Origin of the sequence: Rhizobium sp. NFR07 (assembly GCF_900111905.1) — a bacterium.
Taxonomy (GTDB): Bacteria; Pseudomonadota; Alphaproteobacteria; order Rhizobiales; family Rhizobiaceae; genus Neorhizobium.
Genome location: NZ_FOKM01000025.1, coordinates 1 through 56460 on the forward strand (window position 1 = coordinate 1; position 56460 = coordinate 56460).

Annotated in this window: 58 protein-coding genes and 2 pseudogenes; 31 read left to right on the top strand and 29 right to left on the bottom strand. The window is 58.9% G+C overall.

Features of this window, described 5'->3' with window-relative positions:
- The 9 genes and pseudogenes from BM216_RS31460 to BM216_RS31490 form a co-directional block, all read left to right on the top strand.
- Positions 1–333: transposase (locus BM216_RS31460; RefSeq protein ID WP_143102934.1), on the top strand; the 333-nt coding region annotated here is incomplete at its 5' end.
- Between the two features lie 12 nt (positions 334–345).
- Positions 346–1416, top strand: a pseudogene (locus BM216_RS31465) (ATP-binding cassette domain-containing protein); the annotation flags it as partial.
- Positions 1417–1742: 326 nt separating this feature from the next.
- On the top strand, positions 1743–2435 hold the full coding sequence (locus tag BM216_RS31470; RefSeq protein WP_280141728.1) for a helix-turn-helix transcriptional regulator: 693 nt from the start codon (positions 1743–1745) through the stop codon (positions 2433–2435).
- A gap of 42 nt (positions 2436–2477) precedes the next feature.
- Complete coding sequence (locus BM216_RS31475) at positions 2478–2846, top strand: DUF1330 domain-containing protein (RefSeq protein ID WP_093004061.1); 369 nt, start codon at positions 2478–2480, stop codon at positions 2844–2846.
- Positions 2847–3200: 354 nt separating this feature from the next.
- A complete protein-coding gene (locus BM216_RS31480; protein ID WP_244530437.1) occupies positions 3201–4298 on the top strand; it encodes an amidohydrolase family protein in 1098 nt (365 codons plus the stop codon).
- Positions 4259–4753, top strand: a complete 495-nt coding sequence (locus BM216_RS34935; protein ID WP_244530438.1) for an amidohydrolase family protein — start codon at positions 4259–4261, stop codon at positions 4751–4753. The genes BM216_RS31480 and BM216_RS34935 overlap by 40 nt, the downstream gene beginning before the upstream one ends.
- A 167-nt stretch (positions 4754–4920) precedes the next feature.
- Positions 4921–5463, top strand: a complete 543-nt coding sequence (locus tag BM216_RS34940) for a quinone oxidoreductase family protein (RefSeq protein ID WP_244530439.1) — start codon at positions 4921–4923, stop codon at positions 5461–5463.
- A 62-nt stretch (positions 5464–5525) separates the two neighbouring features.
- Positions 5526–5930 carry a zinc-binding dehydrogenase gene (locus BM216_RS34945; RefSeq protein WP_244530440.1) on the top strand — a complete coding sequence of 135 codons (405 nt, stop codon included), beginning with the start codon at positions 5526–5528 and terminating at the stop codon, positions 5928–5930.
- Positions 5927–6946 carry an alpha/beta hydrolase gene (locus tag BM216_RS31490; protein ID WP_244530441.1) on the top strand — a complete coding sequence of 340 codons (1020 nt, stop codon included), beginning with the start codon at positions 5927–5929 and terminating at the stop codon, positions 6944–6946. Before BM216_RS34945 ends, BM216_RS31490 begins: the two co-directional genes overlap by 4 nt.
- Here BM216_RS31490 and BM216_RS31495 read toward each other — a convergent pair.
- Together BM216_RS31495 and BM216_RS31500 are read right to left on the bottom strand one after the other, a co-directional pair.
- Positions 6861–7736: a LysR family transcriptional regulator gene (locus BM216_RS31495; protein ID WP_093004063.1), complete on the bottom strand. Its 876-nt coding sequence runs from the start codon at positions 7734–7736 to the stop codon at positions 6861–6863. The genes BM216_RS31490 and BM216_RS31495 overlap by 86 nt on opposite strands.
- A gap of 439 nt (positions 7737–8175) precedes the next feature.
- Complete coding sequence (locus BM216_RS31500; protein ID WP_093004065.1) at positions 8176–8736, bottom strand: TetR/AcrR family transcriptional regulator; 561 nt, start codon at positions 8734–8736, stop codon at positions 8176–8178.
- Between the two features lie 72 nt (positions 8737–8808).
- On the opposite strand from BM216_RS31500, the gene BM216_RS31505 reads away from it, so the two are divergent.
- Together BM216_RS31505 and BM216_RS31510 are read left to right on the top strand one after the other, a co-directional pair.
- Positions 8809–9219, top strand: a complete 411-nt coding sequence (locus BM216_RS31505) for a hypothetical protein (protein WP_093004067.1) — start codon at positions 8809–8811, stop codon at positions 9217–9219.
- A gap of 95 nt (positions 9220–9314) precedes the next feature.
- On the top strand, positions 9315–10223 hold the full coding sequence (locus tag BM216_RS31510; protein ID WP_093004069.1) for a LysR family transcriptional regulator: 909 nt from the start codon (positions 9315–9317) through the stop codon (positions 10221–10223).
- 25 nt (positions 10224–10248) lie between these two features.
- On the opposite strand, the gene BM216_RS31515 is transcribed toward BM216_RS31510, so the two are convergent.
- The 5 genes and pseudogenes from BM216_RS31515 to BM216_RS31535 form a co-directional block, all read right to left on the bottom strand.
- A complete protein-coding gene (locus BM216_RS31515) occupies positions 10249–10662 on the bottom strand; it encodes a nuclear transport factor 2 family protein (protein ID WP_093004071.1) in 414 nt (137 codons plus the stop codon).
- Positions 10663–10706: 44 nt separating this feature from the next.
- Positions 10707–11455 (bottom strand): annotated as a pseudogene (locus BM216_RS31520) (SDR family oxidoreductase).
- Positions 11456–11508: 53 nt separating this feature from the next.
- Positions 11509–12570, bottom strand: a complete 1062-nt coding sequence (locus BM216_RS31525) for an aldo/keto reductase (protein WP_093004073.1) — start codon at positions 12568–12570, stop codon at positions 11509–11511.
- A gap of 103 nt (positions 12571–12673) precedes the next feature.
- Positions 12674–13084, bottom strand: coding sequence for a nuclear transport factor 2 family protein (locus tag BM216_RS31530; protein ID WP_093004075.1), 411 nt, complete (start codon positions 13082–13084; stop codon positions 12674–12676).
- A gap of 481 nt (positions 13085–13565) precedes the next feature.
- Positions 13566–14486 carry a LysR family transcriptional regulator gene (locus BM216_RS31535; protein WP_093004077.1) on the bottom strand — a complete coding sequence of 307 codons (921 nt, stop codon included), beginning with the start codon at positions 14484–14486 and terminating at the stop codon, positions 13566–13568.
- Between the two features lie 140 nt (positions 14487–14626).
- Between BM216_RS31535 and BM216_RS31540 the strand changes: the two genes are divergently transcribed.
- Positions 14627–14956 (top strand): nuclear transport factor 2 family protein, encoded by a 330-nt coding sequence (locus tag BM216_RS31540; RefSeq protein WP_093004168.1) that lies wholly within the window; start codon positions 14627–14629, stop codon positions 14954–14956.
- Positions 14953–15732, top strand: coding sequence for an SDR family oxidoreductase (locus tag BM216_RS31545; RefSeq protein WP_093004079.1), 780 nt, complete (start codon positions 14953–14955; stop codon positions 15730–15732). The genes BM216_RS31540 and BM216_RS31545 overlap by 4 nt, the downstream gene beginning before the upstream one ends.
- A gap of 30 nt (positions 15733–15762) precedes the next feature.
- On the opposite strand, the gene BM216_RS31550 is transcribed toward BM216_RS31545, so the two are convergent.
- Positions 15763–16230, bottom strand: a complete 468-nt coding sequence (locus BM216_RS31550) for a MarR family winged helix-turn-helix transcriptional regulator (RefSeq protein WP_093004081.1) — start codon at positions 16228–16230, stop codon at positions 15763–15765.
- Positions 16231–16374: 144 nt separating this feature from the next.
- Here BM216_RS31550 and BM216_RS31555 point away from each other — a divergent pair, with 144 nt between their 5' ends.
- From BM216_RS31555 to BM216_RS34950, 3 genes are all read left to right on the top strand, one after another.
- Positions 16375–17169: an alpha/beta fold hydrolase gene (locus BM216_RS31555; RefSeq protein ID WP_093004083.1), complete on the top strand. Its 795-nt coding sequence runs from the start codon at positions 16375–16377 to the stop codon at positions 17167–17169.
- Between the two features lie 204 nt (positions 17170–17373).
- Positions 17374–18993 carry a GMC family oxidoreductase gene (locus BM216_RS31560; RefSeq protein WP_244530450.1) on the top strand — a complete coding sequence of 540 codons (1620 nt, stop codon included), beginning with the start codon at positions 17374–17376 and terminating at the stop codon, positions 18991–18993.
- A 296-nt stretch (positions 18994–19289) separates the two neighbouring features.
- The gene (locus BM216_RS34950; protein WP_244530442.1) at positions 19290–19610 is read left to right on the top strand and encodes an ester cyclase; all 321 of its coding nucleotides are present in this window, start codon (positions 19290–19292) and stop codon (positions 19608–19610) included.
- A gap of 92 nt (positions 19611–19702) precedes the next feature.
- On the opposite strand, the gene BM216_RS35165 is transcribed toward BM216_RS34950, so the two are convergent.
- Together BM216_RS35165 and BM216_RS31575 are read right to left on the bottom strand one after the other, a co-directional pair.
- Positions 19703–20200: a MarR family transcriptional regulator gene (locus BM216_RS35165; RefSeq protein ID WP_143102935.1), complete on the bottom strand. Its 498-nt coding sequence runs from the start codon at positions 20198–20200 to the stop codon at positions 19703–19705.
- A gap of 72 nt (positions 20201–20272) precedes the next feature.
- Complete coding sequence (locus BM216_RS31575; protein ID WP_093004089.1) at positions 20273–20665, bottom strand: winged helix-turn-helix transcriptional regulator; 393 nt, start codon at positions 20663–20665, stop codon at positions 20273–20275.
- Between the two features lie 81 nt (positions 20666–20746).
- Here BM216_RS31575 and BM216_RS31580 point away from each other — a divergent pair, with 81 nt between their 5' ends.
- Positions 20747–21478 carry an SDR family NAD(P)-dependent oxidoreductase gene (locus tag BM216_RS31580; RefSeq protein ID WP_093004091.1) on the top strand — a complete coding sequence of 244 codons (732 nt, stop codon included), beginning with the start codon at positions 20747–20749 and terminating at the stop codon, positions 21476–21478.
- A 1421-nt stretch (positions 21479–22899) separates the two neighbouring features.
- Here BM216_RS31580 and BM216_RS31585 read toward each other — a convergent pair.
- On the bottom strand, positions 22900–23637 hold the full coding sequence (locus BM216_RS31585; RefSeq protein ID WP_093004093.1) for an SDR family oxidoreductase: 738 nt from the start codon (positions 23635–23637) through the stop codon (positions 22900–22902).
- A 64-nt stretch (positions 23638–23701) separates the two neighbouring features.
- On the opposite strand from BM216_RS31585, the gene BM216_RS31590 reads away from it, so the two are divergent.
- The gene (locus tag BM216_RS31590; RefSeq protein WP_093004170.1) at positions 23702–24637 is read left to right on the top strand and encodes an AraC family transcriptional regulator; all 936 of its coding nucleotides are present in this window, start codon (positions 23702–23704) and stop codon (positions 24635–24637) included.
- A 264-nt stretch (positions 24638–24901) separates the two neighbouring features.
- Here BM216_RS31590 and BM216_RS31595 read toward each other — a convergent pair whose 3' ends face one another.
- From BM216_RS31595 to BM216_RS31625, 6 genes are all read right to left on the bottom strand, one after another.
- A complete protein-coding gene (locus tag BM216_RS31595; RefSeq protein ID WP_244530444.1) occupies positions 24902–25225 on the bottom strand; it encodes a hypothetical protein in 324 nt (107 codons plus the stop codon).
- Positions 25226–26024: 799 nt separating this feature from the next.
- On the bottom strand, positions 26025–26615 hold the full coding sequence (locus BM216_RS31605) for a class I SAM-dependent methyltransferase (protein ID WP_093004097.1): 591 nt from the start codon (positions 26613–26615) through the stop codon (positions 26025–26027).
- Positions 26615–27250, bottom strand: coding sequence for a DedA family protein (locus BM216_RS31610; RefSeq protein WP_093004099.1), 636 nt, complete (start codon positions 27248–27250; stop codon positions 26615–26617). The genes BM216_RS31605 and BM216_RS31610 overlap by 1 nt, the downstream gene beginning before the upstream one ends.
- Before the next feature lie 9 nt (positions 27251–27259).
- Positions 27260–28237 carry an oxidoreductase gene (locus tag BM216_RS31615; RefSeq protein ID WP_093004101.1) on the bottom strand — a complete coding sequence of 326 codons (978 nt, stop codon included), beginning with the start codon at positions 28235–28237 and terminating at the stop codon, positions 27260–27262.
- A gap of 144 nt (positions 28238–28381) precedes the next feature.
- Positions 28382–29431, bottom strand: a complete 1050-nt coding sequence (locus tag BM216_RS31620) for an aldo/keto reductase (protein WP_093004103.1) — start codon at positions 29429–29431, stop codon at positions 28382–28384.
- A gap of 49 nt (positions 29432–29480) precedes the next feature.
- Complete coding sequence (locus tag BM216_RS31625) at positions 29481–30794, bottom strand: MFS transporter (RefSeq protein WP_093004105.1); 1314 nt, start codon at positions 30792–30794, stop codon at positions 29481–29483.
- 162 nt (positions 30795–30956) lie between these two features.
- Here BM216_RS31625 and BM216_RS31630 point away from each other — a divergent pair, with 162 nt between their 5' ends.
- Positions 30957–31880: an AraC family transcriptional regulator gene (locus BM216_RS31630; RefSeq protein ID WP_093004172.1), complete on the top strand. Its 924-nt coding sequence runs from the start codon at positions 30957–30959 to the stop codon at positions 31878–31880.
- Between the two features lie 89 nt (positions 31881–31969).
- Here the strand turns inward: BM216_RS31630 and BM216_RS31635 are convergent, their stop codons facing one another.
- From BM216_RS31635 to BM216_RS31650, 4 genes are all read right to left on the bottom strand, one after another.
- Positions 31970–32989, bottom strand: coding sequence for an SMP-30/gluconolactonase/LRE family protein (locus BM216_RS31635; protein ID WP_093004107.1), 1020 nt, complete (start codon positions 32987–32989; stop codon positions 31970–31972).
- A 39-nt stretch (positions 32990–33028) separates the two neighbouring features.
- Positions 33029–34411: a tripartite tricarboxylate transporter permease gene (locus tag BM216_RS31640; RefSeq protein WP_093004109.1), complete on the bottom strand. Its 1383-nt coding sequence runs from the start codon at positions 34409–34411 to the stop codon at positions 33029–33031.
- A gap of 1 nt (position 34412) precedes the next feature.
- Positions 34413–34874 (bottom strand): hypothetical protein, encoded by a 462-nt coding sequence (locus BM216_RS31645; RefSeq protein ID WP_093004111.1) that lies wholly within the window; start codon positions 34872–34874, stop codon positions 34413–34415.
- Positions 34875–34974: 100 nt separating this feature from the next.
- The gene (locus BM216_RS31650) at positions 34975–36267 is read right to left on the bottom strand and encodes a hydroxymethylglutaryl-CoA reductase, degradative (RefSeq protein ID WP_244530445.1); all 1293 of its coding nucleotides are present in this window, start codon (positions 36265–36267) and stop codon (positions 34975–34977) included.
- Positions 36268–36402: 135 nt separating this feature from the next.
- Between BM216_RS31650 and BM216_RS31655 the strand changes: the two genes are divergently transcribed.
- Positions 36403–37791: an aminotransferase-like domain-containing protein gene (locus BM216_RS31655; RefSeq protein ID WP_244530446.1), complete on the top strand. Its 1389-nt coding sequence runs from the start codon at positions 36403–36405 to the stop codon at positions 37789–37791.
- Positions 37784–38686 (top strand): hydroxymethylglutaryl-CoA lyase, encoded by a 903-nt coding sequence (locus BM216_RS31660; RefSeq protein ID WP_093004117.1) that lies wholly within the window; start codon positions 37784–37786, stop codon positions 38684–38686. Before BM216_RS31655 ends, BM216_RS31660 begins: the two co-directional genes overlap by 8 nt.
- Positions 38687–39075: 389 nt before the next feature.
- Here BM216_RS31660 and BM216_RS31665 read toward each other — a convergent pair whose 3' ends face one another.
- Positions 39076–39276 (bottom strand): winged helix-turn-helix transcriptional regulator, encoded by a 201-nt coding sequence (locus tag BM216_RS31665; protein WP_093004119.1) that lies wholly within the window; start codon positions 39274–39276, stop codon positions 39076–39078.
- A 238-nt stretch (positions 39277–39514) separates the two neighbouring features.
- On the opposite strand from BM216_RS31665, the gene BM216_RS31670 reads away from it, so the two are divergent.
- The 3 genes from BM216_RS31670 to BM216_RS31685 all read left to right on the top strand — a co-directional run bounded on the left by BM216_RS31670 (position 39515) and on the right by BM216_RS31685 (position 41249).
- Positions 39515–40108 carry an NADPH-dependent FMN reductase gene (locus BM216_RS31670; protein WP_093004174.1) on the top strand — a complete coding sequence of 198 codons (594 nt, stop codon included), beginning with the start codon at positions 39515–39517 and terminating at the stop codon, positions 40106–40108.
- A gap of 661 nt (positions 40109–40769) precedes the next feature.
- Positions 40770–41009 carry a hypothetical protein gene (locus BM216_RS34415; protein ID WP_093004121.1) on the top strand — a complete coding sequence of 80 codons (240 nt, stop codon included), beginning with the start codon at positions 40770–40772 and terminating at the stop codon, positions 41007–41009.
- Positions 41010–41087: 78 nt separating this feature from the next.
- Positions 41088–41249 (top strand): DUF2934 domain-containing protein, encoded by a 162-nt coding sequence (locus tag BM216_RS31685; protein ID WP_093004123.1) that lies wholly within the window; start codon positions 41088–41090, stop codon positions 41247–41249.
- Positions 41250–41609: 360 nt separating this feature from the next.
- On the opposite strand, the gene BM216_RS31690 is transcribed toward BM216_RS31685, so the two are convergent.
- On the bottom strand, positions 41610–41831 hold the full coding sequence (locus BM216_RS31690; protein ID WP_093004125.1) for a hypothetical protein: 222 nt from the start codon (positions 41829–41831) through the stop codon (positions 41610–41612).
- 193 nt (positions 41832–42024) lie between these two features.
- On the opposite strand from BM216_RS31690, the gene htpG reads away from it, so the two are divergent.
- The gene (htpG, locus tag BM216_RS31695) at positions 42025–43929 is read left to right on the top strand and encodes a molecular chaperone HtpG (protein ID WP_177231012.1); all 1905 of its coding nucleotides are present in this window, start codon (positions 42025–42027) and stop codon (positions 43927–43929) included.
- A 339-nt stretch (positions 43930–44268) separates the two neighbouring features.
- On the opposite strand, the gene BM216_RS31700 is transcribed toward htpG, so the two are convergent.
- From BM216_RS31700 to ugpC, 6 genes are all read right to left on the bottom strand, one after another.
- Entirely contained in the window at positions 44269–45006 is a 738-nt protein-coding gene (locus BM216_RS31700) for a GntR family transcriptional regulator (protein ID WP_244530447.1), read from the bottom strand.
- A gap of 80 nt (positions 45007–45086) precedes the next feature.
- Complete coding sequence (locus tag BM216_RS31705; protein ID WP_093004129.1) at positions 45087–45911, bottom strand: alpha/beta fold hydrolase; 825 nt, start codon at positions 45909–45911, stop codon at positions 45087–45089.
- Positions 45912–45913: 2 nt separating this feature from the next.
- A complete protein-coding gene (locus tag BM216_RS31710) occupies positions 45914–46759 on the bottom strand; it encodes a carbohydrate ABC transporter permease (protein ID WP_177231013.1) in 846 nt (281 codons plus the stop codon).
- 1 nt (position 46760) lies between these two features.
- A complete protein-coding gene (locus BM216_RS31715) occupies positions 46761–47708 on the bottom strand; it encodes a carbohydrate ABC transporter permease (protein WP_177231014.1) in 948 nt (315 codons plus the stop codon).
- A gap of 17 nt (positions 47709–47725) precedes the next feature.
- Positions 47726–49033, bottom strand: coding sequence for an ABC transporter substrate-binding protein (locus BM216_RS31720; protein ID WP_093004135.1), 1308 nt, complete (start codon positions 49031–49033; stop codon positions 47726–47728).
- 56 nt (positions 49034–49089) lie between these two features.
- A complete protein-coding gene (ugpC, locus tag BM216_RS31725) occupies positions 49090–50172 on the bottom strand; it encodes an ABC transporter ATP-binding protein (protein WP_093004137.1) in 1083 nt (360 codons plus the stop codon).
- Positions 50173–50477: 305 nt separating this feature from the next.
- Here ugpC and BM216_RS31730 point away from each other — a divergent pair, with 305 nt between their 5' ends.
- Genes BM216_RS31730 through BM216_RS31755 form a run of 6 tightly spaced genes read left to right on the top strand, consistent with a single transcriptional unit; the run spans position 50478 to position 56446 of the window.
- Positions 50478–51254, top strand: coding sequence for an SDR family oxidoreductase (locus BM216_RS31730; protein ID WP_093004139.1), 777 nt, complete (start codon positions 50478–50480; stop codon positions 51252–51254).
- A gap of 6 nt (positions 51255–51260) precedes the next feature.
- The gene (locus tag BM216_RS31735; protein ID WP_093004141.1) at positions 51261–52397 is read left to right on the top strand and encodes a pyridoxal phosphate-dependent aminotransferase; all 1137 of its coding nucleotides are present in this window, start codon (positions 51261–51263) and stop codon (positions 52395–52397) included.
- 44 nt (positions 52398–52441) lie between these two features.
- Positions 52442–53320, top strand: coding sequence for an alpha/beta fold hydrolase (locus tag BM216_RS31740; RefSeq protein WP_093004143.1), 879 nt, complete (start codon positions 52442–52444; stop codon positions 53318–53320).
- Between the two features lie 5 nt (positions 53321–53325).
- Positions 53326–54579 carry a hydantoinase/carbamoylase family amidase gene (locus BM216_RS31745; RefSeq protein ID WP_210217095.1) on the top strand — a complete coding sequence of 418 codons (1254 nt, stop codon included), beginning with the start codon at positions 53326–53328 and terminating at the stop codon, positions 54577–54579.
- Complete coding sequence (locus tag BM216_RS31750; protein WP_177231015.1) at positions 54579–55508, top strand: cupin domain-containing protein; 930 nt, start codon at positions 54579–54581, stop codon at positions 55506–55508. Before BM216_RS31745 ends, BM216_RS31750 begins: the two co-directional genes overlap by 1 nt.
- Complete coding sequence (locus BM216_RS31755) at positions 55508–56446, top strand: nucleoside hydrolase (RefSeq protein WP_093004148.1); 939 nt, start codon at positions 55508–55510, stop codon at positions 56444–56446. Before BM216_RS31750 ends, BM216_RS31755 begins: the two co-directional genes overlap by 1 nt.
- Positions 56447–56460 lie beyond the last annotated feature (14 nt).

Sequence of the window (56460 nt, forward strand, 5' to 3'; positions counted from 1 at the left end):
GCCTTTACCCTTCTCATCGAAATGCCGGAACTGGGGGAACTCGATGAAAAAGCAGCCGGCAAGCTTGCGGGCCTCGCGCCAAGCGACAGGCAGTCTGGACGATGGACCGGACGCGCCTTCATCGTTGGCGGCCGCGCCATCGTCCGGCAGGCGCTCTACATGCCGGCCCTTGTCGCCACTCGCTTCAACCCGGACCTCAAGACCAAATACGACACGCTCAGAAAAGCTGGGAAACCGCCTAAAGTCGCCATCACCGCTATCATGCGGAAGCTCGTTGTCCTCGCAAATGCACTCCTGCGAAAACAGCAAAAATGGACGCCAAAACCCGCTTGATCAAAACGGATACTTGTCTCTCACAGTTCCATGCTGATTGCTCCGGTCGTCCCGGTCCTCCTATGCGCCCCAAAATTTCTCGATGGCAGCATGTCGCTGGGTCAAGTTATGCAAGCGGCGTCAGCTTTCACGATCGTTCAGGGTGCATTTGGATGGTTGGTCGACAATTACCCACGCCTTGCTGACTGGAATGCATGCGCGCGGCGGGTCGCATCGTTGATGGTGTCGCTGGACGGCTTGGAACAGGCCGAAGAGAGCGAGACTGTCGGGAGGATCAAGCGCGGAGAGGCGCAAAGTGAAACGGTGCTCGAACTTGACGAGGTATCTGTGTCGCTCGGAGACGGTACTGCTGTCGTAAAGGAAACCCAAGTCAAAATAGAGCCCGGCGAACGCGTGCTTGTCGCTGGAGAGTCCGGATCCGGCAAGAGCACTCTTGTTCGAGCAATCGCAGGTCTATGGGCATGGGGAAGTGGGCGCGTTGATTTCCGTCCAGACATGCAATTGTTCATGCTGCCGCAAAAGCCATATATACCGTCGGGGACATTGCGCCGCGCAGTCGCCTACCCAAAGCCTGCAGATAGCTGGACGGCAGACGAAATACATTCTGCCTTGGAGAAGGTTGGTCTCGCCCACCTTAACGACAAGTTGGAGGAAGAAGCGCCTTGGGATCATACACTTTCGGGTGGGGAAAAGCAGAGGCTCGCATTCGCGCGTCTCCTTTTGAACGACCCTGATATCATCGTCCTCGACGAGGCCACGTCTGCATTGGATGACAAGACCCAGCATAAGATCATGCAGGTGATGATCGACGAGTTGCCCAACGCAACAATTCTGAGCGTCGCACATCGGGTCGAACTCGAAGAATTCCATAGCCGTAAAATAACGCTCGAGAAGCGAGATGGAGGTGCAAGACTGGTGAGTGATGTGGATCTGTCTCCATATGCGCGAAAGCGGCATGTCCTGTCGAACCCTTCTGGCGCGCCAGGGACGTATGCGGTGACGGTACCAGCGGTGAATGCTACCTTGACTCCGGCGTCGTTCTGCCGAGATTCTATATGCCCACCAACGGCTCGGCCACGATAATGGCCTGGCAACTTTGTGGAGCATTAGCTTCGTCGGCGGCAGCATAACGGTGGCCGGGTTAATCCCGTTCAGCAACCATTCGTCTGCGAACCGTCAGTCGATAGGGCTGCCGCGACGAGAGCTCGGTGAATAGCGGGCGGGCGACGCGGCAAACCTCTTCGAGGCAGCACAGTATGCCATTAGCTCACCTCTCGTCTTGGGGTGAAAATCTGGATTTGACGAGAAGCTGCCATTTGTTCCTTGGCTACCGCCTTGTCTGATCTTAGATATTGCCAAGCAAAAGATTGGAAGACTGCTGAATGTCGAGGACAGGCCGCCTTTTCGAAATGCTCGGTGTGTTACGCGCTCGGAGGCGACCGGTGACGGCCCTCGAACTGGCGCAAGAACTCGGTGTCTCAGAGAGAAGCGTATACCGGGACGTTGAGACGCTGCGTTTACTCGGAGCGCCAATCGACGGGCAGGCGGGCGTCGGGTTCGTTCTCAGGAGTGGCTTCTTCCTCCCGAACTTCGCCTTCTCGCCGGAAGAGATGGACGCTCTGATCCTCGGCTTGGAATGGGTGCAAGGGAGAGCAGATCCGGCCTTGGCCAAGAGCAGCGAAAGCGCATTGGCGAAAATAAATTCCAGCCGGACCGACCGCCCGCTAGCTGCCGACGACACGCCTGCTCTCCTGGCGGCCGCCTCGGTTTCCAAACGCGGGGATCCAGCGCAGGTTGCACCTTTGAGAGAGGCGATCCGCCAGCTGCGCAAAGTCGCGATCAGATATCAGGACACTGCCGGCTCTATCTCGGAGCGCGTCATCTGGCCCATCACCATCGTCTATTTCGACGACGTCCAAGTTTTGGCCGCCTGGTGCGAAAGCCGGTCAGCGTTTAGACATTTCCGCGTCGATCGCGTTCGAGCGGTAACGGTGCTTGAAGAGCGCTACCCAGAGAGGCGGCCGTCGCTCATGAGGCGGTGGCGGGAGCAGGATCGAGACTGGCGTTCATTCCTGACAGTTTCTGTCGGAGCAACAGGTTAGACTTCATGAAGGCGCCAAAGGCCCTAATGAAAGGATAATTATATGGTTGCGTTTTCACCCGACGTCTTCACGGACTTCCTGGCCGAAGAGGACGGTGCCCCCATCGTTATGTTGAACCTTATCCGGTTCCTGCCCGATGGCGGTCACGACCGACATCTCGAGTACTTGCGAATGGCGGAACCCATCCTTGCTCGCTTCGGTGCCCGGATCCTGTTCCGCGGCGATGGCCTCGATGTGCTGACGACCGGCGATGTAAAGGGATGGGATGCCGTCTTGCTGGTTCAATATCCGCGACGGACAGCCTTCAAAGAGATGGTGGAAGACCCGGAATATCAGGCCGCCTTGCAGGTCGGGAAGTCCGCGCTCGCCGATATCATTTTGCAGCCGCTTAAGATTTCAAAGGATCTATAAGCAGAGCAACGACGTCTGCGCAGAATATCGCGAAGCGCACGGCCTCAGGCCTGTTTGAGAAATTTCGCCCGCAGTCCGCAATGTAGGCACGCACCGCCGGATTGGTGCGCCGGCTCTCCGGTCAGCGTTTCTCGGAAGAACTGGTATGATGTCTCGCCTGGCAAATAGGGCGCCAACTGCCGCTGCGTTGCGCATCTTGCAACGCCGTGTGTCGTGATCGACGTCTTCTACGCTGGCGAGGGGTATGACAGGTTTCCGAGAAAGACTTGCAGACACCACGGGTCCTAACCGGGCGGAAGATCACATGATAAAGAAGATACTGATCACATCCTTTACAATCGCGTCGATCTCCGTTTGCCGAGCAGAAACCACTCAAGGTTCATCAGGCGCCGAACTCATTGTTTTAATGCGAAGATATTCACTGGCAACGCCGGGCAGCCGGAAGTGTCCGCGATAGCTGTCACGAAAGGACGGATCTATTCGGTCGGGTCGGATTCAGACGTTATGAGCCTTAAGAACTCCGCAACGAAACTGATCGACGCGGGAAGCCGACGCCTCATTCCAGGCATCACCGACGCCCACACGCATGTGCTCAACGACAGCGGCTTCAACTACAACATTCGATGGGACGGTGTTCCGACGCTCGGCAGGGCGCTAGCAATGTTGAGCGAGCAAGCTTCGCGCACTCCCGACGGACAGTGGGTCAAGGTGATAGGAGGCTGGTCGCCCTACCAGTTCAAGGAAAACCGCCTCCCCACGATTGAAGAACTTGAACAGGCCGTACCTAATAAGCCGTTGATCGTTCAATATGCTTATAATCAGGCATTCCTGAACAGGCAGGCGATGGAAACGCTTGGCGTTGGAACCGATCGGTTTCCGAAGCTGCCCAACACCGAATTCGAACGGGATGACGATGGCAAATACACCGGCGTCGTCTTCGGTAACACCTGGACGTTCGTTGCTCTCGAGACCATGGTGCCGCAACTCTCCTTCGACGAGGAGGTAAGCTCGCTGACCTCGAGCATCCACGGGTTGAACCGCTTCGGCGTCACCTCGATCATCGATGCCGGCAGCAGGTGGGGCTATCCGAAAGCGCAGGCGATGGTGGAGGTTCTCTCACGGGAAAAGCGCCTGAACGTGCGCATGCCGTTCAGCGTTCTGCAGCTCGGCGGCGGACCAGGCGTCAGTATGACGGACTTGCAGCTTGAGGCGATCACGAAGACGGCGCCAATCAGCCCAGGGCAGAATCTGGATCCGTCGCTCGCCCACGGGCACGAGTATCGAGGCGCAGGCGAAGTCCTCGAGGCACAGTTGCACGATCATGAGAACTTCGAGCGCCCAGCCATCGTCATTCCTCCCGAGCAGATGCTCGGCTGGTTGACCGCGAAATCAGGAAGCTCGTTCAGAAACGGATGCCGTTCCGCGAGCATATCAGCTATAACGAGAATATAACGCCGTTCCTCGACGCATTGGAAGCTCTCAACCAAGAGATTCCTTTCAACGGCCTGCGGTGGAGCCTCGAGCATGCCGAGACGATCAGCCCGGAAAACATCGAACGGGTGAAGAAGCTGGGCGGAGGCATCGCGCTGGACCACAAGATGGCACTTCACGGCGACGCTTTTATCAAGAGCCGTGGGCTGGATCAGGCCTTGCGGACGCCGCGTTTACGCCAGCTTGTCGATAGCGGCATTCCGCTTGCAATGAGCACCGATGCATTTCGTGCCGCGACGTTCAATCCTTGGGTCGGTCTGAGCTGGATGGTTACTGGCCGGTCGGTGTCGGGGTCCGAAGTGCTTGCTCGGGAAAACCGGCTCACCCGCGAAGAAGCGCTGAAACTCTTCACCAAGGGAGGCGCCTGGTTGTCGGGCGCATCCGAAGAGCCGCGGCTCTCCCGACTTCACGACTAGGGTGTCCGGCCTAAGTCGTGGCTCCAGCACAGCGGTTGAAGTGGCGGTGAATGCGACAGCTTGTTGCACGACGGGGAACAGCGACCGCTTTCCATCCCACCCGTTGCAAGTCGCGCAACACGGCATTCCCGACAGTGAGCCCTTTCTCACGACCGTGGACCACCTACATGTATTCTTGCGTTTCCTCTGAGAGTGGAGTGAAGATGAAGGCCGCCGTCTATGACAATCCGGAACCACCGTCAGTGCTGAAATACGTCGACGTGCCTGATCCGGTCTGCGGGCCGGACGAAGTCTCCATAAGGGTGGAAGCGATCTCCGTCGAAGGCGGAGATCTGATCAATCGCAGATCGACGCCCCAGGTACCCCGGTGGGTGGTAGGTTACGCAGCGGCTGGAACGGTCGTGAGCGTGGGCAAGGACGTAACCAGCCGTACCGTTGGCTATAAGGTCGCTGCCTTCCGTATGCACGGATCGCACGCTGAACTCTGGGCTGTCGCTGCTTCGCGAACGTGGTTGGTTCCCGCTGGTCTCGACATCGCGAAGGCTGCTGCGCTGCCCATCTCCTTCGGCTCCGCGTACCACAGCGTCGTCACCCGAGGCGACGTCCAATTGGGCGAAACGGTCCTCATCCACGCGGCGGCTGGAGGCGCGGGGCTCTCGGCGGTGCAGCTTGCCAGGGGCGACCGTTATCGCCGTCGCCAGTGGAGATGAAAGGCAAGCCCGTCTGACCGAACTGGGCCACCTTTGTCGTCGACCGCCTTCAGCAAGACATCGTGGAGGAAGCACGCCGACTGACCGACGGGACGGGCGTCGATCTGGTCATCGACCCAGTCGGCTCCACTTTGCAAGCTTCGCTTTGCGCACTCGCCCCGGAAGGGCGCCTGGTCTTCCTTGGCAATCCCGGCGGCGGGAAGCTTGATGTCGATCCATGGCAGCCGATGCAAAGCAACCAGACGCTGCACGGACTGTTCATGGGAACCATCTTCGAGCGGCCCTCGGTGCACGGCACTGTCGACGATCTCCTAGCCGCCGCCGCAGCCGGAAAGATCGACGTCGTGATCAACCGATCCTTTTGCGCTAGAAGACGCTGCGAAGGCGCATCATTACGCCGAGACCGCCAAGCCTCTCGGGCGGGTTGTGATGACCACATGAACAGAGAAAGAAGGGCCACCGTATGATCAAGCGGGTTTCGTTCAGGAACAGAGGTGTCGAGGTCGTCGGCAACATTCACCTGCCTTCGAAATTCGACGAGGGTGGCAGATTTCCCGCGATCGTCCTTTCGACGCCGGGCAGCAGCGTCAAGGAGCAGATCGGTGCCGTCTATGCCGAAAGGCTCTCCGCGTCAGGCTTCTTAGCGTTTACCTTCGACCCATCATACCAGGGCGAGAGCGGCGGCCAACCCCGCGATCTCGAAGATCCGGCCGTTTGTGTCGAAGACATACAATGTGCGGTCGATCATCTGACGACGCTACCTTATGTCGACGAGGCGCGGATCGGACTTCTTGGGATCTGCGCAGGCGGCGGCTACGCAATCAAGGCGGCCCTGACCGAACCGCGCTTCAAGGCGGTAGGCACATTCGTTGCCAACGACATCGGCGAAGCGATGCGTCGCCTGCTTCCCGACTTCCGTCAGACCCTCCAGGACGCCGCGGCAGAGCGCACCGCGCAGGCCCGCGGGGCCGAGCCCCGGAGAGATCCTTGGATTCCTGATAGCCTTGCCGAAGCCAAGGCCGCGGGAATAACCGATCCCGAGCTGCTGGAGGCAGTCACGTTCTATCGAGAGTCCGAGTATCGGCATCCGAATTCGACAAACCGCCTGCTGTTCGTTAGCTATGGCAACTTGTTGGGTTTTGATGCATTCAGCCTCGTGCCCGAATTGCTCACCCAGCCGCTGCAGGTGATCGTGGGCGGGCGCCGGGGTCCGACCGGACAATACGAAGCGGGGAGGCGTCTGTTCGACCTTTCTCCGTCGAACGCGAAGCACTTCCTCGAAGTCGAAGGGGCGGTCACTACGACATGTACTACAAGCCGGAATATGTCGGCCCGGCGGTCGCGAGGCTGTCCGAGTTGTTTTCAGAGCATCTTGCGCCGTAGAATTCGATTGGCTGCTAGGATGAGCCGGAGTCGTAGCACTCGATCAGCATTTCTGTCAGCACCCGAACCTTCTTGGCAGGATGCTGTCCAGGAGGCCTGACCACGAAAATGCCGGCGGTGGGAGGCGGATACTTCGGCATCACTTCAACGAGGGCGCCGGAGGCGATGTGCTGGTCAGTAAGACCGTTCGGAAGTCTCGAGATGCCTAGCCCTTCCAGGGCGGCAGCAAGCAATGCCACTGCGTTGTCGGCTTTAAAGCGGCCTTGCGGGCGAGTGTTAATCACCTCATCGCCATCAGTGACCGGCCAAGCTTCCGTTCCCACCATGAGCGCCTCATGCTTGATAAGTGCGTCCGGCGTTTCGGGCGAGCCATTCCGATTAACGTAGTCGGGGCTCGCGACGAACTTCGCGTATCGAGGTCCGACGCGCCTGGCCACGAGATTGGAATCCGGCAGGTATCCGATCCGGATCGGACAGTCGAAACCTTCCGTAATAAGATCGACGAAGCGGTCGGTGTAGCACGAGGTGACCTGGAGGTGCGGGTGCCGGCGCGCCATCTGAGACAGGACAGGGGCGAGGTGGGTCGGCCCGAACGACAGAGGGGCGGCGACCCTGATTCGCCCGCGAAGCTCGCCCGCAGGCAATATCGTTTCGCGGGCCGCATCGATCTCCGCGGAGACCCTGGCCGCATAATCTCGGAACGTCGCGCCTTCCTCGGTCAGTGCGGTGCCGCGCGTCGTTCGCGCGACGAGCTGAACGCCCAACTCAGCCTCGAGACGAGCGATGCGCCGGCTGACCATCGATTTGGAGACGCCAAGCCGTTGAGCGGCGGGTGTCACCCCTGCTGCGTCGGCGACTTCCACGAAGGTTCTCAGATCGTCGAATTCCAACGGCGTTCCCCTTTGCAACACAGCTCGCGTTTTCGAGGGCTAACGCATCGGTGTAGGCAGTGACAAGGTTGATGCAGCCGGATAGAGGCTTCCTGTTCTCGAGCGCCGAACGTACCGCTGCCAATGCCAGCGGCATATCCGGGCGTTTTGACGAGCCATAGCCGACGACTTCCTGTTGTAGGCGTCGAGAATGACGGCCAGATAGCAAATGCCGACGGCTATGCGGATGATTGTGAAGCCGGCCACCCAGAGCATGTCAGGCCGCGACGGTATCATATTTCGGATAGAGTTCGGGTAGATCGGTGAAACCGTCGTGCGAACATAGCGCTTGCAAGGCCTGACCCGGGGCTGGTGGCCCGCATGACGCGGTCGACAGAGCTGTGAAGAACGACGACCTTTCAGACACATGTCGTAGGGATTGGCAAGTCTCAGCCTTAGACTAAGCGCGTGCTGTCAATATCTTGCTATAGATCGCAACATGAATGCCGACGAGGCGCCGCATATCCTCCACATCCTGAGCGGCATACCGCAAACCTCGCATGCCATAAGTCAGCGTCAGGGCATAATCCTCGGGCGGAACAGGTATCGGCCAGCTTTCCAAGTTTTCTTTGAGGATCTCGACGACCAGAGCCTGGAAGCTTCGATAGACCTGGCGGACGGCGCGAAATTGCAGATCGAAAAGATCTGCTGCATCCGGAAAGGAGGCCGCGAGTTCGATCCCATGGATGCCCCAGCTTGTGCAGGCGTGAAGCAGCTTCTCATCGAGCGGCCTGATCTTTGCAATGGCCGTTCTTATCGAAGTTAAAGCCTGTGCGTCCATGTTTTCGATGACGCGTGTGAAGATTGCTTCTTTATCCCGAAACTGAAGGTAAAGAGCGGGGCGCGACATCCCTGCAGCCTTGGCAATATCGCCCATGGTTGTACGGGCGAAACCGTAGCGCACGAAAACTGCTTCAGCGGCATGGAGGATCTGATCTTTTTTTTCCGCTCGGGCATCCATGGCTCAACTTGACATTTTGACAGAAAATGTCAAACTCTGACAGATTGACAAAAAATGTCATAAGGATAGTCCATGCTGAACATCGAGTTGCCGGAGCATGTTTTGGACGAGGCGGTGGCGCGAGTTGGAGATGGCCCCGTGGTCATGGTGAACCTCCTGACTTTCAGGGAGAGCCCGCTTTACTCGAACGATTTTACCGATAGGAAGTCCTCTGCCCGTGCTGCTTATTATGAGGGCTACGCCGGAGCATTTGCCCAGATCGCCGCGCAGTTGCGGATAACCTATGAGCTCGTCCATGCTGGCCGTCAGCTGCTGACGCTGGTGCCGCGCGAACCGCAAAGCTGGGACGACATCGTCATCGTTCGCTACCAAAGCCTATCGGATCTGCGAAGGATCACCGAAACGGAGGATTATGCGCGCCAGGCCTTGCCTCATCGTCTCGCCGGCATTGCAGCCTGGCAGTTCATCGCGACCCGTCCTTAACGTGGGCTCATGCGCGAGCTTCCGCGCAATTGGTGTCTGCCAGCCCTCGGACGACATGAGATCCGGGACGAGGGGCACGAGATGAAAGGCTGCGCATGGATTGGAACGACATTCGCTATTTTCTGGCCGTTGCCCGCACAGCAAGTCTCACCCAGACCGCGTCGGACCTGAAGGTTAGTCAATCGACGGTCAGTCGGCGCATCGTCGAACTGGAGGGCGATCTCGGCGTTGCGCTGTTTCAGCGCCACCAGACCGGCTATTTCCTGACGGATGAGGGGCGGGAGGTGCTGCGCCATGCCGAGCAGGTCGAAGACAGCATTCTTGCCCTTGAGCGCGGCGCGGCTGGCCTCGACCAGGATCCGAGCGGCGTCGTCCGACTTGCGACATCGGAAAATCTGGCGACCGATCTGATCATTCCGGCACTCCCAGCCTTCCGCGAGCGCTATCCCGGCATCTCTCTCGAAATCATCACCAGCACGGTTGCCGCCGAACTCGGTCGGCGCGAGGCCGATATCGCGCTGCGCGTCGTTCGGCCAACACGGGGCAATCTGACGGTCAGGAGTGTCGGCCATATGACATATTCGGTCTATGGCAGCCGGGACTATCTCGACCGCCATCCATATATCGAGGGAGAGCCGCTGGGCGGCCGGCATTTTATCACCTGGGACGACAGCCATGCCTTCATGCCCGCCGCGGATTGGTTGAAGCGTGAGCATCCTGGCTGTAAGATCGCCCTCGTCACCAGCAGTCTGCCATGTCAAATCGTTGCCGTGCGAGCGGGTCTGGGTCTAGCTGTCATTCCTGACTTCCTTGCCATCGGGGACGATTTCGTTCCCGTCATTTCGTCCGACAAGATGTTCAGCAACAAGGTCTGGTTGGTCACCCATGCTGATCTCCTGGCCTCGGGGCGCGTGAGAGCGGTCAGCGATTTTCTCGCCGATCGGGTGATGCGCACCAATCTCGATCTCTCGAGGCGCGCCCCGCCGGCTGAGAGCCAGCCATAACGGCGGCGCGCCCGGGTTGCGTGTATCAGATCGGCTGGAAGGCTTTCCAGAGCCCGTAGGAATCCTCGATGAAGCTATAGGCGCTGACTTTCCCATCACGCACCGAGCAGATCGCCGCGAAGTCGCTTTCGAACGTCTTGAATGTGCTGAGGATGCGATGGCGGAAATGGCCCGTCACGACGGCCGTGTCGCCATTTTCAAAAATCCGCTCGACGCGAAAATCGAGAGGCTCGATATAGTCCGGAAAGAGCGCCATCCAGGACCGCACCGCATCCTTCCCATGGCGGATGCCGATGGTAGGGACGTCTGGCGCGCCCTGCACCTTCCAAACGACGTCGTCGGTCAGGCAGTCGAGCGTCTTGTCCACATCTTTGCGGAAGAACATATCAAGATAATGCTGAACGACCTGTCCGGCCGTCCTCTCCGTTAAGTCTGTCATCCCAAATCTCCAAGGCCGTAAGGCGGCGCCTTTAAGAACCGAAGTCAGCGATGGCCGCCGGCGAAGACGAAGAATTCGCCGGTCGTCCAGCTAGATTCGTCGGAGGCGAGGAAGATCGCGGCGGTGTCACGTCGTCGGTCGTCCCGAGCCGCTTGAGTGGTGTCCTGGCTGCCGCTGCCCGGCCGAAGTCAGTCTTGAGGAAGCCGCCGACCTGGACGCCCTCAGTGTCGACAACACCCGGCTTGATCGCATTGACTCGGATCTTGCGAGGCGCGAGCTCATTGGAAAGCGCCCGCGTCAATCCATCGATCGCGCCTTTGCTGGCCGTATAGACCGGGGCGTTTTCTAGTCCGAAGATCGTAACTGTCGAAGACATGTTCACGATGCCGCCGCCCTCCGGCATGTGTTTGACGGCTTCCTTCACCGCGAGCAGATAGCCAAAGACATTGAGCTCCATATGCCGACGGAAAAGCTCGATCGAAAGATTTTCGAGCGGCTGAAAATCGTAGACGCCGGCATTGTTGACGAGCACGTCGACGCGGCCATAGGCGCGGTTCGCCTCGGGAAAAAGCGCCTCGACCTCTGCGGGATCGCGTATGTCGGCCTTGACGGCAACAGCCTTTCCGCCCGCGGCCTCTACATCCGCCACCACCCGGTCGGCCGCATCCTTGCTGGCGGCGTAGTTGACCACCAACAAGGCGCCCTCAGCTGCAAAGCCTCGCGCTATTGCTGCGCCGAGGCCCTTTGAAGCGCCGGTGGCGACGGCGGCCTTACGCTTTAATCGATCCGGCATGACCCGTATCCTTCGACTTGATTGTGGCCATGCCGGCCCCTCTCACCTGGCGATCAGGAGCTCTGGGACGTCTTGCCGGCCCAGAGATCAACAGCGCCCATGCGGTCGAGACCCTGCGTAGCCAGCATCCAGCCCGGATATTCCGGCGGCAGCTCGCTGACAGCGTCGAGCTTGGCAATCTCGTCCTCGGTGAGGGAAATATCCACGGCTGCGATATTGTCCTCGAGTTGGCTCAGCCGTTTCGCACCGACGATGATGGAGGTTACGACGGACTTGGAAAGCAACCAGGCGAGCGCGATGCGCGCCGGGCTGCAGTCACGGGCCTGAGCAATCGGCCTCAGCACGTCGATTACGTCCCAGGCGCGCTCCTTGTCGACAATAGGAAAATCGAAGGAGGAGCGGCGCGAACCCTCGGGCGACTGGTTTTCTCGGCTGAACTTGCCCGACAGAAGGCCCCCAGCAAGGGGACTCCAGACGAGGAGGCCCATCTTCTCGGCTTCAAGAAGCGGCCGCAGTTCACGCCCCAGATCCCGTCCGGCGAGTGAATAATAGGCCTGCAGCGTCGTGAACCGCTCCAGATTGAGGCGGCCGGAAACACCCAGCGCGGTCGCGATGCGCCAAGCTTGCCAGTTGGACACGCCGAGATAGCGGATCTTGCCCTGGCGCACCAGATCGTCTAGCGCCCGCAGCGTCTCTTCGACCGGCGTCAAGATATCGGTGGCATGAACCTGGTAGAGATCGATGTGATCGGTCTGGAGCCGCTTGAGGCTGGCTTCCACGGCATCCATGATGTGTCCGCGCGAGACGCCGACATCGTTTCGGCCCGGTCCCATACGGCTATAGACCTTGGTAGCCAGCACGATCTCGTTTCTGGAAATGCCGAGGTTCTTGAAGGACTGGCCGAGCGTGCGCTCGCTGGCACCGGCGGAATACACATCCGCGGTGTCGAAGAAGTTGATACCGGCATCGATGCTTTCCTTAACGAGTTCGTCGGCGCCGCTCTGGCCGACATCGCCGATATGCTCGTAGATCCCTGTGCCGTCGCTAAAGGTCATCGTTCCCAGGCAAAGTTGCGAAACCAGAAGACCGGTATTGCCAAGTGGCTTGTACTTCATTTTACGCTCCTTGAGACGTGTCGATCTGTTCGGACAGGATGGTCCGCTCCGCGTCGGTTGCGAATGTTGGGTTTTTTAGAGCCGCAAGAGCGCTCTTGCGTGATCAGGCGGCGGTATTTCTGTCCGGCGCGCCGAAGATCTCGTTGATGTGCAGCGAGTCCGTAAATTGCTTGCCGCTTGCGATTTTTCCATCCCGGAAGCGTCGAAGGAAGCGATAGTTGTTCCGATAGTGCCGACCGAACTTCATCAGCAGATCGCCCTCGGCGTCAATCGCAAGACGTTCGCTCTTGCCGCTAAGTACATCATATCCATTATGAGCGGGGCCGGAGGTATCCTCCAGAGGCTTGGGGTAGTTTGCGAGATAAGATGTCTTGGCGTGCGCGCCGGAAAACTTGTTTCCGGGCATGATCCACCAAGTCATATCCTCGGTGCTGAGCTTCGACGTGTCCGTATCACAGCGTCCAGGTGCATCCAGAAAGACTTTTGCGACATCCTCTTGTGGCTTTCTATCCATGGCACATCTCCGTCCCAGCCATTTGGTCGTGACCTCACACCACCTGACTTAGGCTCTCGCCTTGCGGAGAAAACGGCAAAAAATGCTCAACTGGTTTCCATTTTCGGAAAACGGGGACCCGATGATACCCGATGCCCGCAGTATGTTATTCACGTCTCTCGACCCTCACGGTGCTCCGAGGTCCGACGTTCACGATAGGAACGGCGCACCGCACCTGACTCCATCGGTCGACGCTTGGCCGCCCGTTGTGTTGCGAAAGTCCTTTCCTCGAAAGTAACTATATCCGTCATCCAGTCATCGGGTTTGAAGTGAGGAAAAGCCGCGGGCCTGACCTTGAACATGGGCAGGTCGGCTTGATTGACCAAAGACCGGGTTATCCGGAAAGTTTAGCTAGGCCTACCGCTTCCTACGGAACATCTGACTGGGATCGGCCAAGTCGAATGGTCGGCGGATGATATTGGTTCACGACCCTTACATCACATCATCGACTACCATGAAAGCCTTGGCCACCCTTCGCAAAATCACGGGCAGCCTGAATAAACGCGTTGAAGGCGGCCGGCGGGTTCTTTCTGCCAGGGTAATACAGTGCAAGAGGGGCCAATGACGGTGTCCAGTCCTCCATAACGCGCACCAGCCTCCCGGCGGCAATGTCATCGCGCACATCGGCCTCCATGACATATCCGAGGCCGACGCCATTCTGGGCCGCTATCCTGACAAGGCTCGGCTCGTCGAGCGTGATCGAGCCCTGTACATCGATCTGGACGGCGTTCCCGTCTTTCTCGAAGCGCCAGCGGAACAGTGCATTGTTGGGCAGGCGGGCCCGGATGCAACGAAACCGGTAAAGGTCAGCCGGGACAATGGGCGAGCCATGAGTGCGCAGGAAGTCCGGTGATGCCACGACGGCATTGCTGCGCTTGAGGCCGAGTGGCACCGCGATCATGTCATTTGGTACCAGGTCAGCCGGCCTCAAGCCCAAATCGAAGCCAGCCGCAACGATATCGATGATCCGGCCCTCGGTGACCAGATCGACATGCACCTGAGGATAGCGTTGCATAAACGAGAGGATCAGGGGCTCCATTACCTCGCGAGCTGCAGTAGCGAACGCATTTATGCGCAATGTACCCGTCGGGATTTCCTGAAGCGATTGCGCTGCAAGTACGGCATCGTGAATGTCGGTCATCGCCGGACCGACGCGCTCGACAAAGGTTTTTCCCGCGTCGGTAAGCGAAACGCTGCGCGTGGTGCGGTTGAACAAGCGAATGCCCAGACGCTGCTCAAGTTTAGCGATCGCATTGCTCAGCGCTGTCGTGGACATGCCGAGATCGAGCGCGGCCGCCCGAAACGAGCCATGACGCGCGATGCTGAGAACGGCATCCAGATCGGCAAGAACAGAGCGCGTCATTATCCCTCTTTTCGCAATGTCTCATCCTAATTAGTCCCGCTTATTGCGTCAATCGCGACGAGCTAAATTGGTCCTTGTCGGCCTCCCACGGAGATCGAAGCCCGCAGCCGGCAAGGTTGCAAACACGATTGGTGGACCAAATGACCGTCGATTTACCCGAGGCAATCGCAGCCTATTTCGAGGCCAACCGGACGCGCAGTCCGGATATGATCGCAGCTACTTTCGCTGAAAACGGCATCGTCAAGGATAAGGGTGAGACCCATAGGGGCCGTGATGCCATTCGCGCATGGATGGCTGATGAAAGCCAGCAGTACGACTATACGGTGGAACCGTTCCTTCTCGCTGCCGAGAGCGGGAGAACAGTGGTGACGGCGCATGCCGTTGGCGAATTCCCGGGCAGCCCTATTGATCTGCGATTTTTCTTCCTCCTTGCGGGCGACAAAGTCGCCGAACTGGAGATCACCATATGACACAGTTCCTCACCTTGCAGGGGCGTCGCGCCCTGATCACTGGCGGCACTTCGGGTGCCGGCGCCGCAACCGTGGCGCTGTTCAAAGAACTGGGAGCACGTGTACTGACCACCGCTCGCACCAAGCCGGCAGATTTCTCCGGTGCGGCATTCGTCGAAGCCGACCTGACTACCCCGATGGGCGTACGGACCGTCGTTAACGCAGTGCATCGGGAGTTAGGCGGTCTCGATGTTCTTGTGAACGTGCTAGGCGGCTCTTCTGCCCCATCAGGCGGCTTTGCTGCGCTCACGGATGGGGAATGGGAGAAGGAGTTCGACCTTAACTTCTTTCCCGCCGTCAGACTGGATCGCGCTCTCATTCCAGGAATGATCGCACAGGGGAGCGGTGTCGTCATCCACGTCACCTCGATCCAGAGAAACCTTCCGCTACCCGAGGCGACCACTGGCTACGCTTCTGCCAAGGGAGCCCTCAACACCTACAGCAAAAGCATTTCCAAAGAAGTGTCCCCAAAGGGGGTGCGGGTGGTAAGGGTCTCTCCGGGCTGGATCGCGGATCCGGGTGCCAATGGTCTTGCCCTGCGCATCGCCAAGGAAGCCGGCATCGAGTACGAGGCAGCAGTGCAGGTGATTATGAACTCGCTTGGCGGCATACCGCTCGGACGACCTGCCAAACCGGAAGAAGTCGCCGATCTCATTGCATTTCTGGCATCGGATCGGGCAGCATCCATCACCGGGACTGAACACGTCATTGACGGCGGGACTGTTCCGACCGCGTAAGCATTTGGGCTAGCTCAAGACGATTGCAACTCAGGCGGGTGGAGCCCATCCGCCGATCTGAGAGTAGATCGCGTCACGCAGATGCCGTACGTCGCGGTTCAACTCGGCAAGTTCCGGCGGTGTCTGGGTCGAGGCTGCCAGCAAGGTGTCGCTGAGGCAGCCTGCCCTGTGCTGCAAGGTACGCCCCTGATCCGTCAGTGCCACCAGAACCTGACGTTCGTTGCTAGCGTTGCGCGTCCGACGCACGAGCCCGGCGGCTTCGAGTCGCTTCAACAGAGGTGTCAGGGTGCTGGATTCCAGCGCGAGCTGGTCGGCGATGGACACCACGGTCTGCTCGTCCTGCGCCCAGAGAACGTTCAGGACCAGATATTGCGGATAGGTCAGTCCAAGCTCGTCGAGCAAAGGCTTGTATGCGCGCTGGATCGCGATGCCGGCAGTGTAGATCGCATAGCAGAGCTGGTTGCGCAGGGGCGGAGGATCGTTGTGGCCTTGGGTCATTCTAAACTCCTGTCCACCCCGATATAAGTGAACTTATCACGAAAACCAATATCGCGATAAGAATCATGTTGACGCAGAAATCGAGATGTGAGACATAATTGATATTGCGATAATGATTATCGCAATACTCAAGAGGAGAAAGGTATGACACGCAAGATCATCACCACCCTGTCTGCAGTCGCAGCAGCAACTTCCCTTTCGACTGCTTTGCCTGCAGGTGCCGCTGAGGTGTTGCCGCAGAACCAATCCGTCAAAAACGTTGTCCTGGTCCACGGTGCGTTTGCCGATGGTTCCGGCTGGAGGGGCGTCTACGACAACCTGACGAAGCGCGGCTATCGCGTCACTATCGTGCAGAATCCGCTGACCTCGCTTGCAGACGATGTCGCCGCGACGAAGCGTGCGCTTGAGCGGCAGAACGGCCCGGTCATTCTCGTCGGACACTCGTGGGGCGGAACCGTCATCACTGAAGCTGGTATCGATGAGAAGGTTGCAGGCCTCGTGTATGTCTCTGCCCTCTCCCCTGATGCCGGCGAGACTACGGCCCAGCAGTATCAAGGATTTGCGCCGGCATCCGAGTTCGTCATCGAGACCACGAAGGATGGTTTCGGCTATGTCAGCCCGGAAAAGTTCAAGGCCGGATTTGCGCACGACGTAAGCGACGCCGATGTTGCCTTCATGAGGGACGCGCAGGTTCCGATCAACATGTCGGCGTTCGGCACCAAGCTCGAACACGCCGCCTGGCGCAGCAGGCCCAGCTGGGCCGTTATCGCCACCGAAGACAAGGCTTTCGACCAGGCCATGTTGATCCACATGGCTGAGCGCATCGGTGCCAAGATCACCAAGGTATCGGCAAGCCACGCCCTTTTTATGACGCAGCCAGCGGTCATCGCCGATACCATCGATCAGGCTGCAAAGGCCGGCTCTGCGAAGAAGCAGTGATCGACTTCGCGCTATCGGGACTGTCAACAGCCATCCCGATAGCGCCGATACAAGCGCGTTAAGCTGCTCGGCGCGACCAATGCGACTTGCTGTGAATGTGAGATAGGCGATCGCGATGCGTCGTCATCTCTTCACCTGTCGCGATCCCGATTCCCCAAAAATCCATCTGAACCAATTCACGGAGGACCTCACGTGAAACAGCCTATCCATGAAAAGAATGCGCCTGCGGATTCATCTTTTCCGCATGATGTCGTCTGCAATGTCTTTGACTTCATTGTCTGCGGCGCCGGATCCAGCGGCTCGGTCGTCGCAGCGCGACTGGCGGAGGATGGGAACGCCAGCGTTCTCCTGCTCGAGGCAGGTGGAGATGATCAGTCTGAAACCGTGTCGGACCCTGCGCAATGGCCGCTCAATCTTGGATCGAGCCGGGACTGGGGCTTCGTCGGACAGCCGACGGCAGGTCTGGATGGCCGGCGGCTTCCCCTCAGCATGGGGAAGGTGCTCGGCGGCGGTTCAAGTATCAATGTCATGGTATGGGCAAGAGGTCACAAGGCGGATTGGGACTACTTCGCCGCCGAGGCATGCGATGATATGTGGGGATATGAGTCCGTCCTCGGCTACTATCGCCGCATAGAAGATTGGCAAGGCGCTATGGATGTGCTTCGTCGCGGAACAGGCGGGCCCGTCCATGTGGCGCAGCCTTTGTCTCCCCAGCCGATAGCACATGCCTTGCTAAGCGCTGCGTCAGTCGCGGGCGTTCCAATCTTTGACTCAACCAATGGCGAGATGATGGAAGCGCCAGGAGGCGCATCCATCGCTGAACTTCGCATTCGGGATAGCAAGCGAGAATCTGTATTCGGTTCCTATGTTCGTCCGCTGCTGTCGCGCCCGAACCTGACCGTTATTACAGATGCCCTGGTCACGCGTCTCATTCTCGATGGCAAGCGGGTGAGGGGCGTCGAAGCTGTGATCGACGGTCAACTGCGCCAGTTCCTGGCGTATTGCGAAACGGTGCTATCACTTGGAGCAATCAATACGCCGAAGGTTCTTATGCAGTCCGGTATCGGCCCGCAAGACGAGCTGCGATCACATGGCATTCCGGTCGTGCAGCATCTGCCGGGCGTTGGGCGCAATCATCAGGACCATATCGCCTTCGGATGCACCTGGGCCTACCGGAAACCGGAAGCAATCGGCGGTAGCGGTTGCGAGGCAAATATCTACTGGAAGAGTGCCGCGCGTCTGTCCAGCCCGGACATTCTTCAGTGCCAGTTGGAGTTCGCTGTGCCTTCTCCCGCCGAGACGGGCCTTGAAACGCCGCAGCATGGCTGGACGATGTTCAACGGCCTTGCTCAGCCGAAAAGCCGCGGTTGGCTACGGCTCTCTGGTCCCGGGGTCGATGATCCTGTCTTGATCGAGCCGAATTCGCTCAGCGAACCGGAAGACATGGCGGCGGCTCTGGCTGCAGTCGAGTTGTGCCGCGATCTCGGGAACAGTGACGGCTTCACGCCACTCGTGTCACACGAGACCGCGCCGGGCCCACGCGACAAATCAGGCATGGTCGACTTCATTCGACGCTCGGCGGTCACGTACTGGCATCAAGCCTCGACCGCCAAGATGGGACGCGACAACATGTCGGTCGTTGACAACGAGCTCAAGGTCTACGGCCTTGAAAGACTTCGCATAGCGGACTCGTCAATCATGCCTCGAATTACCACTGGGAACACGATGGCGCCCTGTGTTGTCATCGGTGAGCGGGCGGCGGATATTCTCCGAAACAAGCATGGTCTCACTTCCGCAGCGGTAAACCAGGCCAAGGTTGGCTGAACGAATCTATTACGACTGGGCGGCCGGCCGCCCAGTTGTAAATTGCCGGATCGGCGGTTCGTATGCGTTGGAGAGCTCGACTTTGGGGTGGATCCTAGAAAGTCGAGGACGGCTCGCATTCCCGCGCCCAGGTGGCGAGAACGCGGATATAGGATCGCCTGACGACTGCGAATTATCCGTCGCCAAAGCGGTTGGTAAGTTGACCAAATTTCTCTCCCCCTACCGCGCCTTGCACCGCTGCAGCAAACCCACTAGATGATATACAGTTAGACTGTACAGTTATTGGAGGTTTCTCAATGTCGGACGAAATCAAGAACGTAGTTCGCCAGTTCAACATCGCGGTAATCCAAGAAGGCAACGAAACCAGATTTCACGCCCTCATGGCGCCGGACTTCGTCAACCACTCCGCGCCGCAGGGAGCTTCAAACGGACCGGAAAGTATGTGGAACACGTTTCAGAAGGTGCTCCGTCCAGCGCTATCCAAGCTTACTGTCACGATCCTCGATCAAATCGCGGAGGGCGACAAGGTAACGACGCGCAAGACTATAAGCGGGATTCATACTGGCATTTTGATGGGGTTCCCGCGACAGGAAGGCAGGTCTCCATCAACGTCATAGACATCGTTCGAATCGAGGACGGCAAGTATGCCGAACACTGGGGTGTGAATACCCTGTCGAACGTTCTCGCAGGGCTACAGCAGGCGTAGGCTTCAGGAAAGTTTGTCGATGATCCGTATCGCGATTGCGAGCGATCGCTTCTCATCATCTGAGAGGCGATCCTCTATCAAGTCGGCAATTTTCGATGCGCGAGCGTGGCGCGCCCGCGACAGTTCGTCCTGGCCGAGTGGAGTGATGGAGAGCAGATGGCTGCGCGCGTCCACCAGATTCGGCGAGCGGACGATCAGCTTGTTCGTCTCCAATTGACCCGCGACCAATCGCATACTCTGGTGCTTCACGTTGCGTCGCTCAGCAAGCGCGGCGACGGTCATGGATCCCTCTCGTTCAAGAAGCGAGAGCGTCTCCGACTGTGAACTGGTCGGAGTACCCGCGAGCGTCCTTACGCTGCGAACGAAACGACCTAGAGTCTGCCGAAGACCCTCTGCAAGTTCACCTGCGTCCGGGGCGTTACGTCCAACATCTTTTTCCGCCATTCGTTTTCCTGCTTGCGATGATATGGGCTTGAGGGCGAGGGCGCTCGGACTGCGCATGTCACTTATCGGAGCTGGAGGAGCATCATGAATGATCGGTGTCGAGATCCTTGAAACTGCGGGGCGGTGCTGTCACTGACGATGATGCAAATTATCATAGCTCCGCGTTGCTGCTTCCACCTTTCCACCGTTGACTGCCGCCCATGCACACAGCGCTTCGAACGGCTCCCGCAGCGAATGCCCAAGCGGTGTGATGGCATACTCAACCCCGATCGGCTGTGTTGGCAGCACTGTTCTCGTGACGAGGCCGTTCCGCTCGAGCCTCTTGAGGGCATCGGCCAGGGCCTTATGCGTGATCCCTTCCAAACGCCGCTTGATTTCGTTGAAGCGCGAAGGTTTCGGACAGATCACCGTCAGTATCATGATCGTCCATTTGTCAGCGATCTTGTCGAGCACCGGACGCACCAACGGCATGTCGCAAAGCGCTTGGTGAGAAAGGGCTTCAAGTTCGGTATACTCAGTCATATCTAGGCTATTCCAGGTGCGTAATTGATATCAGATATCGATCGTATATCATTTCCAGACCATTCAGTGAAAGGATTTACGATGGCTGGAATGAACAGCAAAGTGGCTCTGGTAATCGGTGGTGCCAAAGGCATTGGCTTGGCGATCGCTGAGCAACTTTCTGCCGAAGGCGCACGTGTCTTCATTACAAGTCGTCGGGGTGAAGATGCGCAAATGGTAGCAGAAAGAATCGGCAACGGCGCAGTCGGCATTGCTGCCGACGCGGCTTCTCCAGAAGATATGATCGACGTGGTCGCAAAGGTCCGCGAAGCACATGGCCGTATCGACGCGCTCGTCTTGAATGCAGGTCTCTCCGAGCCTTCGCAAATCGTGGATATCACTCCGGAGCACTTCGATCGCCACTTTGATGTCAACGTCCGTGGGATGGTGTTCGGTTTCCAGGCAGCGCTTCCCGCAATGACACAGGGTGGTTCGGTGGTTCTTCTCGGATCCATTGCCGGGAGTGCGGGATATGCGGGATACGGAACATACTGCGCAACCAAGGCGGCCGTGCGCTCCTATGCGAGAACCTGGACGGCGGAACTCGCACCCAAGGGTATCCGCGTCAACGTCGTCGCACCCGGCCCCACGGATACGGACATGATGGCTTCGGTCGCAGACGATGTCCGCGCGACGATCGTCGCTCCGATTCCAATGGGCCGGATGGCGCGACCTTCGGAAGTTGCTGCGGCAGCCTTGTTCCTCCTTAGCGATGACGCGAGCTACATCGCCGGAGCCGAGCTTTGCGTCGATGGCGGTCTGCGGCAGACCTGAGGACTTTGAAACGCTGCACCCGGTCGAGGCAAGGTCGGGTGCAGCCACGATTCAGCGAGCGTCTTGACCCTGACGTGACGTCATAGTCTTTTTTCCCTATCGAACTACCAATGCGGCACGCGTTGCGAACCGATGAGGATCAACATGACAGACGGCGGCGCACTCCCGGTCTCGACAGTCTTTGCCACGCCGGCTTTCCTGAAGTCCCAAATATCTCCGGATTGGGCAAGCGTTGCGTATCTCGCGCCATGGAAAGATAGATTGAAACATCGAACTCTGTGGAACAATTGAGAGCTTTCTCGATCGCCATCTTGGGAGGAAAAATGCGGAGTAGCGAGATCGCCAAAATCGCGGGGGTGACCGTGCGGACCTCAGGTATTATCACCAGATCGGTCTTCTTGCAGAACCGCCGCGTCAGACCAATCGACGGGCGACAGCGAGCCGTACTATTCGGCCACGTGTTCAACGATTAAAAACGGTTGGCGTGCACGTCTCTACCAGCGTCTCGCCGAGCCAGAACTTGCCGCGATCTCGACAGAATTCGGAAAACGATACGACCAGTTGGGTTCCGAAACTACGGATGACGAAATATCCCGCCTCGCCGCCGACTACGTCGAGTGTCAGGGCCCATGGCTTCGGGAGTTCGGGAAGGTCGTCGAGGATTCGGCCCGCCGCGGTGCATCAGCTCTGCTATCGAAACATGCTACAAGCGTGGCGAATGTTTAGCCGCTAAAGATGATGGCCAAGGTCTCAACCAGGTTCCCGGCTCCAGAACTAAAAGAGAATGACAAGCGCTGCTGCTTTACGGCATACCAGGCTTTGCAAACAGTATGTCACAATCTTAAGCCTTCGGCGACCGAACCCTGATATCCAACGGGGTTCGCAGTAACGTGCTCAGAACGAACTCCGGATCAGAGGGCGAGCATTGCACGCAGTCGTCGAGCGAATGGATCGTAGATGCACCTTATTTTGAACGCACCGAATATCATGAAAGGCCACCGACGAAATCGGTCGATCTCGGTGATCGGGTTAAGCTCGACGTAAGTTTATTGCTTGGTCAACGCATAAGAGTCGAGATGACCGCATGCACGGCAACGAAAGGTCGCTACGTCATAAACTGTCTTTCCTTTTAGGCTCACTCCAGTCAAAAGACTTTTAGTGGCTTTGCCAGCAACCCAGGTCTCCGATGACAACATGGCGCCATCCCCTTTTTCCAGCAAAAACCCCTCTTCCATGTCCGAGCCACACCTGCTGCATTGATAGGACATATCCAGAGCCTTCCGAAATCAAGCTATGATTCAGTTTGTCTTGGCCCGTATGCTTGTCGGCGGGCGCATAGTTTGTAAATAGCCGTTTACGACCGATTCAGATTGGCCTCCACTGAGATGAACGGGCTGCCGTCGGTCCGGAAAACCAATGGCTCATCCCTGCGCTGTTGGCCGGATAACGATGCTGCCAACGTCTACCTCGGGCGGTTGTCCGATGGCGAACAGAATGCCGCGGGCGATAGCGTCCGCCGGCATAGCGATCGCACCCAGATCATCCTCGATCTTGCTTTTCAGGCTCGGGTCCGTAATGCTGTCGCTAAAGTTGGTGGCGGTCATCCCAGGCGAGATTTCGGTGACCCGGAGATTAGGACCGGCCTCCTGGCGCAGGGCCTCGGTTGCCGTCCGAACGGCATTCTTCGTGGCAGCGTAAACACCCATGGTCGGCACGATCTTCAGGCCAGCCGTCGAGATCACGTTGACGATATGCCCGCAACCTTGCCGCGCAAAGATTGGCAGCGACGCGGCAATCCCATAAAGCGTCCCCCTCAGGTTCACGTCGATCATCAGATCCCAGTCTTCGACGCGCAGGTCATCAAAACGCGAAATCGGGCCTACGCCAGCATTGTTCACGATCACGTCGAGCCTGTTGGCCTCCTGAACGGCAAGCGAGACCAAGGCGTCCAGGTCAGCTCGGCTGCGAACGTCCGTCTCCTTGAAAGAAACCCTGCCTCCTAAGGCCAAAATCTCGTCCGCCACAGCCTGGAGTGGCTGCAGCCTTCGCGCGCCCAGCACAACGAAAGCTCCGCTCTCTGCCAGCAGTTTTGCCGTTGCCCGGCCTATACCACTGCTAGCTCCGGTAATCACGACGACTTTTCCTTCAATGCTCACGATCTGTCTCCTCTTGGACTTTCATCAACCGAAGCTAGATCAGGCTATCAAGAGCATCTATGCGAGGATGTCCGGAGTTTTGTTTAGATCGTCTATAACAGTGCGGGATCCGCTATCCGATGTCCTTGAAGTGCTTGGCGCTCACGTCGTGAGGCGTACTCGCATGGAGGCGGGTGGAACTTGGGCATTTGCATTCCCCGCAGTGGACCGCTTGAAGTTCGTGGCGGTTCTTAGAGGCGAGCAGTGGATGCTTACGCCAAATGAGCCACCCTGTCTCATGAAGACAGGCGATGTGTGCCTGTTGGGTCGAACGTCGTACGTCGTCGCGAGTGATCCCGAACTAGAGCCGCAAGATGGAGGATCGCTTTATCCAGATGGTGGCGCGGACGAGGTCAAAGTGGATTCTGGCGACGGCGTTGTTGCCATAGGCGGTTCCATAGCTTTCGCCGAAGTAAACGGTGATTTTCTCCTTGATACGCTTCCTGGCTTCCTGCTCGTGCGGAGTGAGACATCTGCATCCGAGGCTATCGCAGCAATTCTTGACCTCATGAGCAATGAAATCTTACGCGACGCGATTGGTACTGGCGTCGTCGCGGCTCGTCTTGCTGACATCCTCGTGGTAGAGGCACTTCGAGCGCTCTCGGCCGACGGTGATCGAAGCCGGATAGGCTGGCTTGGAGCGATCTCTGATCCGCGTCTCGGTCGTGCGCTACGTGCTATCCACCGTGATGTAGCCTCGCCCTGGACCGTTGCTGCACTGGCGAATGTAGCCGGCATGTCACGCGCAGCGTTTTCTGCTATATTTGCGCGGCAAGTTGGGAGGCCACCTTTAGCGTATCTTCGCTACTGGCGGCTCACTCTCGCTAGATCCTTGTTACTTCGAGGGACGAATAGCGTTGACGACGTTGCCAGACAGGTCGGTTACACGTCACAGAGCGCTTTCGGGAACGCTTATCGCCAAGCATTCAGGACGTCGCCACGATCACATAAGCCCGGTGCCTGACTGGACTTGCCAGACGACACTGCCGATCGCTTCTTCGAGTAGTTTTGCATCGCTGCGGACACCTTTAATCAGGAAAAGGCGCACGGCCAACCCTCGAACGGGAAACCGGCCCCATGTTCAGGCCGAACTCGCGGCTCAATCGGGACCTCTTTCCCAACGCGCCCTGACGCGAGCGAATAACCGTCGCGGCCTTCACCCGATCGTCATGCTGGACTTGCTTTGGTTCAAGGCCGATAGCGGGAGATCGCACCCGATGGCCGAATCTCAAGCGCCAATCGAAAGGCCGGCGTTCACTGCGCCATTGAGGAATGGCAGGCGCTGCGTCAGCGTTCCAGACAGGGCAAAGATGGCGTTGGCGATAGCTGGCGCGATAGGCGCCATCCCCGGCTCACCCATTCCTGTCGGCTTGCTATCAGACGCAACTATGTGCATTTCTACAGCGGGCATCTCGTTTATCCGCAGGACCGGATACCGGTCGAAATTTGTTTCCTGAACATTGCCCTGCTTCAGCGTGATCGCGAGAAAAATACGGGCGGGGCGTCTGAGGTGAAATGTCAAAAACCTCAAATTGTGTGCCAGATCCTCCACGGCCGGCTCGCCGGGCTCCCGGGCGCCTCGCCCCGGGTCAAGGTTTAAACGGTCGTTGCCGAGCCAAGTCTTCACGAATCCAGGCCAGTGGAGGCTCGACGAGAAGTCGCCGGCCAGACGTACAAGGCTACGGCACCGCGCAGACCAGGGCCGTCCTTTATCGTGGCAGGCGACCGATCCCGAAACCAGAATGTGACTGTGACTACGACCGTGCCCGGGCGAACCTTCTCGTCCAGGAATTTCGATAACCTCGACATGGCGCTCGGCATAAGATAGCACGTCACCGCATCGGCATCCGCTAGATCGAATTTATAAAAGTTCTTTGCCGCTACCGAGACGTTAGGGAGGCGCCAAGTTCGCAGTCTGGCAACGAGGCACGGGAAAGGCGAAATCTCCATGCCTTTCACACGCGCGTCTAGAAAAGTTTTGGCGAGTGCGATCGGAAGCGAGCCCCAGCCACACCCCAGATCGTAAATCACAGCTGATTTAGAAAGGTTCGCATCGCGCAGTAGCAACAACATCGCCTGCCTCCGATTTCGCAAGCGGCCATGACCGTACCCTCGTCAGTGCGTGGAAAAACAGCAGCGATAAGCATACTGACGAGACCGCGACAAGCAGAACGACGGAAAACGCTTGATGCATGTTCTAACTCTCGAATGAGCTTGACCGAGTGCTGAGGGACCAGGTCGGGGCGAGGCCTGCCCGGTTGAGCTGAAGAAAGAACAACCACGCTGGTCAGCTGCTGCTCGCTAGTCGGGATTTCTCTGCTCATTGAAGACAGATGATCCTGTTGCTTACATTACAACATCGTGCGCGGCCTTCGTCGAGTGATACGATAGACGGCGGCGGGTGGAATATTGGCAAGGGTCCATCCGATATACGTTGCCTTCAGGCCCAGGCGGTCAAGCAAGGGTCTGGCGATCGGACACTTTGGGCCGTAGGTGAATTGGTAGAATGCTCCGCCGGGGCGAAGATGTGAGAATGCCCCCTCCAGGATAGCATGCACTTTGCGCAACGGCATCGAGAGAAGAGGAAGGCCACTGACGACGGCACCCACAGGCGCTGAGGCATGAAGCGGTAACTTGCGCAGCTGAGCAGCATCCATCTGTACCGTTTGTGCGGTTGGGAAGCGATCGCTGAGTTGGTTCGCAAACTCCGCGCCGTACTCGACCAGCACGAGGTTCTTCTCAGCGACACCTCGACGCAGCAATGCGTCTGTAAAAACGCCTGTCCCCGGACCCAGCTCGATGACAGTGCCCGTGTTCGCGGATATTTCGGTTGTCATGAGAGAAGACAGCGCACGCCCCGACGGTGTGACGGAGGCGACGCGGAGGGGCGCGGAAAGCCATGCCCGAAAAAACAAAAACGCATCGGTAGGGCTATTCGTCATCACTTGCTTGCTCCGTGGATGAGGCGCATCGCATATCGTCGCTGAAGCCGCCACACCAAAGCTGTGAGCACTTCAGCGACAATCAGCAGGACCAATATTTTCAGAGCGAGCGCGGACGAATTGATGCCAGGAATGGCCAGCTCAGCCAGATAGCCGGCGACGATGAACAACCCGTTCCACAGAACGATGCCGGCTGCTATGCCGGATACAAATCGAATCGTATTCGTGCCTAGAAGCCCAGCCGCAATGGGAGAGATCAACCGTACGGTGGGAATAAGTTGCGACAGGATCGTGAGCGCGCCTTCCCGGGCACGGAGGGAGGACACCATCCAGTCGATGCGTGACTGCAATAGACCAATCCATCTGCCGACCCGGTAGAGAAGCTTAACCGACCTCTCTCTTCCGATAGCGCGTACAAGGAGATAGAGAACGAGAGCCCCAATAAGACTGCCGAGCGTCGTCGAAATGACAGCGGTGTGGATGGACCAGACATCGTCATCGGCCGCGATACCTATGGCAACGAGAACACCATAGGAGGGCAGGGCGGGCACGAAGCGCTCAGCTATCCCGATCGCAAATAGGCCGAATATGCCGTAAGCCGCAATCCAGTCGACAAGGTTTCCAAGTGGATCCATACCTTACCCCTACCGTCTGATCGCTGTTGCGCCGAGACCGGAGATGTCTGGTAAAGGAACCTGCGCATGGAACGAGATCCCCGTCAGCTTTTCCGAAATCTCCCACAGCCTACGCGCCACATGCTTTTCCATCGCCTGTCGCGGGATCTGCGCTTCGGTCGGGTATCCTCGGGTCTCGATGAGTTTATCGGGGCCATAATAGCCGCCGCCTCGTGCATCTGGAGACGTAGCGGCAAAGAGTGTCGGCAACGCGCCCTGTGCCACAGGCTGGAACAGAAACCACATGAACGATCTAATCAGGCCGTGGGCACTGCGGTGACCAGGGCCGTTGTGAAGCAGATCCGTGCGCGATACTCCTGGGTGTGATGCGATACTGGTAATACCCCAGCCCGCCGTTTCACTTCGCCGTTGCAGTTCGAACGCAAACATCAGACAGGCCAGCTTCGACTGGCTGTAGACAGGCATGGGCATATAGCCTCTCTCGGCTTGCAGATCGTCGAAGTTGATCGCGACGCTTGCGCTTCGCACAGCAATGCTAGAAAGCGTTACGACGCGCGGGGCGTTTGCCCGCATAAGCATCGGCAGAAGGTGGCCGGTCAGAGCAAAGTGGCCGAGGTAGTTGGTGCCGAACTGCAGTTCGAAACCGTCCTTGGTCTTTTGGCGCGTCGGCGGTGTCATGACGCCAGCGTTGTTGATAAGAACGTCGATACGATCGCGCGTTTCCTTCAGTCTTGTCGCTAGAGCTTCAATCGACGCAAGGTCACCGAGGTCAACTGCCTCGAAGATGACCATCGCGCTCGGCGCTTGCTCCTTGATGCGCCTCACCGCCTCGGCGCCTTTGGCCGAGTTGCGCCCCGCGATGATGACGTCGCCGCCGGCACGGGCAAGCGCCAAGGCATCTTCGAAGCCTAACCCGCCTGTACCAGTGACCACGATTGTCCGGCCCGTCTGGGACGGCATATCCTCTAGTGTCCAGATCTTATCCATTGTCGTTCTTTCGGGTGAGTTTCAGGGTTAGATAGGTCCGCCGAAGATGCAGGAGTTGCCAGCACCTTCGGCGGACTGGAGACCGCCTCTGGCTCAAGGCGATCCCCGTCAGATCGGGGAATGGGGTGGCTCCCCGATCTGATCTCACTCCGCGGCAAGTTGCGGCTGTACCTGGGGCAGCTTGGGCGGCACTTCGCGAATACGTTGCATCCAGGTAGGATATTCCGATGAGATCGCGCTTGCCGCGTCGAGCACCGCAAGCTCCTCCGTGCTAAGCACAACCTGCGTGGCTCCTACATTGTCGTCCAGCTGCTCGATGCGCTTGGCCCCGACAATGACGCTCGTGACATGCTGCTGGTGCAGCAGCCAGGAGAGCGCGATTCTTGCAACGCTGACGCCCTTTTCCATCGCGAGCTTCTCCATCGCGTCGATCACGTTATAGGCGCGATCCATGGCAACCGGCGGGAAGTCGAAAGTGGCTCGACGGCTGCCGGCCTCCCCCTGCTTATGGCGACTAAATTTGCCGCTCAAAAGACCTCCGGCGAGCGGGCTCCACACAAGAAGACCGAGCTTGTCGGCCTTGATGAGGGGCACGATCTCGCGTTCGAGCTCTCGACCGGCGAGCGTGTAATAGTTCTGGGTCGTCGCAATCTTGGAAAGGTTGAGACGCTCGCTATATCCGAGCGCCCGCGCCATTTGCCATGCCGACCAGTTCGACACGCCGACATAACGAACGAGACCTTGGCGTACGAGAGTGTCGAGCGCCACAAGGCTTTCCTCGATCGGCGTCACGGTGTCGATGTTATGAAGCTGATAGAGGTCGATATGGTCCAGCTGCAGCCGCCTCAGGCTGGCCTTGACGCTGTCGAGAATATGTCCGCGTGAGTTACCGGCATCGTTCGGTCCGGAGCCTGTCGGGCCGCAGGCCTTTGTTGCGATGACGACATCCTCGCGTCTGATCCCAAGGTTCTTCAAAGACCGGCCGACGATTTCCTCCGACGCGCCGGCGGAATAGATATCAGCCGTGTCGATGAAGTTGATGCCGTGCTCGATGGCGCGAGCGATCAGAGCCTGTGCGTCCTCCTGCTGGACATTTCCCATGTTCGCCCACACGCCCTTGCCTCCGAATGTCATTGTGCCGAGGCAGAGTTCGGAGACAAAGAGGCCTGTATTCCCGAGTGTGTTGAACTTCATGACAAGTTTCCCTTTTGCCTGTTTGATGGATGACAACGACGGTTTGTGGTTAGGGCTGGCGAAGGAAGGCGCCAATGCGGCGGTTTGCGATGAGGAGAGTGATACCTGTCGACACCGCCGCCACAGGCACGATCAACATACCGAGGCCGAGGCCGTTCGGAATGTCGGCAGCACTTGCCGCATCGCTGACAATGCCAACAAACAGAGGAGCAAGCGCAGGTCCGAGCAGGCCGCTTCCGATCATCATGAGACTGGTCGCCTGTGCCTGCCGGCCCGGACCAGCGACGAGATGCGCGGCTCCGAAGCCCCAGGGTAAAAAGAACGAGAACGACAACATTGCGGGAACGAAAAGCGCGACCGACATCCAACCGGCTGGTGCAAAGAGAGCCGCAGTCGTCGTTACACTGGCGATGAGGAAGAGAATTGCCGGGGGCCCTAGGACCCTGCCGGTCCCGGAGCGGACGGCGTGGTCGAACCAGCGGCCGCCGCCCAAAGTCCCAATGATCCCCATCAACCCTTGCAGCATGCCGAAGGAAACCCCGACTTCTGTCGCCGTAAGGCCATGGGTACGGATCAGAAACGGAATGGAAAAAGCGTAGAAAGGGGCTCCGGCGAAGCCAAGGAAAATCGCCCCCGTAAACATCCACCGAAACGCGGGAGAAGACAGCATTTCGAGGCTTGTTCGCAGAAAAGGTTCGCTCCGACCGGCTTTGCTCTGGAGCGCCGGTGTCGGGCCGGCGATAAGAATCGTCAACAATCCGATCAGAATGCCGACGGCTCCGGCGCCCATCAGCACGATGCGCCAGCCGAAGATATCCGCGATCGCGCCGCCGGCGGCAAAGCCGAACATCGTGCCCAGGGGGATGCCCATGGCGAACAGACCGATGGCAAGACCACGCCGCTCATGGCCGATTTTGCGAACGATGAGAGCGTGACCAGCCGGGACGGCACCTGCCTCTCCAAATGCGACACCGAAGCGTGTCAGGGCAAGAAACATGAAACTTGCGGCAAATCCGCCAAGTGTCGTCATCACGCTCCACAGCAGGATACAGGACACCAGCACGAGCCGGGGTGATCCCCGATCTGCCGCACGGGCAAGCGGTAACGAGAGGAGTGCGTAACAGACCGCAAAGGCGATCCCTGTCAGCAGACCCATCTGGGTATCGGTCAGAGAAAGATCTGCCTTGATTTTCTCTGCCAGGATGAATGGAAGAATACGATCGATCTGGGAAAAGGCATTGATCAGGAGAAGCACGATGCATATGGCAGCTATTCTCCAGCCTTTCACGTATTCCGTATGTGAGGCTGGCGACGACGCCCGTGTCCCCGACGGATCTATTGACCCAGCGACAATTTCTGTCATTTTGAGGCTACTCCTCGCTTGGTTGCACCCTTAAGCTAGATGGAGTGTCCGATGACCAAAATGCCCGAACCTTCAAGAAACTTGCCTATTCCTGCAGAAGAGGCGATCATGCCGCCGAAGAGCCACATATTGCCGTGGCCCCTGAAACAGCCGGAGCCCCGTTTGAATACGCCACTGCTGTCCGCGGTGACGGGCTACATCGAAGACCAAGGGGGCGGCCAAGGCCTGTTCCCAACGGCGATAGAAGGCTTCAACATCGTCCGCTCGTTTCAGTCGATGATGCCCATGCGCAACATATACCGGCCGTCGCTCTGCGTCGTCGTCGAGGGCGGCAAAGAATTGCAGCTTGGAGATGAACTGCTTCGCTACGGAACAATGGAGTGCCTTGTCGTCAGTGTCGGGGTACCGGCGACTGGTCAGATCGTCGAGGCGAGCAAGGAAACTCCTTACGTTGGCGTGATGATTGACTTTGACGTTGCAACGGTACGAGAAGTTCTAGAGCAATTGGAGGCGCTTCCCCTACAGTCGGAGGCACCAGGTCCATGCGCGTTCGTTGCGAAGGTCGATCAGCCTCTAGCCGATTGCATCCTTCGCCTCGTTAGGTTGCTGGCGACACCAAAGGCAATCCCGGTTTTGGCACCTTCAATCGTCCGGGAGATTTGCTACTGGTTGCTGAGCGGGCCGCATGGCGGCGAAATTTGCAAACTTGCCTTGCCTGACTCAAACATCGAGCGCGTTGTTAGAGCTGTGTCGGTCCTGCATACCAATTTTGCAGAGACGCTCCGAGTGGAAGAGCTAGCGGATATTGCCCGGATGAGTCCGTCATCATTTCATCAACACTTCAAGGCGCTGACGACTATGACACCACTCCAGTTTCAAAAACAACTTCGCTTGCTGGAGGCACGCCGACTTATGGCGACGCAAGCTGCGAACGTTGCCGAGGCCGCCTATAAGGTGGGCTACGAGAGCGCTTCGCAGTTCAGTCGAGAATATTCCCGGACCTTCGGCGTCGCACCGAAACAAGATGCTTTGAAGCAACAAAAGCTTCAGGACCTGTATGCCAGCCGTACGGTGCGTTCAGCGTAACGCGGCAGTCTGACGAAGCCGCAGATATCGGGAGAGTCAGAAACCCCACATGTCGCACTAAACTCTCCCGCCACATGCCTTGACCTACGTCACCTCGCTGCCTTGGCGAGAGCCTTCGCTGCGAAGATTGTTGATCCCTGTCCTTTGTCCCAGTCATTCGTGAAAATTAGCAGTTCGTCCGCGCCAGATCGGATAACCATGGATGTTGAACGCAGATTGTGGCTGTCGTCTCGACCGGGCAGCAGGTACTGGCCGACTGGGAAGCCAAGCGGATTGAACACCATGATCCGACCCTGACCGTACATCGCTACATAGACGTTGCCGTTGGCGTCGATGCGAATGGAATCCGGCCCTCCGCCGACAAAACTGTAGACGACCGATGAACCGAATGGTGCGACCGTGGTGGCGTCGGCGAGGGAAATTCGGTGCAACTTGCCGCCGGCTAGTTCCGTCACCCACAGCGTCTTGCCATCCGGGCTCAGGCCGATGCCGTTCGCGATCCGCAGGTTCGGAACGACCATCACCGGTTTGCCACCACCGGGTGCGACATAGTAGACGCCACCAGAGGGCAGACTAGAGCCGCCTTTGAAGTCAGTGAAGTAGAACCCACCCTGCTTGTCGAAAACGAGGTCGTCTGGCAGAAAACCCTCATCTCTCGATACGACCGTTCGCACGTCGGATCCGTCGGCCGCCATGGAGACGACCGAACCGCGCGATTGGAAATCCCCGAGTTCGGCCATGTAGACACGGCCATCGCTATGGACTGCCAAACCTGCAGGACGAAGCTCCGTGTCCGGGACGAAGCTCGATAGCTTTTTGTCGGGTGTCAGGCGAAAAACCGTTCCGCCGAAGACCTCGCAGAACAGCAAATCGCCCTTCGCGTCGAATGTCGGGCATTCGAGTTGCAGTCCCTTTTCGGAGACCTTGAAATATTCTTTGGCCTCGACCGAGGGCAGATCGGCTTCCGCCATCGGCAGTGGTACAGCACTCCGCAATGCAGACGAAATATCGAGGGCTGGAAAAGCGTCGTTATCGTCGGCCGAATGAGCTATGGCACTGATTAGGATCAGCGCCGCGCCCGTAGCCGACATGCAAATCAGTCGATTCATAGTCTCTCCTCCCATTTTCCGACAAACTGAGCGGCTGGGTCAGCCGATCAGCTTAAGGATCGCCGGAACGCTGAGGATCGCGGCGTAGTAACTCATGAACTGTACGCCGGTATTCATTCCGAGTACGCGGTAGAGCAGGCCGCCGACGAGGCCGACCGTCACGATGACCAGCAGCGCCAGGGATCCGCCCTCCCAGAGGCCGATTACCAGGATGAGGCCGACGAAGGTTGCGATGATGGCTTCATGGCTGATGTACTTCGCGACGAAGGCCGCAGCGCTGCGGGCATGGTTCATCGCAAATGGGTAAGCGATGGCGGCGGCGATAACGACGGAGACGAGGCCCCAGATCAGAAACTCGGACACGGACATCATCGTGTGTAGGTTATTGACGACGCCGGTGGCGGTATCGACCGTGAAACGCGGCGGCGCGTTGAACAGCGGAGCGGCAGGGCCGGCAGCAACCGGGCTGAGTGGCAGACCGAAAGCGATCAATGGGATCAGCGCCTCGGCAATGTAGGTGGATTCTGTCACGCCGTTACGAACGGCGAGCACGGAGGTCAGGCGATGATAAGCGTGCTTGATGCGCGCGCCGACAATTTCGCCGGCGATTACGGTCACGGCGACTGGGCTGAAAACGAACGTAGCGCTCGTCACTGCGGCCGCTGCCGCCGTCGTGACAACCTGGCTTCTGTCAAGCACGCGAAACGGATTGGGGAAATAGCCGCCCCAGCCCTTCACGTCGGGGGCAAGCGTGGTCTGGCGTGGTTCGCTGCGGTTCATGCGTTTGCGTTCGAGCGGCGACACCGCGGAGAACAGTTCAGCCACCAGTGGCCCGACGGCGATGCCTAGAAAATAGCTGACGCCGAGCTTGACGTTATGCGTGGCTGTGAAACTTTGTAGGGCGACGATGAGCAGCGTGAACGGTACCAGCGCTATGACGGAAGCCCAGCGACCGGCCGAGAAATAGGCGATGATGAGGGCAGCGCCGATGAACAGCCATGGAGCGGAAGCGGTTATGTAGGTGCCGAACGGCGCCAGGATGATAGCGAACAGGACAGCAAGCGGCACGGCGATGAAGGCCGAGATGACGGAGCCGGCCAACATTTTGCGCAGAGCCACATGCGGTGCGCCCAGATTGCGAAGCGCCGTGGCCTGCTGCAGTAGCGGCAGAGCCAGCGTATCGCCTGGAATGCCGAGAAGCGCCGTTGGCACCGCGTGGGTCATGTGCTTGGAAACCGCCGCACACATCCAGAAGGTAAAAACCGCGACCGGCGGTGCGCCAAGAAGAACCACCAAAAGTGTCACTGGGGCGATCGTGGTGGTTTCGTCCGTTCCCGAGATCAGACCAATGGCGGAAAACAGGATTGCTCCCAGAAGGCCGAGCGAGGTGGCAATGACTATTTCATAAAGCATCCCGTCCATCTCAATCCCCCTGCCTGTCGGTTCCGCGGCTATCCTGGTAAGACTTGAACAGCTCGTAGAGGCCAACTTCGCGCATCTCCTGCGCGACTTCGGACGGGATATCCTCCACCCGGCCAATCGTCCCGCCCTCCTGTTCGAGCTGTGCCAGGATATCGGCCTGCCAGGCAGTGCCTTTCTCGACTTGTTCCACTACGATGCGCTTCGGCGCAAAGATCCGGGAGCAAACGGCTCCGCTGATCACCGAGCCGACGATGCCGGCAAGCATTGCCAGTGCCTTGCCGACTGCGGGAGTGGTGGCCAGAGGCGCGATCGTTGCAAGAGCGACGTAGTAGACCACCACGCTCAGTATGGCGCCGATAATCATGGCCTTCGCGAGCTGAGGGCGAGACACCACGTCTCCCCAAACTTCGGCAAGCTGACCGTGCGGGCCGGCGGCGCGCACAACATCCTGATCTGTCATCATTATCCCTCCCCAGTTGTCGGCCGCTCGGCCGTAAAAAATGGCCACACGTGACCAGCCAATCGGGCAGAGCTCCTCCCTTGCCCGGCTGCCGGTTTCAGTTCTAATTCCGCAGTTCTGCGAGGATCTCCTCTGCCTTGGTGGAGCGAACATCACGATCGGCGGCCAGCTTGCGCGCGACCGCATCGATCTCATCGCCGACGGCGCCGGCACCGATCGCAATGTTGCGCGCATGCAGCGCCATATGGCCGCGCTGGATGCCTTCTGTGGCAAGCGCGCGAAGGGCTGCCATGTTTTGTGCAAGGCCGACGGCGACCGTTACTTCAGCAAGCTCCACGGCCGAGGCAACATTCAGGATCTTCAAAGCAGCCTGTGCCGAGGGATGGGTCTTCGTCGCGCCGCCAACCAGGCCAAGTGCCATCGGCATCTCGATCGTTCCGACAAGCGTCCCCTTGGCGCTGATTTCCCAAGTGGTTAGCGACGTATAGCGACCGGAGCGCGCGGCATAAGCATGGGCACCGGCCTCGATCGCCCGCCAATCGTTACCAGTCGCGACGACCACAGGATCGACGCCGTTCATGATGCCCTTATTGTGGGTTGCAGCGCGGTAGGGGTCAACGGCTGCCAATTCGTAGGCATCGACAATACCTTCCATCATCCGTCGACCGGAGAAGTCCTTGGTAACGAGGGCTTCTTCGGTCAATTCGATACGGGCTCTGACAAGCCGCAGATCCGCCAGGTTGGACAGGATGCGAAGACGCACCTCACCGCCGGTGACGTGCTCCACGATCGGTGCGATGGCCTCGGCCATGGTGTTGACGGTGTTGGCGCCCATGGCATCGCGCACATCCACCAGCAGATGCAGGACGACCATCGGCCCGCGGGACGTCGATGGGAAGACATGGACCTCGATGTCGCGGCAGCCGCCACCGAACTTGACGAGGACAGGGTCCGTGGCGTTGGCGGACGACACGATCTCGTCTTGCGCCGCCAGGATTGCCAAGCGGGCACCATTGGGGTCGGACAGGCCAATGATCTGGACCTGGGCGCGCATGATGGGCGCGGTCGACGAGGTCTGGAATCCGCCGCAGCCACGTACGATGCGCGCCATATAGGAAGCGGCTGCAACTACGGAGGGTTCCTCGACGGCCATCGGGACGAGATAGTCCTGACCGTTCACGAGAAAATTCGTCGCAACGCCCAGCGGAAGCTGAAACGTTCCGATCACATTCTCGATCATGCCGTTGGCGCGTTCGACGGACAGGGCATCCGGGGCAGCCAGAACGGCTTTCGATCGATCATCCATCTGCGTCGCGGCGGCAACCTGCTCCAAGCGCTCGGCCGGAGACAGGTTTCGCATATTCTCGATACGCGAGGTGGCGGTCTTTCCAGTCAATGGCTCACTCCCAAACCAATCTAAGCTTTGCGTTGGCGGCAAACTGTCCTAAGCTAAGGTTATGAGGCAAGGGACAGTTTTGCGGTTTATCGCAGGTACTGTCCCATTCCAAGGGTGGGACGATATTTGAAGGTCGTGGATAACATCGTCGCGCATGTCTGCGGGCAGATTGCATCCGGCCTATACAGGTCTGGCCAGAAACTGCCGTCTGTCCGGCGTGGGGCCGAGCAATTCGGTGTTTCCAAGAACACGATGGCGGAAGCTTACGACCGGCTGGTTGCCCGTGGGCTTGCTATCGCGCGACAGGGGTCGGGCTATTACGTCGCGGAGAACCGCCCGGGGCCTGTTTCCCGTGTGAGGCCCGATGTCACCGAGGCCACCGGCATCATGTCCCTGTTGCGCGAGCAGCTTGACCAGAATTACCAGACGCGGCCGGGTGACGGTCGTCCGCCGGCAAGCTGGACCGAAGACGCGGACATGCGCCGGATCCTGCGGACGAGCCGTAACGCAAACGCCGAGGTGGATTTCGGTTATGGCAGTTCCTGGGGTTTGAGCGCCCTGCGGCAATGGCTGCGGGTCTCCCTTGCCGAACGCTCGATCACGACCGAGCCGGATGGCATCATGCTGACAAGCGGGGTCAATCACGGCCTTGACCTGATCATCCGGCATTTCCTGGAACCAGGCGATACGGTGTTCGTCGATAGCCCCGGGTATTACCCCCTTTATGCCAAACTCCGGCTGGCAAAGGCGAATGTCGTTCCCATCACTCGGCTTCAGGACGGCCCCGACCTCGACGAACTTCGCCAGAAGCTGGTCACACATCACCCCAAGCTGTTCTTCACCCAGAGCCAGGCGCACAATCCGACCGGGGGCACCCTGTCGCCGGCCCATGCGTTTGCCCTTTTGCAGATGGCTGAAGTCCACGATTTCCGTTTGGTCGAAGACGACATCTTCGCCGACCTGATCGCTCCGACGCTGCCGCGGCTTGCGGCCTTCGGCCAGCAGCAGCGCGTTCTCTATGTCGGGTCGTTTTCCAAGACTCTTTCGGCGAGCCTGCGCTGCGGCTATGTCGCCAGTGCGCCGGACACTATCCGCAGTCTGGTCGATTTGAAGATGATCACCACGGTTGCAACCTCGCTTCACGTCGAGCGGGTCGTTCTGGAAATGATCGAAACTGGCCAGTATCTCAAAAACCTCAGGCGGCTGCGCGGATGGATCGAGGACGGCGCGAAGGCGACGGGGCACGCACTTTCGGCGGTCGGGCTGGAGGTGTCGCTTCCGAAAGTCCCGGGCTTTTACATCTGGGTGCCGCTTCCAAAAGAGATTGACGAGGCCGCCTTCTGTCTCCGGGCAGCAAAGGCGAACATATTCATCGCGCCCGCAAGTGTCTTTTACGCCGATCGCGAAGCACCGACACCGCCCGCAATGCGCGTCAACGTCGCCTATGGCGCCGATCCGCGCTTCTGCGCCTTTCTCAAGGACGAAATCGGAAACATAATGACAACTGGAGGAAACGATGCCTGATGTTCGGCTGGTCGAAGTGGGCCCGCGTGACGGATTGCAGAACGAGGTCCGCCCACTGAGCGTCGGTGATCGCGTGCAGATGATCGAAGGTCTGATTGGGGCAGGGCTCAAAACAATCGAAGCCGGCAGTTTCGTATCACCGAAATGGGTGCCGCAGATGGCAGGTTCCGCGGAGGTGCTCGCCTCTGTTTCAAACCAGGACGGTGTCAGCTTGCCTATGCTCGTTCCAAACCTGAAAGGCTTCGAAGCGGCTCGTGATGCTGGGGCCACGGAAATCGCAATATTCGCATCGGCATCTGAGAGCTTTTCGCAAAAAAACATCAACTGTTCGATCGACGAGAGCTTCGAACGCTTTCTGCCGGTGCTTGAGGGTGCCCGCGAAGCCCGCATGCGTGTTCGCGGCTACGTATCCTGCGTCCTTGGTTGCCCCTACGAGGGAGCGGTTGAGCTTTCCGCCGTTGTCAACGTTTCGCGCCGGCTTTACGACATCGGCTGCTACGAGATCTCGCTTGGGGACACGATCGGTATCGGTACGCCGAGAGCTGCGGCCGCTATGGTCATAGCCGTTGCAGGGGAGGTGCCCGTAACGGCAATCGCGCTTCACGAGCACAATACTTATGGCCAGGCGCTTGCGAACATCCTGGCTTGTCTGGAGGAGGGCGTTTCCGTTTTCGACGCTTCGGTCGGCGGGCTGGGAGGTTGCCCTTATGCGAGGGGCGCTACCGGAAATGTCGCCACCGAAGAACTAGTCTTCATGCTCGAAGGCATGGGCGTCCGGACCGGCGTTGATCTGGTGAAGCTCGCCCATGTGGCAGTTGAGACCGCCCAAAAGCTTGGTCGTGATCCGGTTTCGCCAGTTTCAAGGATAATGGCAGCACGCTCCGTAAACCCGTAAGCGGGTCACGAACGAACTTGAACATTGCCAATGTCGGCGCTTCTGGGGAATGCGGAAAATGTACAGCCAGAGCGGCCAGCCCACCTGACGGCGTCGGGCTCGTTTCACCCCTGGTGCATCAAGACTGCTTGAACGATGTCCTCGTGAAGTAAATTAACAATGGACAGGGCTCATCCGGATCGCTCGCAAAACTTGACGGCTAGATCGGAGAGAAGCAGGGCTGTTTGAGTTTAAGTAAATTATTCATGCCCACAAGGTTGGTATGGGTGTCAGTAGAACCTCTTACCTACTAGCATTGCTGGAAAATCACGACCTCCGCCACGATGTCCCGAGACGGCTCCTGCCTATCGCGCCCAATGAATGACGTCCTATGCACAATGTCGACCTTATCACTGATGCTGCACCTCGTGATGTGCGATCCGCGAGACGAAGCCGTTTTCCTCGAGGTCGCGCAAACTGGACACCACGACCTTCTTACTGATCTCTCCGATCTCCCGTCGCAGAGTGTTTAAGCGATAGGGACCTCGGCCAAGCACGCGCACGATCAAAACCGTCCACTTATTCGTGACCGTCGATAGCGTCCGTCGGATAAGGACACGATTGCTGGTTTCCTCTAGGTTACTTGGTCGCTACAAAGTAACTCCTTGCGGGCTTGTGGAAACCAATCGTAATCTGGTTTCGTTTCGAAACCGGGAGATGAGCTCCAGTCTGCGCGAGAGGATGGCGGCGACGATGTCGTCTTCCTGGAAACGGAGCAGACGTCTGAAGTTCGTGCCGAGCGAAATGCCCATCCAACACCCCTTAGCGGCAACATTCGAGGCAGTAACAATGACCCTTAAACCACGGATCGCACTTATCATCGGCTCCACGCGGCCGACCAGGTTCGCCGATAAGCCCGCCCAATGGATGCTGAAGCAGGCGAAGGCGAGAGGCGATATGGATGTCGAGATCGTCGATCTTCGTGACCATCCTCTTCCATTCTTCGACGAGATGGCGTCAAACCTCTGGATGCCAAGCCAAAATCCAGAGGCCATCCGCTGGCAGGAGAGGATCAGCGGTTTCGACGGCTATATTTTCGTAGTGGCCGAGTACAATCACTCAATCACCGGCGTTCTGAAGAACGCCCTGGATCAGGCCTACAAGGAGTGGATACGGAAGCCGTTCACCGCGATTGGCTATGGTGGCGTCGGTGCATCGCGCGCGGTCGAACACTTGAGGACGATCGGCACGGAATTGCAGATGGTGTCCACGCACGCGGCTGTCCATATTGGCGGTGGAGATTTCATGGCGGTGGCGCCCAGAGGCGGCAACAAGCCGATCGAGGAGATCGAAGCAAGCCTGCTCCCTTCAGCGCAAACGGCCTTGGATGAATTGGTGTGGTGGGCCAAAGCGACGATGGCAGCCAAAGCGGCGGAGCAATAATACGGCAACTGCCGCCCGGGCGCTTTGCGCTGTTCTGGCCGGCGTTCCGCTACCGCGTCCGAGAAACCCGCAAAGCTTCTTCGACAACCTGTTCAAGCTGCTCGCGCGTTACGCCGTCCCGGGCCTGGACGGAGATGCCCTGAAGCACGACAATCAGATAGCGGGCGAGGGAGCTGGCTCGATGCGGATCGAGCCAGCGTCCAAGCGCATCCGCAATTGTCTCGCATCGCGCCCCGGCGTTCCGAAAAGACCAGCGCAAGGGCGGCGTGTTCTTCGGCACACTGGAGCATGCCGATTGAGACCATGCATCCTTTCTCCCCGGCAGGATCGATGACGGCATCGGCGCCCTGACGCAAGATCGCCGCTACGGTGACAAGCAGGGCGCCGACAGGCTCGGACCTCTGGGCATAAGCGAACGTGAAATCCACCAATTGATCAGCAGTTGCGGGACGCAAAAGGTTCTCGGTTACGGCGTCCTGCGGATTGCGATCTCGTCAATTCGCAGTGGCCAGAAGCAGCGGGAGCAGAGAGAATGATCAGGCGCTAACCCGAGAACATACTTTGCCAGCGGCTATGTCTTTATCGCTCCTCTACCCTACTTGATTAGGTGAGCCGTAACGGCCGATGCTTCTATTCTTCCTCTGACAATGGATGGTTGGTCATGACATCACGCACCAGCTTCGACGCGAGGTTTTCCTTCACGGACATAGGCCGCGAAAAATTTCGAGTTCTCGATATCAAAGATGGCCTCGGAGCCGACGTTTCGGATCACGTCTCAGACCCTCATTTGTTCTTCTCGGACACTGACGCGTTGAAGATCGCGATCGCGGGAAAGCTCGGCTTGGAGCCGGCAAATATCGACCTCCAAATGATCGAAGATCAAGGCGGGCCAGGAGGCTGACGAGCGCTCCGCTCCAAAAGCTTACTTTGAGAGATTTATCACGGTCCGAGATTGTTTCGGATTGACAAGGAGAGTTTGATGGACACGTTCCGCGAGGAATGGATCGCGAAACGCTGTTATGAATTGAGGGAGCAGGCGGGCCGACCGGAGGGACAGGATCAGGCGCACTGGGGTCAGGCAAATGCGGAATATGATAGCAGCAAAGCCGGTAACTCAAACAGCAGTGCGGCTATCAACTAGGACGACGAGGAATATTGAAAAGCAAGGCCAGCCAAACAACGCCGGATCGAAGCGGAGCTCCAGCTTAGACGCCTGTGCCAATTTGAATTGTATTCCTGCTCTCCATATTCGAAAGTTCTAAATGCAACATTTCGAGATATAGAGATCGCGACACGCATTTTGCTGACGGCTCATCTTCTCTAGTATTGGAAACTGCTGTCCGCCTTCACAACTCGTTATCGACGGCGGTTGATTGAAGCAAGTCGGCGTTGTGGCGGCCTTTGAAAAAGTGTCGCAACGGCACTCTGGTCGCGGCTCGCCGTAACATAAAGATGGTCTTATAAAGACGATCAGACAGGCTAACCTTGCTTGTGGGCCATCTTATTCAGCTGCTTGAAGACGGAATGACGTTTTTGGCTGCTCGATCCTGCTGAGGATTTCGAACTCTTCAATCATAAAATGCTGATCCGATCCAGGCACCGCTAAGGTCCAGAAGTCCCGACTTTTGCCGAAAATCGTAGAAACCTCCACAACCGTAAGACGCCCATCGTGATATTTTACGGAACGAGCCCAATAGAATGCGTTCGGAACCAGATTGCTCATGTCGCTACTCCTGTCCGACAGGATCGTACGAGAGGAAGTTAGGAAGGGACTACGAAAAAGAGACGCTTAGGCCGCGCTGTCCCCAGGTTTGTGACACGATCGCAAAATCTTTTGTGAAAGTGCCGAGCGGGCAGGGCGACGACGCTTGAATTCTTATCACAGAAAAACCATTTGACCGGCGTTTTCTAAACGGATGGAGGTACCAGTGACGACGGAAGATGAGCTGCAGCCCGAGCAACACGTATTCGAAGCCGATGTCAGCCGGCTCCTGCACATGATGGTGCATTCGGTTTACTCCGACAAAGATGTGTTCCTCCGGGAATTGATCTCGAACGCGGCGGATGCGTGCGAAAAGCTGCGGTATGAGTCGATTTCCAAGCCGCACCTCTCGTCCGATGGAAACCCGCTGGCGATTCTCGTGACGCTCAATCAGGAGTCGCCCACACTCGTCATCGAGGACAACGGCATCGGCATGAACCGCGAAGAGATGATCGACGCGCTTGGCACGATTGCGCGCTCCGGGACAAGGGCGTTCATGGAGCGGCTTGAGGCTGCCAAGGCTGGCGAGAAGGCTGAATTGATCGGCCAGTTCGGCGTCGGCTTTTACTCCTCGTTCATGGTCGCCGAAAGGGTCGATGTGATTTCCCGCCGTGCTGGTGAGGACGAAGCTTGGAAATGGTCGTCTGATGGCAAGGGAAGTTATGACATCGTCGCTGTCGATCTTGGCGCGGCGCCAGCGAGGGGCACGCGTGTCGTGCTACATCTCATGGACGATGCGAAGAAATATGCCAGCAAATGGACAGTCGAAAAGATTATTCGCGATCAATCCGGCCACGTGCCCGTTCCTATCCGCCTCGTCGAAAAAGAGGGCGTCGAACCGTCACAGATCTCTGATGGTGCAGCGCTCTGGATCAAGCCAAAGGACGAGATATCCAAGCAGGACTACGATGATTTCTATCGTAGTGTCTCGGGCCAGTACGACGAGCCGCTAGCTAACGTGCATTTCCGCGCTGAGGGCCGCCACGAATATACGACGCTTGCCTTCATCCCGGGCTCTCAACCATTCGATCTGTTCGATCCAGACAGACAGGGTCGGATGAAGCTTTACGTGAAGCGCGTCTTCATAACCGACGAAGCTGACTTGCTGCCGCGTTACCTGCGGTTCGTCCGCGGCATCGTCGACACCTCGGATCTCCCGCTCAACATCTCCCGCGAGATGATCCAGGAAAGTCCCGTGCTAAACGCTATCAAAAAGGGTGTAACGAGCCGGATCCTTTCCGCCCTGGAGAAGATGGCTGAAGGCGAAGCCGAGATGTTTTCCAAGGTCTGGGATCTGTTTGGCGCTATCCTCAAGGAAGGTATCTACGACGACTTCGAGCGGCGCGCGCAGTTGATGAAGCTGGCGCGCTTCCGTAGTACCGTATCTGATGGGGCGACTCGAAGCCTGGCCGACTATCTGGCCGCAATGAGGGAAGGGCAGTCGGCGATCTATTACATTAGCGGCTCTAGTCTCGACCAACTGAGGTCGTCGCCGCAACTCGAAGGTTTTCGGGCCAAAGGGATAGAGGTACTCCTGCTGACCGACGGCGTAGATAATTTCTGGCCAACTAATGTCCCCGATATCGAGGGCAAGCCTTTTAAATCGGTTACCCAGGGCCTTGCCGATCTGAATGCTGTGACCGGCGATGGCGGCACCGATGAGGGTAACCGGCAAGCTTCTCCTGAAGTCGGGGCATTCATCGATTTCGCGCGAAGCGCCCTCGGTGAGGATGTTGCTGACGTGCGAATTTCCGATCGGTTGACCGAAAGCGCGGTCTGCCTTGTCGCTTCGGAACATGGCCCCGATCGTCAGCTCGAAAAGCTCCTCCAAGGCGCGGGGCGTTTACAGACCGCATCGAAGCCAATCTTGGAGATCAACGCGCAGAACGAGCGTGTTAAAGCCATCGCATCGATCTACGATCCGGCGTTTCGCGAGGATGCTGCGTGGCTTTTGCTTGACGAAGCACGCATTCTTGACGGAGACAAGCCAGCCAATCCGCGTGCTTTTGCCGACCGACAGGCCAGGCTGTTTGGCTTGGCCATCGGGCACGACAAATAAGGGTCTTGGCGAGGCGGTCTCCAGTTGCCTCGCCATAAAAGCCTTAGAACAAGGGTTTGATGAACGCGATCGCTGAATGTTTCGCATTCTCTGGGATGGGCAGCGCTTCTCAGATCATGATCTCAGGTTTTTGTCAGCCGATCAGTAAATAGCCCACTAGGATTCTGTTAGCTAGGGGATTGGATTAGGTTTGTTTGGACTTTGCAGGTCGTTCGTTCGTACCTCATCAAGAACGAGAGAGCGATGAACAGACATCAGGGTTTATGCACAGTCGAGGCGAGTGTAGCGAAGTACAAGTGGTGTCCTTTGCTCCTCTCCGCCGATATCTGACCGTTTTGGCTAGACATGGCCGTTGTTGGCTTGCCATCTATTGGCTCGGCTCATATTGGCGGGCAGCGAAGCGATGAAATCAGTCAGCTGGTCGCCGAGCAACTGAACGTGTTCGCTTGCCGCCTTGCGGGCCTCCTCCGGATCGCCGGCATCGATTGCGTCCATAATTCGGACATGTTCGCTCAGCGTGCTCAGCATGCGCCCGGGTTGGTATGTGGCGCGCAGGCGATAAGCACCGATGCGGCGGCGCAATTGGATTGCCTGATCGGCGATGAAATGCGTGTGGGCCGCTTCATAGAGCAGATCGTGAAACTGCTGGTTGACCTTGTAAAAGGCCACGGGATCGCCAGCCTCGTAGGCGCTGACCAGTTCCTTGTGGACTTCCCGCATGGCGGCGCGTTCGGCAAGTGTTGCGCGGCGTGCGGCAAAGCGGGCGCACAGCCCCTCGAGCGCCGCCATAACGTCGAACATCTCGATCAGTGCCGGGATGGACAGGATGGCGACATGGGTACCCTGGCGTCCGCGGGTTTCCACAAGACCGATGGCGAGAAGCGCCTTGATCGCTTCGCGAACCGGCGTGCGCGACAGGCCGAAGGTGCGGGCCAGTTCCATCTCGTCCAGACGTTCGCCGGGTTCAAGACGGCCGTCGAGGATCATCTGCTCCAACTGCTCGCGCAGTTCGCCCGAACGGGTGGGGGCACGCATGTTGCCGGCCGCTTCCGGCAGGCGGATATCATCCTGGGCCAAATCCAGTCCTCCTGCGTTTCCGAGCACGGAAAGCGAGTTCTTCCTCTTGGCAGGCTTATACGTTTCTTTCAGTCGCGTATTCAATGCCCTGATCCTTGGTATACCCAATTGGCGATGCAGGACCTGATCTTTTCCACAATCATCGCTGGCGCTTCCACCATGGGGAAATGACCCGATTCAAAGGTGACGACCTCGATTTCGGCAAAGCAGGGCATCGGCTCAGGATGCGCAAGGCGTGCGACCCAGGGTGAATTCAGCATCAAGGCCGGTCTCGTGACGAGCGGCCAGCGGTCCTCAGCATTCCAGGCGAAAAGATCGTCCTTGATATCGAGCGCAAAGTCGGACGGCGCTGCGGCAATCATTCCGTCGGTAATCGACTGGCGCAGCGCCTCGTCGGTCGAGGGGTGGACGATGATATCGACCATGGCGCGCATACGGCCCGCATAGTCCAGCTCAAAATCCTCGTGGCGACGGCGGATCTCGTCGTCCGGCAGACGACCGTAATAATCACGATCCGTCAGTGTATCGAGCCCGATCAGCGCCTTTATGCGGGACGGCACGGCGATGGCGACCTCGGTCATGATCGGGCCGCCCATGGAATGGCCGATCAGGATGGCGTCGCTTATGTCGAGACAATCAAGCAGGTGGGCAACGGCCGCACCCATGGCAAAAACGGTCTGAGCCTCGGGCGGCGGAGGCGCCATCCCGCCGAAGCCGGCATGAGAGACGGCGAGCACGCGATGGTCGCGGGCCAGTTCGGGGCCGATGATGTCCCACTGCTCGGCGCTGCCGCACCAGCCATGGATCAGCACGAGCCATTCACCTTCAGCGCCATAGGTCCGATAGCCGATTTGGCCGCCCATCGGTGCGTGGAGGGGCGTGAGCGATGTGTTGCTGTGTGCCATGGTCAGCCCTTGATGCCGCTGGTTGTCATGCCCTGGGTGAAATATTTCTGCAGCAGAAGGAAAAGCAGGATGAGCGGCAGCGTGGCGACGGTTGCGCCGGCAAATGTTTCTCCCCAGTTCGGCAGTTGCGTCGGGGAACCCTGCTGGGCGATCGCCACCTGGATCACCTGGTTGGCGGGATCCTGAACGATGACAAGCGGCCAGAGAAAGCTGTTCCAGGAAAAGAGGAAGGTGATGAGGCCGAGCGTCAGCATCGGCACCTTGACATTTGGCAGGACGATCGAGAAGAAAACGCGCACATGGCCGGCACCATCGATGCGTGCGGCATCTTCCAACTCGACCGGCAGTTCCTCGAAGGCCTGCTTGAGCAGGAAAAGGCCGAAAGGGCTGGCGACCCACGGGATCATCACGCCGAGCAGCGTGTTCGACAGGCCAAGGCCGGACACCACCTGGTAAAGCGGCACCATCATCGCTTCGATCGGCAGGAGGAAGGTCAGGAGGATGAGAACGAAGACGATCTTGGCGCCCGGAAAGCGGATGCGGGTGAGAGAATAGGCCGCCATCGCGCAGAGCAGCAGCGTCAAGGCCACTTGCCCGCCGGAGACAATCGCTGTGTTAAGGAGCGCGGTCAGCACATTGGTGCGCTCGAACAGCGTCTGGTAATTATCGGTGGTCGCACCGACAGGGAAGAATGCCTTCCACGACAGCGGCGTCACGTCATCGAACAGCGTCAGCCGGTTCTTGAACGAGGACGACACGATCCAGGCATAGGGTGCGAGGAAACAGCACAGGATCAGGGCGATGACGAGGGTGACGAAGAGGCCGCGCCTCAGGGGATGCGTCTTCATGTCAGTAATTCCAGCGGGAACGCAGCAGGGCCATCTGGGCCATGGAAATGGCGAGCACCACGAGCAGGAGCACGACGGAGAGCGCCGAGGCATAACCCGCCTGCTGCATGATGAAGGCGGAGTTGTAGATATGGTAGACGATCAGGTTGGTGCTTTCCTGCGGTCCGCCCTGGGTCATCAAGAAGGCCGGCGCAAAAGCCTGCAGCGAAAACACCGTCATGATGACGACAACGAAGAGCGTGGTGCGTGACAGAAGCGGAATGGTGACATTCCAGAGAACCTGGCGACGCGTTGCGCCATCGATGCGAGCAGCCTCAGTTAGTTCAGCAGGAAGTCCCTGCAGGCCGGCGAGAAACAGGATCGCGCCGAAACCGACCTGCTGCCAGACCGTCATGGCGATCAGCGCCGGAAGTGCCTGGGATGTGGATGTCAGAAACGGCTGATTGCCGATACCGACGATATTGAGGACGCCGTTGATCAGGCCGTTCGACGGATCAAGCAGGAAGGACCACATCGTGGCCACCACGACGGAGGATGTGACGACAGGCAGCATGATCATGGTGCGCACGAGGCCGCGCGCCGGGAGTTTCGAGTTGAGGAAAAGCGCAAGCGCGAAGGCGACCGGTATGACGAACAGGACGACGCCGAGGGCGAAGAGGAAAGTCACCCCGAAGGAGACCGCGGCATCCTCGTATTCGATCATGTCCGTGAAGTTGCGCAACCCGACGAACTTTGCCGCCGCCGGGTTGAGTAGGCTGTAATCGTAGACACTGTTACGGGCCATGACCAGCAAAGGCAGGTACTGGAAGATCAGCAAGAGGATCATGAAGGGCGCAAGAAAGCCGGCCGCGAAGATCCAGTCACGCTTCTGCCGCCGTGTTGCAGGTTTGCCTGTCCCTGATTTCACACTGGTGGCCGAGGCCGTGGAAAGGGTATTCGTAGCCGACATGCTTGCATCCATTCCCGTTAGCGGTCGAGGACCCGCTGAACCTTCTTCTCGGCATCGGCCATCAGGTCCGCCGGATCGCCACCGAAGGCCACGGCGCGCAGAGCGTCGGTTACCAGCTTGTCATACTGGGCGAATTTCGGGCCCGGCGGGCGCGGCTGGCCCCATTCCTGCAGCTGATCGACGAAGACCTTCATCGGATAGCCGTTATAAACCTCGAATCGCGGAAAGAGGCTCTTGAGGGTCGGCAGGTTGCCGCGCTGGCTGACATTCATGTAGGCATATTCGCCCCAGGACATGTCGACGACGAACTTGGCAGCGATTTCCGGATTCTTCGAGCGCGCGGTGGCACCGATCGTCGTCGAGCCGGTATGTACGACAGGCGACTTGAAATACGGGATCGGGGTAATGCCCCACTCGATCTTCGGGTCCTTCAGCAGCGCGCTGCCGGCAGCCGGCGTGTCGATGTAGAAGCAGGCCTTGCTGTCGAAGAACGCATTCGGGATGCCGACCTTCGGTGCAACGCCCTCCTTGTTGAACAGCGAGCCGTAGAATTTCAGCCCCTCGATCGCCTCCGGCGTGTTCAGGTAGCCATCCACCGACTTGCCGTCCGGAGACAGAGCCCAGAAGGTCTTGTAGGCGGAGCTTTCCGGGGCCGCCTTCGGATCACCGGCCGAACGCTGGTAGATCAGATCCTGGTAGACGAGACCGGGCTGGCCGTTGCCGAAACGGGTCGGGCCGAGGCCCCAGACGGTCGGCGCGCCGGCTGGCCCCTGCTGGCAGGCCTTGAAGGCCTCCAGCGCCTGCGGCCATGTCCACGCATCCTTCAGCTCCTGCGGCGGCTTGATTCCGGCAGCGTCGGTCAGCGTCTTGTTGTAGTACATGGCGACCGTGGTCTGCTCGATGCCCGGCGAATAGACTTCGCCTTCGTAGCTGTGCTCGGCCTTCGTCGCGGGCAGGATGTCCGCATCCCACTCCCTGGGAAGGTACTTGGTGATCGGCAGAAGAATGCCGGCAGCAGCATAGGACTGCGTGTTCGGGCCGTCATAGACGATAATGTCCGGCGGGTGCGAGCTGGCGGCCTGGACGGAAATCGTGTCTGCGAGCTGAGCGAACGGGACCTCGTTGATCTCGAACTTGACGCAGGGATTTTCCTTCTGCCAGGCTTCCATCGGCGCCGGATAGGGATAGTTGCCCGGCGTGCGCAGGATGCGCAGCGTCACGGTTTCAGCGGTGCAGGCTGCCGCCTTGTCCTGGGCCACGGCGCCCGTGCCGTAGAGTGCGGTCGCACCCAAAAGGCCGGCGAAGAATAGTCTACATGCATTCATCAGCTGTTCTCCTTGTTATTCAGGCAGTTTTCGCGCCTTGGGGTGTCCGATTTGCGTCAGAGGGCGTTGCCGGTCTGCGGATCGAAGATCGAAATGCGGTCGAGGGCGATTCGCAGCGACTGACGCTCACCCTCGCGCACGGCTAGTTCCGGCGGCAGCATTGCGGAACAGGTCACGCCGGCGAGCGTGAAGTGGATGAGCTTCGTCGGGCCGAGCAGTTCGGACATATCGACGGCCGCACTAAAATCCGCCGCGCCATCCGCCAGAAAATGCTCAGGCCTGACGCCGATCTCGATGGTGCTGCCGGCATGGGCGGCAAGCGCTCCTGCCCGCTCAGCCGGTACAGTGATTGAGACCTCGCCGATCTTGAGCGAGACCGATTCGCTCTCGGCGACAACGTCCGCGGCTAGAAGATTCATTGTCGGGCTGCCAATGAAGCCGGCGACGAAACGGGTCGCGGGACGCTCATACAGCTCTTCCGGCGTCCCCTGCTGCTCGATCTTGCCCTTGTTGAGCACGACCACACGATCGGCGAGCGTCATGGCCTCGACCTGGTCATGCGTGACGTAGATGGTCGTCGCCTTGAGGCGCTTGTGCAGACGACGGATTTCCGCCCGCATCTGGCCGCGCAGCTTGGCGTCGAGATTCGACAGCGGCTCGTCGAAGAGGAAGACGGCGGGATCGCGGACCATGGCGCGGCCCATGGCAACACGCTGGCGCTGACCGCCCGATAGCTGCTTGGGGCGACGCTCCAGCAAAGCGGAGATGTCTAGCACTTTTGCCGCCTCCTCCACCCGACGGCGGATTTCCGCCTTGTCCATCCCCGACAGGCGCAGGCCGAAGCTCATGTTCTGCGCCACCGTCATGTGGGGATAAAGAGCGTAGTTCTGGAACACCATGGCGATATCACGCTCGCGGGGTTCCAGTTCATCGACGCGACGGTCACCGATCCAGATCTGTCCGTCGGACAGTTCTTCGAGACCGGCTATCATCCTGAGCGTGGTGGACTTTCCGCAACCGGACGGGCCGACGAGCACGACGAATTCGCCGCTGCGGATGTCCAGATTGAGTTCCTCGATCGTGTTGGCCGAGGCGTTTTCATAGGTCTTTCCCACTTTCTTCAGGGATACGTCTGCCATGGGGTCTTTCCAACTGTCATTGCTACCCAACCCTCTCGGGTCTCGGCGACATTGATGGCATTTTCGTATTCACGCAATAGATAGATGTATACAAATATTGGGATTTAATTCGAGATCTAAATATTGCGTATAATTAAGGCATTTTGCCTATCGCGTCTGTTTCTTTGATGAGCAAATTCCCGTGAACGTTTGTTTTCAGCTGATTTTAGGAAAAAAATTCCGGGGCCATTTTAAAAAATAATGGACAGGCCTCGAAATCAGCGTATGCAGGAAGGTGAAATATGTATTCACATTAGGAGACGCAAGTGGAACTCAATCTTGCTGGAAAGACCGCGCTGATTACCGGCGCCTCGCAGGGCATCGGCCATGCGATCGCCAAGGTGCTGGCGGCTGAAGGGTGTCACCTTCACCTTGCCGCCCGCAACGGCGCGGCAATGGAGGAACTGAAGAAGGAACTCGCGCAGTATCCGGTCAACGTGACCGCGCACGAGGCCGACCTCGGCACCACCGAAGCAATGGTTGCTCTCGACAAGGCTTGTGGCGACTACGACATCCTGATGAACAATGCCGGCGACATTCCCGCAGGCTCGATCGAGGACGTGAGCGACGAGGCGATCCGCCGCGGCTTCGACCTCAAGGTCTTCGGTTACATCACGCTGGCACGCGAATTCTGGAAGCGCCGCAAGGGCAAAGGCGGCGTCATCATCAACGTCATCGGCAATTCCGGTGAAAACTGGGATGCAGCCTATTTCGCCGGCTCCACCGGCAACGCTGCACTGATGAGCTTCACCAAGGCACTCGGCGGCCGAAGCATGGATGAAGGCATTCGTGTCGTCGGCGTCAACCCGGGCCCGGTCGACACCCCGCGCATGTTCAAGATCATGAAGCGGAAGGCCATCGACATGCTGGGCGATGAAAGCCGCTGGGAAGAACTCTACGACAAGTATCCGGGCAAGCGTCCGGCGACGGCGGAAGAAGTTGCCGATCTCTGCGTCTTCCTCGCATCTCCGAAGGCCGGCTATATCAGCGGCACGGTCGTGACGATTGACGGCGGCATTGCCGCGCGCGGCTCGGTGATCTGACCCGCCATGACTGACGCACGTACCCGCAACCGCTATTTCGACGACCTGTTCTCCACGGCCGACCTCGCGTGGATGGGACAGAACACCAACCACGTGCCCGCCCACCCGGCGGTCACGGAAGCGATGATCCGTTCGGTCGAGGCCGGCGAATTCAACGCCTATGCCCCGCCGATGGGGTTCGAGGCCCTGCGCAGCGCCATCGTCGCCGATCTTGGCGTTGACGGTACGGGCGCCGAAGCGCTGGTCACCGAAGGCGGCGTCAATGCACTGGCGATGATCTGCAAGGCGCGCGCCAAGCCGGGAACGACGCTCGTGACCACCGACCCGACCTGGAAATGGCCCTGCATGTTCGCCGAGCAGGCCGGCGCCGAAGTGATCCAGATCCCGATCTACGATGCCTCGACCAGCTACAAGCTGACGCCGGATGCTTTGCATGCGGCCGTCGATGAGCGTTGCGCAATCATTTATATCGTCGATCCGAACAACCCGCTCGGTATTCGCTACGACCGCGAAGAAATCGAGGCGTTTGCCGAGATCGCCCGTTCCGTCGGCGCGCTGATGATCCACGACTGCACCTATCGCGATTTCGCGGATGGCCACACGCCAGTCCTGCAGGTCGCGCCGGAAGGCACCGTCGTGTCGCTCAGCTTCTCCAAGTGGCTTGGCCTTGCCGGCATGCGCATCGGCGCGCTGCTTGCCGAACCGAAGCTGGTCGACGAATTCTCGTCCGCCTCCACCTCGGTTCTCGGTGCCTCCGTCGTCGCCCAGCGCGCCGCGATGGCGGGTCTCTCGGTCAAGCCGGAATGGATGAAGGACGTTCGCCGTATCGACAGCGCCAACAAGGCGATGATCATCGAAGCCGCCAAGGGTGCGGGCCTTTCGGTTCCGATCCCGGTCTCGCACGGCAATTTCCTCGTGCTGGAAACCGCATCGACCGGCGTGTCTCCCGAGGCGATCGTCGAGGCCGCACGTCGCGAAGGCGTGATGATCCGCCAAGGTCGCTATCACACGGCAGCCTTCGGCGACCGCTTCATCAAGGTCTCGACCTCGGTGCCGGGCGCCTGGGCCGAAAGCTTCTGCGAAGGTCTGCCGCGCTACATCCAGACGGCGCGAACGCTCAACGACGTACCGGCCCTTTTCTGAGGGCCGGAGCTTTCCTTGACCAGACAACGCTAAGAGGCTCACGCATGTATGCGACCGCAAAGGATGGGACGAAGCTCTACTACGAGACCGCGGGCGTGGATGGCACACCCATCCTGTTCATCCACGAGTTCGGCGGGAACTACGACGCCTGGGAGCCGCAGATGAGCTTCTTCGCGCGCCGCCACCGCTGCATCACCTATGCGGCACGCGGCTACGCGCCGTCGGACATTCCGGCCGAAATGGAAATGTATTCGCAGGCGAATGCCGCGGATGATGCGGTTGCCGTGCTCGATGCCCTCGGCATCGAGAAGGCGCATATCGTCGGCCTATCCATGGGCGGCTTCGCCACCCTACATTTCGGCTTGCGTACGCCCGAGCGCGCCTTGTCGCTGACGATTGCCGGCGCCGGATACGGCACGGAACGTGAGACGGCCGACTACTTCCGCAACACGTCCTTGAAGGTGGCGGACAATTTCGAGAAGGATCCTGTCGGCTTCTCGAAGATCTATTCGCTCGGCGCGAGCCGCGTTCAGTTCCAGAACAAGGATCCGCGCGGCTGGGCAGCCTTTGCGGATCGGCTTTCCCGCCATTCGGCCGTCGGCGCGGCCAACACGATGCGGGGCGTACAGTGCCGCCGTCCATCATTCTGGGATCTCGAAGATCAGCTGAAGACGATGATGGTGCCGGCGCTGGTGATGAGCGGCGACGAGGACGATCACTGCCTGCAGCCGTCCATCTATTTGAAGAAGATGCTGCCCGCCGCGGGTCTCGCCATTCTGCCGAAGACTGGCCACACGCTGAATCTCGAAGAGCCGCAGCTTTTCAATTCGATGGTCGCCGACTTCATAGCGCGGGTGGAACAGGGCGCATGGAAGGTTCGCGATGCCCGTGCCGATCCCGGCCAGGTGATGCGGACGGAGTAATGGCGATGACACGCCCCGAAATTTCCTCCGAAAGACTTTGGGCGCGCTTGATGGCGCTTGGCGAGGACGGCGCGCTGCCCGGCGGCGGCGTCAATCGGCAGGCCCTTTCCGCTGAAGAGATTCTGGCCTGGCGGCGCGTCATCGCCTGGGGCCGTGCGGCAGGGCTCGTCGCATCCACCGATCCCGCCGGCAACTTGTTCCTGACGCTCGAAGGCACCCTTTCCTACCTGACGCCCGTCGTCGCCGGCTCTCATATAGACAGCCAGCCGACGGGCGGTCTTTTTGACGGAGCCTTCGGGACACTTGCCGCACTTGAAGCAGTCACGGCAATTGTCGAGAGCGGACTGAGGCCGGAGCGCTCGATCATCGTTGTCGGCTGGATGAACGAGGAAGGCAGCCGTTTCGCACCGGGCATGATGGGGTCGGAACTGTTTGCCGGGTTGCGGCCGCTTGAAGAGGTGATGGCGGTTCGCGATGCCGACGGCATTAGTGTCGGCGAAGCGCTGAAAAGCGTGCACGACGCCTTCCCCGACATCGCCCATCGCCCTCTCGGCTTCGACATCCATTCCTATATCGAGCCGCATATCGAGCAGGCGGACGTGCTGGAGACGGAAGGCGCGGTGATCGGCGTCGTTTCCGGCATCCAGGGCAAGAAGACCTATGACATCACCGTGAAGGGCCGCGAGGCGCATGCCGGAACCGAGCCGATGGAGCGGCGTCAGGACGCGGTGCAGGCCTTTGCCCGCATGGCGACCAGAATGCACGCCGCGATGGCAGGTGATGACGTGGTCAAGTTCACCATCGGCCGCGTGACCGTTGAGCCGAACGCGCCGTCCGTCGTGTCAGCCAAGGTTACGTTCCGGATCGATCTTCGCCATCCCGCCAATGCGGCGCTCGATGCATTCGGCACACAACTCGAAGAAATCGCCGCTGGCGAAGCGGAACCATGCAGCGTCGAGATCCGCCGGCTTGTCGATGCGCCGTCCAATGGTTTCGAGGAGGGCCTGAAGGCGCAGATCCGGGCCTCTGCCGATCGTCACGGTTTTCCGCGCCTCGACCTGCTTTCGGCTGCCGGCCACGATGCGCGCCAGATGGCGCCACTGACGCGCAGCGCGATGATCTTCATTCCCTGCCGCGGCGGCGTGAGCCACCACCCCGATGAATGGGCCGAGCCGGCCCATGTCGCAGCCGGCGCGGCCGTTCTTCTCGACCTGCTTCTCGAAGAAGCGGGTGTTTCTTGCAACCAAGGAGATGCATGATGAGCACAGCCAACGACATGGCCGAAATGCCGGTCCAACTGCCGCGCAACCCGGCAAACGAAGCCGAAGCGCGCAGCCGCTACTTCAATTCCGGCAATGCCTTCAACATCAAACTGCCGCCGGTGCCGGGCCATATCTTCATGGATGAGCCGGCCGCCGCGATGAAGATGGAAAAGACCGGCTTCATCAACTGCGATCAGTCCGACATGATGGAATGCGCCTTCCCGGCAACGACGCCGCTGATGCTGGCCCGCTATGCAGTGGTCAAGGCCGGCGAGACGCTCGACACGACGCTGACGGCATCGGCCTCCATCTGGTACATGATCACAGGTAAATCCTCGCTCGTGGTTGGCGAAGAGAAGGCCGCCCTCTGCAAGGGTGACGTGTTTCTTCTGCCGGGCGGTGTCGCATCGGCCATCACCGCCGGCGAAGACAGCGTATTCTGGGCCGTCGGCAACGATCCGCAGCTCAAGTTCGACGCATCCGTTGCCGTGACCGGCGCCGAGGCTGCCGTCGACTTCGTGCACTATCCTGCCGAAGAGATCACCCGTCAGCTGGACGTGGTCTATGGCTCCAATGCGAATGCCTCGACCTCCGGCCATGCGCTTATCTTCTCGGCCGAAAAGACGGAGGCTGCCCGCAATATCACGCCGACCATGACGCTTTCGCTCAACACGCTGAAGCCGAAGAGCGCGCAGCCGCCGCACAAGCACAACTCGGCCGCCATCACGCTCGTCGTCGCCGGCGATCCGGCCTATTCGATGGTGGCGGAAGAAAAGTGCGACTGGTCGCCCTGGGCAACGCTGGTGACGCCGGCCGCCGCCAAGCATAGCCACCACAATGACGGCGATGGCCGCGCCGAATTCCTCATCGTGCAGGATGGCGGCTTCTACTATCACGCGCGCACCATGGGCTTCGAGTTCTACTGATGCGCCTGATCATCGACACGGATACGGCAGGGGATGATACCTATTCCCTGCTGCTGGCGATGAAGACGCCGGGCTCCACCCTGGAGGCGGTCACCGTCTGCGTCGGCAATGTGCCGTTCGACCAGCAGGTGGAAAACGCGCTGGCCACGATCGAGGCGGCCGGCTTCTCCGGCAAGGTGCCTGTCTATTGCGGCGCGCGGCGACCGATGGTGAAGCCGTGGGAAGCCTCGACCATGCACGGCAATGACGGAATGAGCGGTGCCAACCTGCCGCTCGCCCGCCAGCGACCGGAGACGATGCACGCGGTCGATGCCATCATCGAGAAAGTGATGGCGGAGCCGGGCGAGATCGACATCCTGGCCCAGGCACCGCTGACCAACATCGCGCTCGCGGTGATGAAGGAACCCCGTATTGCCCAGGCGGTACGCCACCTGTGGATCATGGGCGGCACCGACAATGCGGTCGGCAATATTACGCCCTGTGCCGAGTATAATTTCTTCATCGATCCGGAAGCAGCCAGGATCGTCTTCGAGGCCGGGTTCAACATCATCCTTTCGACATGGACACTGACCATGCGTTCGGGCCTGTTCGACGAGGCGCAGCTCAACGAGATCTTCGCGATGAACACGCCCCTTTCCGAGTTCTATCGCAAGGTGTCGGCAGTTCCGCGCCAGACGGCGGAAGCCCGTTACGGGCGGCCGATGAGCACGCACCCGGATTCGCTGACCTGCGCCATCGCGCTCAATCCAGCTCTCATCGAAAGTGCCCGCGATGCCGTGGTACGGATCGAAACCGCCGGAGAAATCACACGCGGCTTTTCCGCCGTCCATCCTCCGGTTCTCGGCAGTCGCTGGCCAGAATACAAGGTCAATGCACGGGTGGTGGAAAGCGCTTCCAATGACGGCTTCTTCCAGATGATGAAGCAGGCGTTTTCCTAAAATTCACGCCCCGA

What these genes read in the sequence shown, in the direction of transcription:
- BM216_RS34935 (WP_244530438.1), top strand. Translation starts at nt 4,259, where the DNA reads ATGCCGTTCCGCGAGCATATCAGCTATAACGAGAATATAACGCCGTTC.
- BM216_RS31575 (WP_093004089.1), bottom strand. Translation starts at nt 20,665, where the DNA reads ATGACTGAGTATACCGAACTTGAAGCCCTTTCTCACCAAGCGCTTTGC.
- BM216_RS31615 (WP_093004101.1), bottom strand. Translation starts at nt 28,237, where the DNA reads ATGGATAAGATCTGGACACTAGAGGATATGCCGTCCCAGACGGGCCGG.
- BM216_RS31545 (WP_093004079.1), top strand. Translation starts at nt 14,953, where the DNA reads ATGACACAGTTCCTCACCTTGCAGGGGCGTCGCGCCCTGATCACTGGC.
- BM216_RS31555 (WP_093004083.1), top strand. Translation starts at nt 16,375, where the DNA reads ATGACACGCAAGATCATCACCACCCTGTCTGCAGTCGCAGCAGCAACT.
- BM216_RS31635 (WP_093004107.1), bottom strand. Translation starts at nt 32,989, where the DNA reads ATGAATCGACTGATTTGCATGTCGGCTACGGGCGCGGCGCTGATCCTA.
- BM216_RS31620 (WP_093004103.1), bottom strand. Translation starts at nt 29,431, where the DNA reads ATGAAGTTCAACACACTCGGGAATACAGGCCTCTTTGTCTCCGAACTC.
- BM216_RS31645 (WP_093004111.1), bottom strand. Translation starts at nt 34,874, where the DNA reads ATGATGACAGATCAGGATGTTGTGCGCGCCGCCGGCCCGCACGGTCAG.
- BM216_RS31530 (WP_093004075.1), bottom strand. Translation starts at nt 13,084, where the DNA reads ATGGATAGAAAGCCACAAGAGGATGTCGCAAAAGTCTTTCTGGATGCA.
- BM216_RS31755 (WP_093004148.1), top strand. Translation starts at nt 55,508, where the DNA reads ATGCGCCTGATCATCGACACGGATACGGCAGGGGATGATACCTATTCC.
- BM216_RS31750 (WP_177231015.1), top strand. Translation starts at nt 54,579, where the DNA reads ATGAGCACAGCCAACGACATGGCCGAAATGCCGGTCCAACTGCCGCGC.
- BM216_RS31720 (WP_093004135.1), bottom strand. Translation starts at nt 49,033, where the DNA reads ATGAATGCATGTAGACTATTCTTCGCCGGCCTTTTGGGTGCGACCGCA.
- BM216_RS31690 (WP_093004125.1), bottom strand. Translation starts at nt 41,831, where the DNA reads ATGAGCAATCTGGTTCCGAACGCATTCTATTGGGCTCGTTCCGTAAAA.
- BM216_RS31745 (WP_210217095.1), top strand. Translation starts at nt 53,326, where the DNA reads ATGACACGCCCCGAAATTTCCTCCGAAAGACTTTGGGCGCGCTTGATG.
- BM216_RS31670 (WP_093004174.1), top strand. Translation starts at nt 39,515, where the DNA reads ATGACCCTTAAACCACGGATCGCACTTATCATCGGCTCCACGCGGCCG.
- BM216_RS31715 (WP_177231014.1), bottom strand. Translation starts at nt 47,708, where the DNA reads ATGTCGGCTACGAATACCCTTTCCACGGCCTCGGCCACCAGTGTGAAA.
- BM216_RS31710 (WP_177231013.1), bottom strand. Translation starts at nt 46,759, where the DNA reads ATGAAGACGCATCCCCTGAGGCGCGGCCTCTTCGTCACCCTCGTCATC.
- BM216_RS31505 (WP_093004067.1), top strand. Translation starts at nt 8,809, where the DNA reads ATGCTGAACATCGAGTTGCCGGAGCATGTTTTGGACGAGGCGGTGGCG.
- BM216_RS35165 (WP_143102935.1), bottom strand. Translation starts at nt 20,200, where the DNA reads ATGCGCAGTCCGAGCGCCCTCGCCCTCAAGCCCATATCATCGCAAGCA.
- BM216_RS31580 (WP_093004091.1), top strand. Translation starts at nt 20,747, where the DNA reads ATGGCTGGAATGAACAGCAAAGTGGCTCTGGTAATCGGTGGTGCCAAA.
- BM216_RS31660 (WP_093004117.1), top strand. Translation starts at nt 37,784, where the DNA reads ATGCCTGATGTTCGGCTGGTCGAAGTGGGCCCGCGTGACGGATTGCAG.
- BM216_RS31475 (WP_093004061.1), top strand. Translation starts at nt 2,478, where the DNA reads ATGGTTGCGTTTTCACCCGACGTCTTCACGGACTTCCTGGCCGAAGAG.
- BM216_RS31590 (WP_093004170.1), top strand. Translation starts at nt 23,702, where the DNA reads ATGTCCGGAGTTTTGTTTAGATCGTCTATAACAGTGCGGGATCCGCTA.
- BM216_RS31705 (WP_093004129.1), bottom strand. Translation starts at nt 45,911, where the DNA reads ATGGCACACAGCAACACATCGCTCACGCCCCTCCACGCACCGATGGGC.
- BM216_RS31640 (WP_093004109.1), bottom strand. Translation starts at nt 34,411, where the DNA reads ATGGACGGGATGCTTTATGAAATAGTCATTGCCACCTCGCTCGGCCTT.
- BM216_RS31500 (WP_093004065.1), bottom strand. Translation starts at nt 8,736, where the DNA reads ATGGATGCCCGAGCGGAAAAAAAAGATCAGATCCTCCATGCCGCTGAA.
- BM216_RS31735 (WP_093004141.1), top strand. Translation starts at nt 51,261, where the DNA reads ATGACTGACGCACGTACCCGCAACCGCTATTTCGACGACCTGTTCTCC.
- BM216_RS31490 (WP_244530441.1), top strand. Translation starts at nt 5,927, where the DNA reads ATGATCAAGCGGGTTTCGTTCAGGAACAGAGGTGTCGAGGTCGTCGGC.
- BM216_RS31685 (WP_093004123.1), top strand. Translation starts at nt 41,088, where the DNA reads ATGGACACGTTCCGCGAGGAATGGATCGCGAAACGCTGTTATGAATTG.
- BM216_RS34940 (WP_244530439.1), top strand. Translation starts at nt 4,921, where the DNA reads ATGTATTCTTGCGTTTCCTCTGAGAGTGGAGTGAAGATGAAGGCCGCC.
- BM216_RS31625 (WP_093004105.1), bottom strand. Translation starts at nt 30,794, where the DNA reads ATGACAGAAATTGTCGCTGGGTCAATAGATCCGTCGGGGACACGGGCG.
- BM216_RS31740 (WP_093004143.1), top strand. Translation starts at nt 52,442, where the DNA reads ATGTATGCGACCGCAAAGGATGGGACGAAGCTCTACTACGAGACCGCG.
- BM216_RS31535 (WP_093004077.1), bottom strand. Translation starts at nt 14,486, where the DNA reads ATGACGCGCTCTGTTCTTGCCGATCTGGATGCCGTTCTCAGCATCGCG.
- BM216_RS31550 (WP_093004081.1), bottom strand. Translation starts at nt 16,230, where the DNA reads ATGACCCAAGGCCACAACGATCCTCCGCCCCTGCGCAACCAGCTCTGC.
- ugpC (WP_093004137.1), bottom strand. Translation starts at nt 50,172, where the DNA reads ATGGCAGACGTATCCCTGAAGAAAGTGGGAAAGACCTATGAAAACGCC.
- BM216_RS34950 (WP_244530442.1), top strand. Translation starts at nt 19,290, where the DNA reads ATGTCGGACGAAATCAAGAACGTAGTTCGCCAGTTCAACATCGCGGTA.
- BM216_RS31605 (WP_093004097.1), bottom strand. Translation starts at nt 26,615, where the DNA reads ATGACGAATAGCCCTACCGATGCGTTTTTGTTTTTTCGGGCATGGCTT.
- BM216_RS31540 (WP_093004168.1), top strand. Translation starts at nt 14,627, where the DNA reads ATGACCGTCGATTTACCCGAGGCAATCGCAGCCTATTTCGAGGCCAAC.
- BM216_RS31510 (WP_093004069.1), top strand. Translation starts at nt 9,315, where the DNA reads ATGGATTGGAACGACATTCGCTATTTTCTGGCCGTTGCCCGCACAGCA.
- htpG (WP_177231012.1), top strand. Translation starts at nt 42,025, where the DNA reads ATGGAGGTACCAGTGACGACGGAAGATGAGCTGCAGCCCGAGCAACAC.
- BM216_RS31610 (WP_093004099.1), bottom strand. Translation starts at nt 27,250, where the DNA reads ATGGATCCACTTGGAAACCTTGTCGACTGGATTGCGGCTTACGGCATA.
- BM216_RS34415 (WP_093004121.1), top strand. Translation starts at nt 40,770, where the DNA reads ATGACATCACGCACCAGCTTCGACGCGAGGTTTTCCTTCACGGACATA.
- BM216_RS31525 (WP_093004073.1), bottom strand. Translation starts at nt 12,570, where the DNA reads ATGAAGTACAAGCCACTTGGCAATACCGGTCTTCTGGTTTCGCAACTT.
- BM216_RS31470 (WP_280141728.1), top strand. Translation starts at nt 1,743, where the DNA reads ATGCTCGGTGTGTTACGCGCTCGGAGGCGACCGGTGACGGCCCTCGAA.
- BM216_RS31515 (WP_093004071.1), bottom strand. Translation starts at nt 10,662, where the DNA reads ATGACAGACTTAACGGAGAGGACGGCCGGACAGGTCGTTCAGCATTAT.